General features: G+C 70.4%; 31 protein-coding genes. 21 read left to right on the forward strand and 10 right to left on the reverse strand.

What is annotated here, in order from left to right:
- Positions 1 to 89 precede the first annotated feature (89 nt).
- Positions 90 to 623: a CGNR zinc finger domain-containing protein gene (locus ACFWUY_RS09730; protein ID WP_384104495.1), complete on the reverse strand. Its 534-nt coding sequence runs from the start codon at positions 621 to 623 to the stop codon at positions 90 to 92.
- Positions 624 to 723: 100 nt separating this feature from the next.
- Here ACFWUY_RS09730 and ACFWUY_RS09735 point away from each other — a divergent pair, with 100 nt between their 5' ends.
- Together ACFWUY_RS09735 and gap are read left to right on the forward strand one after the other, a co-directional pair.
- Positions 724 to 1,641, forward strand: coding sequence for a DMT family transporter (locus ACFWUY_RS09735; RefSeq protein ID WP_384104498.1), 918 nt, complete (start codon positions 724 to 726; stop codon positions 1,639 to 1,641).
- A 60-nt stretch (positions 1,642 to 1,701) separates the two neighbouring features.
- The gene (gap, locus tag ACFWUY_RS09740; RefSeq protein ID WP_384104502.1) at positions 1,702 to 2,712 is read left to right on the forward strand and encodes a type I glyceraldehyde-3-phosphate dehydrogenase; all 1,011 of its coding nucleotides are present in this window, start codon (positions 1,702 to 1,704) and stop codon (positions 2,710 to 2,712) included.
- Positions 2,713 to 2,822: 110 nt separating this feature from the next.
- Here gap and ACFWUY_RS09745 read toward each other — a convergent pair whose 3' ends face one another.
- The 3 genes from ACFWUY_RS09745 to ACFWUY_RS09755 all read right to left on the reverse strand — a co-directional run bounded on the left by ACFWUY_RS09745 (position 2,823) and on the right by ACFWUY_RS09755 (position 6,052).
- On the reverse strand, positions 2,823 to 3,614 hold the full coding sequence (locus ACFWUY_RS09745; RefSeq protein ID WP_384104505.1) for an IclR family transcriptional regulator: 792 nt from the start codon (positions 3,612 to 3,614) through the stop codon (positions 2,823 to 2,825).
- Positions 3,615 to 3,756: 142 nt separating this feature from the next.
- Positions 3,757 to 5,265: a DUF4246 domain-containing protein gene (locus ACFWUY_RS09750; protein WP_384104508.1), complete on the reverse strand. Its 1,509-nt coding sequence runs from the start codon at positions 5,263 to 5,265 to the stop codon at positions 3,757 to 3,759.
- An 88-nt stretch (positions 5,266 to 5,353) separates the two neighbouring features.
- Complete coding sequence (locus tag ACFWUY_RS09755) at positions 5,354 to 6,052, reverse strand: substrate-binding domain-containing protein (RefSeq protein ID WP_384104511.1); 699 nt, start codon at positions 6,050 to 6,052, stop codon at positions 5,354 to 5,356.
- A 99-nt stretch (positions 6,053 to 6,151) separates the two neighbouring features.
- Between ACFWUY_RS09755 and ACFWUY_RS09760 the strand changes: the two genes are divergently transcribed.
- The 8 genes from ACFWUY_RS09760 (at position 6,152) to ACFWUY_RS09795 (ending at position 14,293) form a co-directional block, all read left to right on the forward strand.
- Positions 6,152 to 6,919: an IclR family transcriptional regulator gene (locus tag ACFWUY_RS09760; protein WP_384104514.1), complete on the forward strand. Its 768-nt coding sequence runs from the start codon at positions 6,152 to 6,154 to the stop codon at positions 6,917 to 6,919.
- Between the two features lie 103 nt (positions 6,920 to 7,022).
- Positions 7,023 to 8,237, forward strand: coding sequence for a 4-hydroxybenzoate 3-monooxygenase (locus ACFWUY_RS09765; protein ID WP_384104519.1), 1,215 nt, complete (start codon positions 7,023 to 7,025; stop codon positions 8,235 to 8,237).
- A gap of 24 nt (positions 8,238 to 8,261) precedes the next feature.
- Positions 8,262 to 9,287 (forward strand): amidohydrolase family protein, encoded by a 1,026-nt coding sequence (locus ACFWUY_RS09770; RefSeq protein WP_384104524.1) that lies wholly within the window; start codon positions 8,262 to 8,264, stop codon positions 9,285 to 9,287.
- Between the two features lie 17 nt (positions 9,288 to 9,304).
- The gene (gene ligK / locus ACFWUY_RS09775) at positions 9,305 to 9,994 is read left to right on the forward strand and encodes a 4-carboxy-4-hydroxy-2-oxoadipate aldolase/oxaloacetate decarboxylase (RefSeq protein ID WP_384104527.1); all 690 of its coding nucleotides are present in this window, start codon (positions 9,305 to 9,307) and stop codon (positions 9,992 to 9,994) included.
- A gap of 2 nt (positions 9,995 to 9,996) precedes the next feature.
- Positions 9,997 to 10,959, forward strand: a complete 963-nt coding sequence (locus tag ACFWUY_RS09780) for an amidohydrolase family protein (protein ID WP_384104530.1) — start codon at positions 9,997 to 9,999, stop codon at positions 10,957 to 10,959.
- A 25-nt stretch (positions 10,960 to 10,984) separates the two neighbouring features.
- A complete protein-coding gene (gene ligA / locus ACFWUY_RS09785; protein WP_384104533.1) occupies positions 10,985 to 12,289 on the forward strand; it encodes a protocatechuate 4,5-dioxygenase subunit alpha in 1,305 nt (434 codons plus the stop codon).
- Position 12,290: 1 nt separating this feature from the next.
- Positions 12,291 to 13,265: a Gfo/Idh/MocA family oxidoreductase gene (locus ACFWUY_RS09790; RefSeq protein WP_384104536.1), complete on the forward strand. Its 975-nt coding sequence runs from the start codon at positions 12,291 to 12,293 to the stop codon at positions 13,263 to 13,265.
- On the forward strand, positions 13,262 to 14,293 hold the full coding sequence (locus tag ACFWUY_RS09795; RefSeq protein WP_384104540.1) for an aldo/keto reductase: 1,032 nt from the start codon (positions 13,262 to 13,264) through the stop codon (positions 14,291 to 14,293). The genes ACFWUY_RS09790 and ACFWUY_RS09795 overlap by 4 nt, the downstream gene beginning before the upstream one ends.
- Positions 14,294 to 14,367: 74 nt before the next feature.
- Here ACFWUY_RS09795 and ACFWUY_RS09800 read toward each other — a convergent pair whose 3' ends face one another.
- From ACFWUY_RS09800 to ACFWUY_RS09815, 4 genes are read right to left on the reverse strand one after another with little or no spacing between them, the layout of a single operon-like run.
- Positions 14,368 to 15,279, reverse strand: coding sequence for an alpha/beta hydrolase fold domain-containing protein (locus tag ACFWUY_RS09800; protein WP_384104543.1), 912 nt, complete (start codon positions 15,277 to 15,279; stop codon positions 14,368 to 14,370).
- Positions 15,280 to 15,330: 51 nt separating this feature from the next.
- Positions 15,331 to 15,558: a XapX domain-containing protein gene (locus ACFWUY_RS09805; RefSeq protein ID WP_384104546.1), complete on the reverse strand. Its 228-nt coding sequence runs from the start codon at positions 15,556 to 15,558 to the stop codon at positions 15,331 to 15,333.
- Positions 15,555 to 15,701, reverse strand: coding sequence for a DUF1427 family protein (locus ACFWUY_RS09810; protein WP_384104549.1), 147 nt, complete (start codon positions 15,699 to 15,701; stop codon positions 15,555 to 15,557). The genes ACFWUY_RS09805 and ACFWUY_RS09810 overlap by 4 nt, the downstream gene beginning before the upstream one ends.
- A gap of 4 nt (positions 15,702 to 15,705) precedes the next feature.
- On the reverse strand, positions 15,706 to 16,266 hold the full coding sequence (locus ACFWUY_RS09815; RefSeq protein WP_384104552.1) for a quercetin 2,3-dioxygenase: 561 nt from the start codon (positions 16,264 to 16,266) through the stop codon (positions 15,706 to 15,708).
- Positions 16,267 to 16,371: 105 nt separating this feature from the next.
- Between ACFWUY_RS09815 and ACFWUY_RS09820 the strand changes: the two genes are divergently transcribed.
- Positions 16,372 to 16,815: a MarR family winged helix-turn-helix transcriptional regulator gene (locus ACFWUY_RS09820; RefSeq protein WP_384104555.1), complete on the forward strand. Its 444-nt coding sequence runs from the start codon at positions 16,372 to 16,374 to the stop codon at positions 16,813 to 16,815.
- Between the two features lie 54 nt (positions 16,816 to 16,869).
- On the opposite strand, the gene ACFWUY_RS09825 is transcribed toward ACFWUY_RS09820, so the two are convergent.
- On the reverse strand, positions 16,870 to 17,748 hold the full coding sequence (locus ACFWUY_RS09825; RefSeq protein ID WP_384104558.1) for an SGNH/GDSL hydrolase family protein: 879 nt from the start codon (positions 17,746 to 17,748) through the stop codon (positions 16,870 to 16,872).
- A 286-nt stretch (positions 17,749 to 18,034) separates the two neighbouring features.
- Between ACFWUY_RS09825 and ACFWUY_RS09830 the strand changes: the two genes are divergently transcribed.
- The 9 genes from ACFWUY_RS09830 to ACFWUY_RS09870 all read left to right on the forward strand — a co-directional run bounded on the left by ACFWUY_RS09830 (position 18,035) and on the right by ACFWUY_RS09870 (position 35,647).
- Complete coding sequence (locus ACFWUY_RS09830) at positions 18,035 to 18,469, forward strand: VOC family protein (protein WP_384104561.1); 435 nt, start codon at positions 18,035 to 18,037, stop codon at positions 18,467 to 18,469.
- Between the two features lie 161 nt (positions 18,470 to 18,630).
- Entirely contained in the window at positions 18,631 to 19,641 is a 1,011-nt protein-coding gene (locus ACFWUY_RS09835) for a LacI family DNA-binding transcriptional regulator (protein WP_384104565.1), read from the forward strand.
- A gap of 374 nt (positions 19,642 to 20,015) precedes the next feature.
- Positions 20,016 to 23,390 carry a CARDB domain-containing protein gene (locus ACFWUY_RS09840; RefSeq protein WP_384104569.1) on the forward strand — a complete coding sequence of 1,125 codons (3,375 nt, stop codon included), beginning with the start codon at positions 20,016 to 20,018 and terminating at the stop codon, positions 23,388 to 23,390.
- A 338-nt stretch (positions 23,391 to 23,728) separates the two neighbouring features.
- Positions 23,729 to 28,018: a discoidin domain-containing protein gene (locus ACFWUY_RS09845; RefSeq protein WP_384104572.1), complete on the forward strand. Its 4,290-nt coding sequence runs from the start codon at positions 23,729 to 23,731 to the stop codon at positions 28,016 to 28,018.
- Between the two features lie 329 nt (positions 28,019 to 28,347).
- Positions 28,348 to 29,769, forward strand: coding sequence for an extracellular solute-binding protein (locus ACFWUY_RS09850; RefSeq protein ID WP_384104575.1), 1,422 nt, complete (start codon positions 28,348 to 28,350; stop codon positions 29,767 to 29,769).
- A gap of 124 nt (positions 29,770 to 29,893) precedes the next feature.
- Positions 29,894 to 30,853 (forward strand): carbohydrate ABC transporter permease, encoded by a 960-nt coding sequence (locus tag ACFWUY_RS09855; protein WP_384104578.1) that lies wholly within the window; start codon positions 29,894 to 29,896, stop codon positions 30,851 to 30,853.
- 15 nt (positions 30,854 to 30,868) lie between these two features.
- On the forward strand, positions 30,869 to 31,744 hold the full coding sequence (locus ACFWUY_RS09860) for a carbohydrate ABC transporter permease (protein WP_384104581.1): 876 nt from the start codon (positions 30,869 to 30,871) through the stop codon (positions 31,742 to 31,744).
- A 122-nt stretch (positions 31,745 to 31,866) separates the two neighbouring features.
- A complete protein-coding gene (locus tag ACFWUY_RS09865) occupies positions 31,867 to 33,471 on the forward strand; it encodes a glycoside hydrolase family 13 protein (RefSeq protein ID WP_384104585.1) in 1,605 nt (534 codons plus the stop codon).
- 214 nt (positions 33,472 to 33,685) lie between these two features.
- Positions 33,686 to 35,647, forward strand: a complete 1,962-nt coding sequence (locus ACFWUY_RS09870; RefSeq protein ID WP_384105025.1) for a glycosyl hydrolase family 28-related protein — start codon at positions 33,686 to 33,688, stop codon at positions 35,645 to 35,647.
- Positions 35,648 to 35,750: 103 nt separating this feature from the next.
- Here the strand turns inward: ACFWUY_RS09870 and ACFWUY_RS09875 are convergent, their stop codons facing one another.
- Complete coding sequence (locus tag ACFWUY_RS09875; RefSeq protein ID WP_384105027.1) at positions 35,751 to 38,078, reverse strand: lectin; 2,328 nt, start codon at positions 38,076 to 38,078, stop codon at positions 35,751 to 35,753.
- 566 nt (positions 38,079 to 38,644) lie between these two features.
- On the opposite strand from ACFWUY_RS09875, the gene ACFWUY_RS09880 reads away from it, so the two are divergent.
- A partial coding sequence (locus ACFWUY_RS09880) for a PQQ-dependent sugar dehydrogenase (RefSeq protein ID WP_384104588.1) occupies positions 38,645 to 41,373 on the forward strand: 2,729 nt, incomplete at its 3' end.

A 41,373-nucleotide genomic window follows, 5' to 3' on the forward strand; every position in this document is an offset into this window, starting at 1 on the left:
ACCACTCCTCCCGGGGGGCCACGTATTTGTGAATATCCCCCCGCCGGGGGGCGGCGGGGGGCCCCCCCCCCCCCGGGCCACACGGCCGTTCAGGCGAGGCGGGAGCGGTAGAGGGCCGCCTTGGCGCGGTTGCCGCACCGGGCCATGTCGCACCAGCGGCGCGAGCCGCGGTGGGACCGGTCGACGTAGAGCCGGGTGCAGCGCGGTGCCGCGCACTCCTTCACCAGCTGGGGTGTCTCGGCCAGCAGCTGGATCGCGTCCCGGGCCACCGTCGACAGGGCCGCGCCGACCGTGCCGTGACGCCGCACCGTGCCGTCGGGGCGGAGTTCGGCGCGCACCGGATCGGGTGTGGCGGCCTGGTTGACCGTGGCGCAGTCCTCGGGGGGGAAGGGCGCGTGGTCGGCCGAGGCGAGCATGAGGTGGTAGATCGCCTCGCGGAGGCGGATCGCCGCGGCCAGATCGGCCTGCGCCGCCGCCGTGGGGGCGTCGACGACACCGGATGCGGCGACCCACTCGGAGAGGCGGGCCGGCGTGGTGAGCAGGTCCAGCGGGGCGTCACGCCGGCTCTGCACGGTTCCGACGAAGTCAAGGGCCACGCTGCCGCTGACGAATGCGAAGTTCATCCCTCAAGAGTAACCGCCTTGACTGGTTAGGCGGGGCCTCTGTAGCCTCCTGCGTAACCTGCTGGACCGGTTACTTCTTCAGTGAGAGGCCACCTCTGCAATGCAAGGCGCCGACCCGAAACCCGCCACGGTCGAGGCAGCGGCCGAGGAGCCGCAAGCCGCAGCTCCGCCGATCTGGGCCAACGCCGTGATCCCCTCCGTCTTCGTGGTGCTCTGGAGCAGCGCGTTCATCGCGGCGGTGATCGGCACCGATGCGGCGCCTCCCTTGCTGCTGACGTTCTCCCGATTCGCGGTCGCCGGCGTCCTGTTGACGGTGATCGCCATGGCGAGCAGGTCGCCCTGGCCCCGGGGACGTCTGCTTCTGCATGTGATCGTCACCGGCCTGCTGATGCAGGCGGTGCAGTTCGGCGCCTTCTACACGGCCATCGGCGCGGGCCTGCCCGGCGGTGTCGTCGCGCTGATCCAGGGGTTCAACCCCGTGCTGATCGCCCTGCTGGCCGGCATGTTCCTGGGCGAGCGGATCACCGGGCGGCAGTGGCTCGGCTTCGCCGTGGGCGGCGCGGGTGTGACGCTCGCGGTCGCGGGCGCACTGGACTTCTCCGCCACTGCCATCGTGCTGTCCTTCGTGGGACTGCTCGGCCTGAGCGTGGGCACGGTCTACCAGAAGCGCTTCGCCCCGGGTGCGGACGTCCGTAGCAGTACCGCCGTGCACTTCCTCGCCAGCGCACCCGTGATGGGCGTTCTGACCCTGACCCTCGAGGACCCGAAGGTGTCCGACTGGGGCGCGTTCGGCGGCTCACTGGCATGGATCGTGCTGGTCAACTCGGTGGGTACGTTCCTGCTGCTCAACTTCATGCTCAAGAAGCAGGCCGCCAGCCGGGTGGGCACGCTCTTCTTCCTCACTCCCGCCGTCACCGCCCTGCTCGCCTGGCTGGTGATCGGCCAGACGCTCGGTTACTCCGCGATCATCGGCCTGCTGCTCGGAGGCGTCGGTGTCCTGCTCGCGGCACGCAGATAGACAGAGCCGTCACCTGCGCGCCCCACGAGGCATCCGTACAGACAGAGAAGAGACAGACACATGAGCACCAAGATCGCCATCAACGGATTCGGACGCATCGGCCGCGGGTTCCTGCGCGCCGCGCTCACCCACGGAACCGATCTTGAAGTGGTCGCGGTGAACGACCTCACGGACGCGGCGACCCTCGCGCACCTGCTCGCGTACGACAGCACCATGGGCCGCCTGGACGCCGAGGTCGAGGTCGACGGCGACTCCCTCGTGATCGACGGCCGGAAGATCGCGGTCCACGCGGAGCGCGAGCCGGGCAAGCTGCCGTGGGGCGAGCTCGGCGTCGACGTCGTGGTGGAGTCCACCGGTATCTTCACCGACGGCAAGAAGGCCGCCGCACACCTCGAGGCGGGAGCGCGGAAGGTCCTCATCTCGGCCCCCGCGTCGAACGAGGACATCACGCTCGCCTACGGCATCAACCACGGCGACTACGATCCGGCGAACCACCACGTCGTCTCGAACGCGTCGTGCACGACGAACTGCCTGGCGCCGCTCGCCAAGGTGCTGCACGACGGGCTCGGCGTGGAGCACGGGCTGATGACCACGGTGCACGCGTACACGCAGGACCAGAACCTCCAGGACGGTCCGCACAAGGACCCCAGGCGTGCCCGCTCGGCCGCGGTCAACGTCGTTCCCACGTCGACCGGTGCCGCCAAGGCCATCGGCCTCGTCCTGCCCGAGCTGAACGGCCGGCTCGCGGGCCTGTCCCTGCGCGTCCCCGTACCGGTCGGGTCGCTGACCGACCTGTCCGTGTACCTGTCACGGCCGACCACGGTCGACGAGATCAACGAGCTCTTCGCCGAGGCGGCGGCCGGTCCGCTGGCCGGGGTCCTGCGCTACACGGACGCTCCGCTCGTCTCGTCCGACATCGTCGGCGACCCGGCGTCCTGCGTCTTCGACTCCAAGCTGACGACGGTCACCGGCGACGGCCGTCACGCGAAGGTCTTCGGCTGGTACGACAACGAGTCCGGCTTCTCCCACCGGCTGATCGACGTCGCGCGGCTGCTCGGAGCCGGCGCCTGACCCGTGCCGGAGGCCGCCGGAACGCGGCCACCATCGTCCTGCCCCGAGCTGCCCCGGCCGCTCGGGGCAGGGTGGTTTCCACGGCGTGCGGCGGAGTGGACCGGCGGGACTCAGCCGGACGCGTGCCAGGCGATGCCCCGACCGGCCCCGAGCTCACGCGACAGGAGGGTCGCGATCTCGCGTACGGCGACGGCGTGCTGCTGCCGGCACTCCTCGGTGAGGAGCCGTTCGACCGCGCCGACGACGCCGATGGCGCCCGCCACATGTCCGTGCCGCTCGAACACCGGTGAAGCGATGCCGGCTTCGCCCAGCGCGCTCTCCTGGTCCTCCTGCGCGTAGCCGAGGCGCCGGATCTCCTCCAGCTGGCCCGCGAGGACGCCGGGGTCCACCACGCTCTGTCCGGTCAGCGTGGCCAGCTCCCCCTCGAGCAGCACCTCCTGCTCCGACCGCGGCAGGAAGGCGACCATGGCCTTGCCGAGTGCGCAGGTGTTCCACGGGACGGTGGCGCCGAGCTCCAGGATCTGGACCCCGCTGCCGCGCCGGAACGCGTGGTGCACGACGAGGACGTGCCGGCCGTCGAGTACGGCGACCCACACCGCCTCCCCGGTGCGCTCGGCGAGGCCGTCGGCCCACGGGAGCGTGCGCGATCTCAGCTCCTGGGTCTCCAGGTAGGAGTTGCCGAGGCGCAGCAGGGCCGAGCCCAGGAGGTACTTGCTGGTCTCCTTCTCCTGGCGGACCAGCCCTTCGGCCTCCAGCGTGCGCAGCAGTGCGTGCACGGTCGGTTTGGACACACCGATCCGTTCAGCGATTTCCGTCACGCCCAGGCGAGGGCCGGCTGACGCCAACTCCCGGAGGATGCGCGCCGCGCGCTGAACAGACTGCACCATGGCCTTTGCTCGCATTCAGTATTGCGGAACAATATTCAGAAATATATCACCCATTGATGATGAGGTATCCATCGGTGCGAGACCCGGGACCCGGGTCGCCGCGGCCGGGCTGACGGCCGGGATCCGGGACCCGGATCCCCTTCGGGACGGAAGGGGATCAGTGCTCGCAGAGGGAGAATTCTCGTTCGTAGAGCTGCTCGTTGTGTTCGTCGACGAAGAACTTGCGTTCCCGCATGAGTTGTTCGCGGTAGTCCTTGGCCTGTTCAAGTGTCATGGTCGATGTATCGGCCCATGGTTGCTGCGGTGGCACATCGGATGTCGAGACGATCTTTTCCGACGGGTCGACCAGGAAGAAAGCGAGAATCTTGCGGTATCCCGGACGAGTGGGATCCGTGAGACGGAACGAACCGACGCGGTGTTGCAGGATGTTCGGGAACGCCAGGCAGCGGCCCGCCGGGGTGGACGCGGATCCCAGTACCTGGTTCAGTGCGTCTTCGTTCTCCAGGCCGTAGACCTCACGCAGGCCGTTGTCGTCGTTCTGTTCATAGCGCGGGTCGTCGAGTGCCGCCCGGAAACTCAGCCGGCTTTCGGTGATGTTCTCGCTGTCCCAGTAGTAGATGCCGGTCGAGACGATCCGCTCGTTCAACATCCCCTCGACATGCCAGGAACCACCGGAGTACTCGGGCTTGTCCGGGGTGAGGTGAATGGCGGCGAGTTTGACGATGACCTGGAGACGGCGGCCCCGCAGGTCGACCCGGGCGGATTCGTCGGGCAGCTCGGGCGGGGTGAAGGCCGGGGCGTCCGGGACGACCGGGAGGCGGTTCTCCCACCAGTCGTCCTGGGCCGCTTCCCACGCGCTGACGGCTTCCTCGTAGGCCTCGGCGTCGCCGAAGGAGGATTCGTCCGGATGCTCCGGCTCCGAGTCGTACCACCCGTAAGGGTCGGCCTTGATCCGCACGGGCCGTGGATGGCGCAGATCGGTGAGCACGTTCTCCAGCAGCGGGCGAAAGCGCGCGAACAACTCCGGCAGGACGGAGGCCAGTTCGTGATGGGCCTCGGGGTGGACGTTGTTGACGTACGAACGGAAGGCGACATCGCCGTCGTCACTGACGTCGACGTCCGTGGGCAGCCACTGGAACTGCTCCGAGAACTCGTACTTCGAGTAGCGGTCCGTCGGATTCCGCCAAGCCCGCTCGGGTGCCCCGCTCACCTCTCTCACCAGGCAGAACAGTGAGGGATGAACCAGATCCAGTACCTGTCCTCCGGATCCGGGATGCCAGTCCCGCTCCGCTTCGGGGACCTCTTCCAGAACCCGGACCGCCTCGCGCAGCCGGGACCTGAGCTTGTCGTCGACCAACGTGTCCGACTGCCACACCCCGTCGACGGCGGACACCTCGACGCCGGTCCGGCCGTCCCGCAGCGCGGCGTAATGCGCGAGTTCGGCGAGCACATAACGAACCTGCGCCTCGGTGAGGCCCTGGGCGACCGCTTCCCGCGTCCACCTGGCGACGATGTCGGCATCGTGCATCTTGTCGAACCACCCCGGCTTCGCCCGGATGTGTGAGCTGCACTCCATCATCTGAAGTTCCCGCAGCGTTCGGGGTGTCGCGAACGCTATGGAACGGGACGCGTGAAAGGGCAGCGGGAAAGCAGACAGGCCGGTCAATTCTCTTGGTCCTCCCCGTCGGTGTGCGGTGGCGGGAAGGATACTTCAGCGAACCGACACCGCAGCCGCGGTCGGCCCGCGGCACGGGTCATCGGTCTCCGAGTGCCCGCATGCCCGTGGCGCGGGCGGTCTCCGACGCCGCGTCGGAACCGAGGAGGCCGAGGACTTCGCGGGCACGGTCCGGCCGGGAGGAGCCGGCCAGTACGCCTCCTCCGAAGACGGTGCTGATCGCGTTGTCGCCCGGCAACGGACCGACGACGACGACGCCCGGCAGGTCCATCAGCTCGCTGTGCTGCTGAAAGGCCAGGTCGGCCCGGCCGGATGACAGCAGACTGCCGGCAGGCACACCCGGTGACGCCTGGACGAGCCGGCCTCGAAGCACGTCGGCGAGGTCCAGCCGGGCGATCAGATCCACAAGGGCCGTGCCGCTGGGGCCCGTGGAGTAGGCGATCCTCCTCGCCGACAGCAGCGCGGCCCGAAGGTCGGATTCCGAGCGCAGGGCCGGCACCTGAGTTCCTTCCGGCACGGCGGCGACGACCTCCGAGACCCACAGCGGGCGTACGGTGTCACCGAGGACGTACCCCTCTTCGGCCAGTCCGGCCAGCGCCCCGTCGGCCAGTACGAGCACGTCGGACCCGACGCCGTCGCGCACCCGCCTCGCGACCTCGACGCCGCCCGCGGAATCGAAGCGCACCGCGAGCCCGTGGGAGCGCCGGATGTGTTCGGTGAGCTCGGCGAGCAGGGGCCGCGTCGCCATCGAGGACAGCCCGGAGATCTCTCGGTCCACGTCTCCTCCTTGGTGTCCGGCCCGGTGACCGGCCCGGTGTCCGGCAGATGGTACGGCGCGCGGTCGGGTGGCTCAACGCGGGTCTGCGAGACTGATCGCGTGAGCACAACCCAGAGCACAGCGGCTGGGAAGGTCCTTCTGGTCCTGTCGGCCTTCGACCGGGAACACCCGTCGCGGACCCTGTCGGAGATCGCCCAGCGGACGGGGCTGGCCCTCAGCACCACGCACCGCGTGGTGGCGGAGCTGGCGGTGTGGGGAGCACTGGAACGTGCGGAGGACGGTTCGTGGCACGTCGGGCTGAGGCTGTGGGAGATCGCCTCCGGCTGCCCGCGTACGCAGATCCTGCGGGACACCGCCCTGCCGTTCATGCAGGATCTCTACGAGGCGACCCACGAGAACGTCCAGCTCGCGGTGCGCGAGGGCACGGAGCTCGTGTTCGTCGAACGGATCGCCGGGCACCGGTCGGTGCAGCTGCTGACGATGGTCGGAAGCCGGTTCCCCGTCGCTTCCACCGGGATGGGCCGGGTGCTGTTGGCGCACGCGCCGCGGGACATCCAGGAGGAGGTCCTCGAGGCGCCGCTGCGGACCTGGACCCCGCACACCGTCACCGACCCGAAGACGCTGCGGGCACAGCTGGACCGCATCCGCCGCGAGCAGGTCTTCGTCAGCGACCGGCAGCTCTCCGAGGACACGGTCGCGGTGGCCGCGCCCGTACGGATCGGCCGGACCGGGCCCGTCGGCGCCGCTCTGGGGATCGTCGTCGCGGCGCGTACCGCGAGCCGTGCGCGAGGACTGCGTGAACCGCTGCTCAGGGCCGCGTACGAGATCTCCGAGGAGCTCGGCAGGCGAGCCCGCACCGCGGTCTGACATCCGAGGGGCTTCCGCCTGACGGAAACGCCGGCGACCGGCTGCCGCCCCGGGTGCCAGTGTTCGGGGTGCCCGGAACACTCGCAGTCGCTCAGGAGATGCCATGGCCGACGCCCCCGTCGACACCGTTGCCTCGGTTCCCGTCGCCGTCATCGGCGCCGGCCCGGCCGGCCTGATGCTCGCCCACCTGCTGGGCCGGGCAGGGGTCGAGACGATCGTGGTCGACACCCGCTCCCGGCGCGAGATCGAGACGACGCAGCGGGCCGGCATCCTCGAGGCAGACGCGGCCCGCGACCTGGTCGAGACCGGCGTCTCCGACCGGATCCTGCGCGAGGGCCACGAACACGAGGGCATCGAGCTCCGCTTCGGCGGCCGGCCGCACCGCATCCACTTCAAGGAGCTGGTGGGCGCCTCGGCGTGGCTCTATCCGCAGACCGACGTGTTCATCGACCTGGCCGACGCCCGGGACCGTGACGGCGGCACGGTCCACTTCGGGGTCAAGGACACCGAGGTCCTCGACATCACGACCGGCGCCCCCCGGGTCCGCTACACCGCGCCGGACGGCGCCCGCCACGAGATCCGGGCCCGGTACGTCGTCGGCGCGGACGGCTCGCGCGGCATGTGCCGCGACCTGGTGCCCGAGGAGCGGCGGACGCGGTGCGGCAAGGAGTACCCCTTCGCGTGGTTCGGCATCCTGGCCGAGGCGCCGACGAGCGCGCCCGAGCTGGTCTACGCCCACTCCGAGCACGGCTTCGCGCTGATCAGCCAACGTACCGAGGCCGTGCAGCGGATGTACTTCCAGTGCGCCCCCGACGAGTCCCCCGACGCGTGGCCGGACGACCGCATCTGGGAGACGCTCCAGGCCCGGGTGGCCGGCCAGGACGGCTTCCGCCTCAAGGAGGGACCGGTCCTGGAGAGGACGGTGCTGCGGTTCCGCTCGTTCGTCCAGGAGCCGATGCGCTGGGGTTCCATGACCCTGGCGGGCGACGCCGCCCACACCGTGCCGCCGACCGGCGCCCGCGGGCTCAACCTGGCGCTGCACGACGTGAAGATCCTCGCCGACGTGCTGCCGCGGGCCCTCGGCGGCGCGGGCGAGGCCGCGCTGGACGAGTACCAGCCGCGGGCCCTCCAGCGGATCTGGCGGGCGCAGAACTTCTCGTACTGGATGACCCGGCTGCTCCACACCGCGCCCGGCTGTTCGGCGTTCGACCTGCGGCGTCAGCTCGGAGAGCTCGACAACGTGGTGGGTACGCGCGCCGGACGCACCTACCTGGCCGAGCAGTACACCGGCTGGCCCACCCGCGGCCGCGACCACTGACCCGGACGATTGCGAGGCTTTCCCATGATCATCGACTGTCACGGTCACTTCACCACCGCCCCGCCGCAACTGGCCGAGTGGCGCGACCGGCAGGTGGCGGCGGCCGACGGCCGCGGTCCCGTCCCGGACCCCGACGAGCTGGTCATCGGCGACGACGACCTGCGCGCGGCGATCGAAGGCAACCAGCTGCGGCTGATGGACGAGCGCGGCAGCGACCTCACGGTCTTCTCGCCGCGCGCCAGCTTCATGGCCCATCACATCGGCGACTTCGCCGTCTCCTCGGTGTGGGCGCGGATCTGCAACGACCTGGTCCACCGGGTCGGCACCCTCTATCCCGACCGGTTCGCGACGGGCGCGATGCTGCCGCAGTCGCCGGGCGCCGATCCCGCGACCTGCGTGCCCGAGCTGCGCCGCGCGGTCGAGGAGCTCGGCGCGGTCACGATCAACCTCAACCCCGACCCGTCGGGCGGCCGTTGGACCGCGCCACCGCTGACCGACCGCAGCTGGTACCCGGTCTACGAGGCCATGGTCGAGTACGACATCCCCGCGATGATCCATGTCAGCACCTCGTGCAACCCGGCCTTCCACACCACCGGCGCGCACTACCTCAACGCCGACACCACGGCGTTCATGCAGCTCGTCCAGGGCGACCTGTTCGCCGACTTCCCGACGCTGCGGTTCGTCATCCCGCACGGCGGCGGGGCCGTGCCGTACCACTGGGGCCGGTTCCGCGGCCTGGCGATGGCGCTGGGCAGGCCGGACCCGGAGACGCTCCTCGACAACGTCTTCTTCGACACCTGCGTCTACCACCAGCCCGGCATCGACCTGCTGACCCGGGTGGTCCCCAGCCGGTCCGTCCTGTTCGCCAGCGAGATGATCGGCGCGGTCCGTGACGTCGACCCGCGCACCGGCCACCACTTCGACGACACGAAGCGGTACGTCGACGCCACCCCGCACCTGTCGGACGAGGAACGCGCCGCCGTGTACTCCGGCAACGCCCTGCGCGTCTACCCCCGCCTCGCCGCCCGCCTCGCCGCGGCCGGCCGCTGACCCCAGGAGAAGGACCCATGGAACACACCGAGCTCGGCGTCGTCCACGCCAAGGTCGACCGGGCCGCCCCGGAAGCCGTCACCGCGCTGTCGGAGTTCGGCGTCGCGACGATCCACGAGGCGATGGGCCGGGTCGGCCTGATGCGCCCCTACCTGCGCCCCGTCTACTCCGGTGCCCGGCTGTGCGGCACCGCGGTGACCGTGCTGCTCCAGCCCGGCGACAACTGGATGCTGCACGTGGCCGCCGAGCAGATCCAGGACGGGGACGTCGTCGTCGCGGCCTGCACGACGGAGAGCGAGGACGGCTTCTTCGGCGAGCTCCTCGCCACCTCGTTCCGGGCCCGCGGCTGCCGGGGTCTGGTCATCGACGGTGGTGTCCGTGACGTCGCCGACCTGGAGGAGATGGACTTCCCCGTCTTCTCCCGGGCCGTCAACGCCAAGGGCACGGTCAAGGCCACCCTCGGCTCCGTCAACGTGCCCGTGGTCTGCGGCAACGCCCTCGTGCGCCCCGGTGACGTGATCGTCGCGGACGCCGACGGCGTCGTCGTGGTGCCGCGCGAACGGGCCGCCGAGGTGGCCGCCGCCTCGGCCGCCCGCGAGGCGAAGGAGGAGGGCAAGCGCGCACGGTTCCGCGCGGGCGAACTCGGCCTGGACATGTACGGCATGCGCGGCCCGCTGGCCGAGCTCGGACTGCGGTACGAGGACTGACGATGACGAACTCCGAGCCGACGGGCTTCGAGCCGCCGAACTCCGAGCCGACGAACTTCGAGAAGACCCCCGGCTGGCTGGACTGGTACGCCGGTCCGAGCCGTCCGCGGTTCAGGGTGCCCGAGGGTGCCGTCGACGCGCACTGCCACGTCTTCGGCCCGGCTGAGGAGTTCCCGTACGCCCCCGAGCGCAAGTACACGCCGTGCGACGCCTCCAAGGACCAGCTCTTCGCCCTCCGCGACCACCTCGGCCTCGCCCGTAACGTCGTGGTGCAGGCGACCTGCCACGGCGCCGACAACACCGCCATGGTCGACGCCCTGCGGGCCTCCGGCGGGCTGGCCCGCGGTGTGGCGACGCTGCGGCCCGACGCCACCGACGCCGAGGTGCGGGAGCTGCACGAGGCGGGCGTCCGCGGCGTGCGGTTCAACTTCGTCAAGCGGCTCGTCGACGCGGCACCCCGCCAGGACCTGTGGGACGTCGTCGAGAGGATCGCCCCGTACGGCTGGCACGTCGTCGTCTACTTCGAGGCGGCCGATCTCGCCGGCCTGCGGGACTTCCTCCTCTCGATCCCGGTGCCGCTGGTCGTCGACCACATGGGCCGGCCGGACACCGCCAAGGATCCGGACGGGCCCGACTTCGGGGCGTTCCTGGACTTCATGCGGGCCCGGCCGGACATCTGGTGCAAGGTGACCTGCCCGGAGCGCCTGTCGGTGAGCGGCCCGCCGGCCCTGGACGGGGAGCGGCAGGCGTACCGCGACGTCGTCCCCTTCGCCCGGCGCGTGGTCGAGGAGTTCCCCGACCGGGTGCTGTGGGGCACCGACTGGCCGCACCCCAACCTCACCGACCACATGCCCGACGACGGCCTCCTCGTCGACTTCGTCCCGCACATCGCGCCGACGCCCGAGCTCCGGCACAAGCTCCTCGTCGACAACCCGACGCGCCTGTACTGGCCCGACGCCGACTGATCCCTCCCTCGATTGGAGTTCCGGCATGTCGCTGGACAAGACCTACAAGCTGGTTCCGGGGACGACCGTCTTCGACTCCGAGCAGTCGGCCAAGGGGTACCACCTCAACCAGTTCTGCATGTCCCTGATGACGGCGGAGAACCGCGCGGCGTACCTCGCCGACGAGCGCGCCTACCTGGACGCGTGGCCGCTGCGCGAGGAGCAGAAGCGGGCGCTGCTCGACCGCGACCTCAACGCGGCGATGCGCGAGGGCGGCAACATCTACTTCCTCGCCAAGTGGGGTGCCACGCTGGGGTTCTCCTTCCAGCAGATGGCGGGCTCGATGACCGGCATGACCGAGCAGGAGTACCGCGACATGATGGTCGGCGGCGGCCGCCCGGTCGAGGGCAACCGCATCGACCACGCCGTCCTCGAAGCCGCCCGCGCCCGGGAGACGCCGGCCGAGCACGCCCGGGTCACCGGCGCCGTCTTCACCTCGCACGTGCCGGCGATCGGCGCGGCGCTGGACCACGGCAAGGCCGACGAGCCGTACTGGAAACCGGTCTTCGAGGGGTACGAGCGCTCCAGGGCGTGGCAGCGGGAGAACGTCCCCGACGTGATCGTCCTGGTCTACAACGACCACGCCAGCGCCTTCGACCAGTCGATGATCCCGACCTTCGTGCTCGGCACCGGCGCCTCCTACCCCGTCGCCGACGAGGGGTACGGGCCCCGCCCCGTGCCCGGCATCGAGGGCGACCCCGACCTGGCCGCGCACATCGCGCACTCCCTGATCCGGGACGACTTCGACCTCACCCTCGTCAACGAGATGGCCGTCGACCACGGTCTGACCGTCCCGCTGTCGCTGATGTTCGGCGATGTCGAGAAGTGGCCCTGCAAGGTCATCCCGTTCCACGTCAACGTGGTGCAGTACCCGGTCCCCTCGGGCGCCCGCTGCTTCCGGCTCGGCCAGGCCCTCCGCAAGGCGATCGAGTCGTACGACCGGCCGCTCAGGGTGCAGGTGTGGGGCACCGGCGGCATGAGCCACCAGCTCCAGGGTCCGCGCGCCGGCCTCATCAACAGGGAGTGGGACAACGCCTTCCTGGACCGGCTGATCGCCGACCCCGCGGGGCTGGCCGAGGTGCCGCACCTGGAGTACGTCGAGGAGGCCGGCTCCGAGGGCATCGAGCTGGTCATGTGGCTGATCGCCCGCGGCGCGCTGAGCGACATCGACGGCTCGGGCGAGGTCGGGGTCGAGCACCGCTTCTACCATGTGCCGGCGTCCAACACCGCCGTCGGACACCTGATCCTGGAGAACCACCCGCGGGCCGAGGAGCCCGCCGAGAAGGAGTGACATGACTGACGACCGGACCTTGCGGATCGCCCTGGCCGGCGGCGGCGCCTTCGGCGCCAAGCACGCGGCCGCACTGAAGCGGATCGACGGCGTCGAGGTGACCGCCGTGGTGAGCAGCACCCTCGAACGCGCCCGGAAGTTCGCCGCGGAGCAGGGCGTGGGCCGCGCCGTCGCCTCCCTGGACGAGGTGCTGGCGATGGACGACGTCGACGCCGTCGTCCTCGCCACCCCCACGCAGCTGCACGCCGCGCAGACGCTGGCCTGCCTCGAAGCGGGCAAGCACGTCCAGGTCGAGATCCCGCTCGCCGACTCGCTCGCCGACGCCGAGGCGTGCCTGGCGGCGCGGCAGCGCACCGGGCTCGTCGCGATGGCGGGCCACACCCGTCGCTTCAACCCCAGCCACCAGTGGGTGCGGCAGCGGATCGAGGCCGGCGAGTTCGGCATCCAGCAGATGGACGTGCAGACGTACTTCTTCCGCAGGAAGAACCTCAACGCGCTCGGGGAACCGCGCTCCTGGACCGACCACCTGCTGTGGCACCACGCCGCGCACACCGTCGACCTGTTCGCGTACCAGACCGGTTCGCCGATCGTGCGGGCCAACGCGCTGCAGGGCCCGATCCACCCCGAGCTGGGCATCGCGATGGACATGTCGATCCAGCTGCGGGCGGAGAACGGCGCCATCTGCACCCTGTCGCTGTCGTTCAACAACGACGGTCCGCTGGGCACGTTCTTCCGTTACATCGGCGACACCGGCACCTACATCGCCCGGTACGACGACCTGTTCACCGGCAAGGAAGAGCCGATCGACGTGAGCGGGGTCGACGTGTCGATGGACGGCATCGAGCTCCAGGACCGCGAGTTCGTCGCCGCGATCCGTGAGGGCCGCGAGCCGAACTCCTCCCTCGCCCAGGTCATCTCCTGCTACCGGACGCTGGCGGCGCTCGAGCAGCAGCTCGACGCCTTCGCACGCCCGTGAGCACGGCGACGGGGGCGGCGGCCCCGGGCCGTGCGCCGCGCCGGATCGGCCCCTTCGAGGTCCCGGCGATCGGCCTGGGCTGCATGAACCTGAGCCACGCCTACGGTGACGCGCCCTCGCCGGAGGACGCCGAGCGGCTGCTCCTGACGGCGCTGGAGGAGGGCGTCACGCTCTTCGACACCGCCGCCCTCTACGGCTTCGGTGCCAACGAGGAGCTGCTCGGCCGGGTGCTCGCCGGCCACCGGGAGCGGATCGTGCTGGCCAGCAAGTGCGGGATGACCGGGGTCGGCGGCCGGCGCGTCATCGACGGCAGGCCCGAGACGCTGCGGCGTACCGTCGACGAGGCGCTGACCCGGCTGCGTACCGACGTCATCGACCTGTACTACCTGCACCGGCTCGACCCGCGCGTGCCCGTGGAGGAGAGCGTCGGGGCGATGGCCGGGCTCGTCGAAGCCGGAAAGGTGCGGACGCTCGGCCTGTCCGAGGTGTCCGCCGCGACCCTGCGGCGGGCCCACGCCGTGCATCCGGTCGCCGCGCTGCAGAACGAGTACAGCCTGTGGACGCGCAACCCCGAGCGGGGGACCCTGGAGGCGGCCCGTGAACTCGGTGTCGCCCTCGTGGCGTTCAGCCCGCTGGCCCGCGGCTTCCTCACCTCGGCGCCCCCGGACCTCGACGGCCTTCCCGCCGGTGACATCCGCCGGGGTATGCCCCGCTTCGACACCCGTCACTACCCCGCCAACCTGGCGCTGCGGCACGAGCTGGAGAAGATCGCCGACGGCGCCGGCCTCACCCTCCCGCGACTGGCCCTGGCCTGGGTCGTCTCCCGGGGATCCCACGTCATCGCGATCCCCGGCACCCGATCGGTGCCCCACCTGCGGGAGAACCTGTCCGCACTCGACCTCGACGTACCCGGCGAGGCCCTCGAAGCGGCGGAACACGTGCTGAACGCCGCGACCGTCCACGGGGCCCGCTACAACGAGGCCACGCTCGCCGAGATCGACACCGAGCGCTGCGGCCGAGCGGGCTGAAGCCGGGGGGCGGGGAGGGGCATCGACCCTGCGGTCGGTCCCGCTCCCCACCCCTCGGCCCCCGCGGGGCCCGACTACGCTCGTACGGGAGGAAGCGGGCCCGCGGCGCAGGCGTGGGCGAATTCCACGGACGCGGTGAAGCACCGCTCGGCGTCCTCGTCGGCCAGGCCCGCCCAGCCGTGGTCGGCGCCGGGTACGGGCCGGAAGTCGACGCGGGCGCCCGCCTGGCGGAGGGCGGCGGCCAGTTGCTCGCCCTGGGCGAGCGGGATGAGCGCGTCCTCGGTGCCGTGCAGGACGAGGAACGGCGGCGCGTCGGCGTACACGTGGGCGACCGGGCTCGCGGCGCGCGCCAGGTCCGGCGCGTCGGCGAGCGCCGCTCCGATCAGCAGGGCCTCACGGGTGGTCGGGTCGGCGGCGTCGTAGCCGCCGGGCGGGCACTGGCCGGGCAGGGTGGTCAGATCGGTGGGCCCGTACCAGGCGACGCAGCCGCTCAGGGGAGCGGTGAGGGCGAGCAGGGCGGCGAGGTGGGCGCCGGCCGACTCGCCCCACGACACGGTCCGGCGCGTGTCCAGGCCGAGCTCGTCGGCTCGGGCGTTCAGCCAGCCCAGAGCCGCCGTCGCGTCGTCGAGCTGGGCCGGGTGGACGGCCTCGCCGCTGAGCCGGTAGTCGACGGAGGCGACCGCGAACCCGGCCTGTGCGAGACGGGCGAAGGGATCGGGGTCCCAGTGGCGGAAGCGCGGCCCCATCTCCGTACGCGAGCCCGCGCGCCAGCCCCCGCCGTGGAGGTAGAGGACGACCGGCAGGGGGCGGTACGTCTCGTCGGGCAGCCACAGATCGAGTTCGAGCGGCCGGACGCCCGCCCGGTAGGCATACGGAACACCGCGTAGCAGCCGTACGCCGGGGGCGGGGCGCGCGGCGGGCGGGAGCGGCAGCCGTTCGGGGGCCGGCGGGGCCAGGAACGCGGCGAGGTCGGGCGTCAGCGGCATGGGTGCCTCTCTGGGGTGGGCGCGGCCTTCTCGACCGGCGGGGCGGGCGGGTCACGGGGGTCGGTGACGTGAGCGGCGGTGGGCCAGGCGGGCGCCGCACGCCGTGGCCGCGCGCTCGCCGATACCGACGCCCAGCAATCCGGCCAGGCCCAGCAGCGTCGGCGCGGGGGCTGTGAGCCCGAGTCCCCAGCACACGGCGCCCATCGCCGTCCCGGCGGTGAAGGAGACCGTGGCCCGGCGGACGAACAGGGACGGGCGGGCCCGGCGTGCGGCGGTCACAGCGCTCCGAGCGCACTCTGCCCGGCGACCATCCCGAGCAGGCCGAACAGGGCGAGGAGCGGGGGAGCGGGGGCCTTCACCCGCAGTGCCGCGTAGAGGACGCCGACCAGTACCCCGGTCGACAGCGCCTGGACGTACGGCACGGGATCACCCCCTGGTGCGCCACTGGTGTCCGGGCAGGAAGCGCACGTCGTACCGCTGCGGCACGGTGGCGAACTTGTGCGGCTCGGGCACGTACGGCTCGTGCGGCAGGCCGATCTCCTCGGTCGGGACGCCGAGGTTCTCGAAGAACCGCTCGAAGGTGCCGCCGGGTCCGGCGGCCACGCCGACGACCCGGCTGTGGTGGCGCTCGATGCGGTAGGCGTGCGGGCAGTTCTTCGGCACGAATCCGAAATCGCCCGCGGTGAGCAGCCTTTCGTGCTGCTCGCCCTCCAGGTCCTCGACGAACAGCCGTACCGCGCCGTCGGTGACGTAGAAGACCTCGTACGTGTCGGAGTGGACGTGCGCCGGGATCACGTCGCCCCTGGGGCCCTCGACGGTGAAGAAGTTGAAGGCGTTCTCGGTCTGCTCGCCGCCCGCGTAGACGGTGACCAGGTCGGTGAAGAGGTGGGCCCGGTCGCCCATGCCCTTCTCGATGAAGTACGGCTTTCCCGGCTCGGCCGGGATGTGCGACCGAGGGCGGCTGGGGCGGGCGAACTCCATGGTCATGGGGACCTCCGGCACGACGAAGCGAGGAGTGTCAGGTTACCTGACATTCCTCGCGGAGGGCACTCCTGCGGTCGCTATGCTCGAAGCCCCGTCCCGTGAGGAGCCATGACCACCCCCGCACGCAACCTGCCCCAACTGCTCACCGAGGCCAAGCGCTGGTTCGACGACGCGCTGCTGGCCAGCATGCGGGCCGCCGGCGAGCAGCCGGTCACCGTCGGACAGGCGGCCGTCTTCGCCGCCCTCGACGAAGAGGGCACGACGGTCTCGGAGCTCGCCCGCCGGATGGGCGTCACCCGGCAGACCGCCCATCAGGCCGTGCACGCCCTCATCGGCATGGGACTGCTGGAGCAGACACCCGATCCCGCCTCCGCCCGCAGCCGCCTGATCCGCGCCACCGCCGAGGGCGCTCGTGTGCACCGACGCGCCCAGGACACCCTCGTCGTCATCGAAGGTGTCCTGGCGGAACGCATCGGCACCGATGCGGTCGGCGCCCTGCGCGCGGCGTTGACCGTTCCCCCGGGGGAGCCCCCGCTGGTCGAAGCGCCCTGAGCGGCGGTCGGCCCGCGACGGTCGGCCCGCGGGCCGACGGAGCTCGCTCGCCGGTCAGCCGGCGGCGAGCACGGCGTCGGCCATGGCCCGTTCACCCGCCGCGTTGGGGTGGAAGGGTGCCGCGGCATCGGTGATGAGCGGCTCCATCCAGCGGGTTCCGGCCGGCTTGCAGATGTCGTGGCCGATGGACTTGGTGTAGGTGTCCACGTAGACGGCTCCGTGCGCGGCGGCCTGGGTGGCGATCATGGTGTTGAGCCGCTTGTGGATGTCCCGCAGCCAGGGGGCGTCCCCCTTGGCGATGGTCGCGACCCAGGGGCAGTTGGTGCCGTTGTCGGGAAGGATCGCAGGGTAGCCGGTGACCAGGATCCTGGCCTGCGGGGCGCGTTGACGGATGCCGTCGATGGCGGCGGCGATCTTGGGAGCGGTGGCGTCGACGGTGGCGGCGAGCCGGTCGGTGCCCGTCCAGGTGTAACTGCTCTTGCAGGGCGAGCCGCCGAGGTTGAACGCCCCGAGCGTCACGCAGCGGACGATGATGCCGGCGAAGCCGACGTCGTTGCCGCCGATGGTGAGGGTGACCAGGTCCGTGTCGGCGCTCAGCGCGTCGAGCTGAGGTGGTGCGGACGCGTTCTGCGGGGAGGTCATGTGCACCGTGGTGGCCCCTCCGCAGGTGACGTCCTCGTGGGCGGTGGAGGAGAGCGCGTCGTTCACCAGGGCGGGGTAATTGCGGCCGGAACGCATGCAGTCGGCGTCGACCTGGTCCGGTACGCCGGCTCCCGACGCGAACGAATCGCCCAGGGCCACGTAGCGGTCGGGCGCGGTGCCGACGGCCGCGGCGGGACCGGCGCCGAGACCGGCGGCGGTGGCCAGGGCGGCGGTGGCGGCGGTGAGGGCGGCAGCGGTGCGGGTGCGACGGCGCGGTGGAACTGATCGCATGGCGGTGTGCCTCTCGTGACAGGGTGAGGGGGCGGGCGCCTTCTGGCCGCCGGGGAGGGCCAGTCGGCACACCGGACCGGCGGCAGGACGGTCCCGTACGCCTGCCGCCGGAAGTGCGAGGGCTCTGCGCGCAGTGTTACCGGTCGGTTGTACTCGCTCGTAATATGTGGCTGATGTGACGGGGCGTCAAGATGTCGGGCATCGAATCGTGTCCGTCCGGACGCGGGTCGGCCCGCGGGCCCGCGCCGGTGAACGAGCAGGAGAGTCCCCCTGTTATCGTGCGCCGATGTCATCGATCAAGAAGTTCCAAGTCACGTTCGACTGTGCGGAACCCGAGCGCCTCGCTCGTTTCTGGTGCGAGGTGTTGGGATACGTCGTATCGCCGGTGCCGGAGGGGTTCGACACCTGGGACGACTACCACCGCTCGCTGCCGCCCGGGCATCAGGTGCAGTGGTTCTCCTGCGTCGACCCCTCCGGTGTGGGCGCGCGGCTGCTCTTCCAGCGCGTCCCCGAGGGCAAGGTCGTCAAGAACCGGGTGCATCTCTGCGTGCGGGCCGGCACCGGGCTCGTCGGTGAGGAGCGCCTTGCCGCGCTCCAGGCCGAGTGCGCACGACTGGCCGCGCTCGGCGCGGTGCACGTGCGAACGATGCTCGCCGACGAAGAGAACGAGTCCTGCATCGTGATGCAGGACATCGAGGGCAACGAGTTCTGTCTCGACTGAGCGTCCTCGTCCGCGGGCCGACGCGGGTGGGAAGCCCTTGGGGATCGCTTCCCACCCGCCGGGTCCAGCCGACTTCTCGGCGTACAGGAGCGCATCACCGTGCTGCAATCACGGCAAGAAGTATGTAACTTATTGACTGCCCTTGCGCTAGACTTGCGCTCGTGACGCGACGACTTGCCTTGGTGGCGAAAAAAGTGGGGGTCAGCGAGGCCACGGTCAGCCGAGTCCTCAACGGCAAGCCGGGGGTCTCGGAGGCCACCCGCCGGTCCGTGCTCAGCGCGCTGGACGTCCTCGGCTACGAGCGGCCCACGCAGTTGCGGGGAGAGCGGGCCAGGCTGGTGGGCCTGGTCCTGCCGGAGCTGCAGAATCCCATCTTTCCGGCCTTCGCCGAGGTCATCGGCGGCTCCCTGGCGCAGCAGGGGCTCACGCCGGTGCTCTGTACGCAGACCAGGGGCGGCGTCTCGGAAGCCGACTACGTCGAACTGCTCCTGCAGCAGCAGGTGTCCGGAGTGATCTTCGCCGGAGGCCTCTTCGCGCAGGCCGACGCGCCGCATGAGCACTACCGGCGGCTGGCGGAGCGCAAGATCCCCGTCGTCCTGGTCAACGCGCCCATCGAGGAGCTCGACTTTCCTTGCGTCTCCTGCGACGACATCGCCGCGGTGGAGCAGGCCTGGCGGCACCTTTCCTCTCTGGGGCACGAGCGCGTCGGGCTGGTCCTCGGTCCCGAGGACCACATTCCCTCGCGCCGGAAGCTGACCGCGGCGCGGGCGGCCGCGGCCGCGGCGGGCACGGTGCTGCCGGAGGAGTTCGTGGAGCGCTCGATGTTCTCGCTCGAGGGCGGGCAGGCGGCCGCGGGACGACTGTGGGACCGCGGAGTCACCGGAGTCATCTGCGCGAGTGACCCGCTGGCCCTGGGTGCCATCAGGGCGGCTCGCCGGCGCAGACTCGCCGTTCCCGCCGACGTGTCCGTGCTCGGGTTCGACGATTCGGCCTTCATGAACTGCACCGAGCCGCCCCTGTCGACGGTGCGGCAACCGATCGAGGCGATGGGGCGGGCCGCCGTCGATCTCCTGTGCGCCCAGATCCAGGGGACGCAGGCGCACCCCGGTGAGCTGCTCTTCGAGCCGGAGCTCGTGGTACGGGGCTCGACCGCACCGCCGACCGGGGCCTGAGACACACCCGCCACGCGCGGCCGTTCCGAGACACCCGAAGGGCCAGACCGTCAGGTCTGGCCCTTCCTCCATGCCCTGGACACGGGTGACGGCCCCGCCCGCCCAACAGGCAGTTGCGTCGGTCCCGTTGACAAAGCGGTGACCTAACGGAAACCTGTCACCCGGTCATCGCAAAAGATTGACTGAACGACTCAAAAAAACTTGCTGACACCCACATGTACCTACCTGGGGCATGGAAGGTGTCGTGCGAGGACTCTGTCGACGTTCACCCGGTGCGTCCGCCCCCCACGCCCGCCCTGCCTCCCTCGGAGCTTCGGCGCCGCCGGCAGGGCGAGGTCGCGGTCGGCTGCCCGGTGAGGAATCAAGAGGACTTCATGCGATCGAGAAACCACGGGCGGCGAGTGATCGTCGGCTCGGTGATGGCAGGGCTGATGGGTGTGGGGCTGCTCCCCGCCCCCGCCCATGCCGCGGAGGGCCCCAATCTGGCCCTGGGCAAGCCCGCGAGCGCGGGCGGCACGAACGGCGGGTACGTCGCCGGCCATGTGACGGACGGCAGCCAGGCGTCCTACTGGGAGGGCCCGAACGGGGCGTTTCCCCAGTGGGTGCAGGTCGACCTGGGCGCGAGCACCGAAGTCGACCGGGTCGCGCTGAAGCTGCCCGCTTCCTGGGGCTCCCGTGTCCAGTCGCTGAGCGTGCTGGGCAGCGCGGACGGATCCTCGTTCGCCGCGCTGGCCGGGGCGGGTGCGCGTACCTTCGACCCCGCGAACGCCAACACCGTCAGCATCCCCGTCACCGCGACCACGGCCCGCTTCATTCGCGTACAGGTGGCGTCGAACACCGGTTGGAACGCGGCCCAGCTCTCCGAGCTGGAGGTCTTCGGCGAGGACGGCGGTGGCGGCCCGGTCGATCCGCCGCCGAACGGCACGAACCTGGCGCGGAACAAGCCGATCGAGGCCTCCTCGTTCACCCAGTCGTACGTGGCGGCCAACGCCAACGACGGGAACACCGCCACCTACTGGGAGTCGGCCGGGTTCCCCGCGACCCTGACGGCGAAGCTCGGTGCCAACGCCGACATCGAGGCGGTCCGGATCAAGCTCAGTCCCGACCAGGCATGGGGGCCGCGGACCCAGGCCGTCGAGGTGCTCGGACGCGAGCAGTCGGCCACCGGGTTCACGTCTCTCAAGGCCCGCGCCGACTACCAGTTCAGCCCGTCGTCCGGCGGGAACACCATCACCATCCCGGTGACCGGCCGGTACGCCGACGTGCAGCTGAAGTTCTTCACCAACAGTGGTGCCCCCGGTGCCCAGGCCGCCGAGTTCGAGGTGGTGGGCGCCGCCGCCCCGAACCCGGACCTCACCGTCACCGACCTCGTGTGGACCCCCTCCTCCCCCTCGGAGACGGACCCGGTCGAGGTCGGCGCGACCGTCCGCAACGCCGGTACCGCCGCCTCGCCGGCCACCTCCGTCAACGTGAGCCTGGAAGGCGCCGTGGCGGGCAGCGCGCAGGTCGGCGCGCTCGCCGCCGGTGCCTCCACCACCGTCAGGATCCCGGTCGGCAGGAAGGCGATGGGCAGTTACACCGTGTCCGCCGTCGTCGACCCGGCGAACACCGTCGTGGAGCAGGACGACACCAACAACAGCCGGACCGGCTCCGCCAAGCTGGTCGTCGGCCAGGCGCCAGGACCGGACCTCACGGTCACCGCGATCACACCCAACCCGTCCGCTCCGGCGGTCGGCGCGCAGGTCTCCTTCACCGCCACGGTCCAGAACCGGGGCACGACCGGTGTCGCCGCCGGGACCGTCACGCGTCTGGCGGCGGGCACCACCACCCTGAACGGGACCACGCCCGCGGTCGCCGCCGGGCAGACGGTCACCGTGCCGATCTCCGGCACCTGGACCGCCGCGAGCGGGGGAGTCACCCTCTCCGCGACGGCCGACGCCACCGCGACCGTGGCCGAGACGAACGAGAACAACAACGTCTTCAGCCGCTCGCTCGTCGTGGGCCGGGGCGCCGCCGTGCCGTACACGGAGTACGAGGCGGAGGACGCCCGCTACCAGGGCACCCTGCTCACCGCCGACGCCAAGCGGACCTTCGGCCACACCAACTTCGCCACCGAGTCCTCCGGCCGCAAGTCGGTCCGGCTGAACTCCACCGGCGAGTACGTGGAGTTCACCTCCACCAACGCCGCCAACTCCGTCGTCGTGCGCAACTCGATCCCGGACGCCGCCGCCGGCGGCGGACGGGAAGCCACGCTGAGCCTGTACGCGGACGGCCAGTTCGTACGGAAGCTGACGCTCTCCTCCAAGCACAGCTGGCTCTACGGCACCACCGACGACCCGGAAGGCCTCAGCAACACCCCGGGAACCGACGCCCGCCGTCTGTTCGACGAGTCCCACGCCCTGCTGGCCCGGTCCTACCCGGCCGGCACCACGTTCCGGCTCCAGCGGGACGCGGGTGACACCGCCTCCTTCTACGTCATCGACCTGATCGACCTGGAGCAGGTCGCGCCCCCGGCGGCCCAGCCGGCCGGCTGCGTGTCGATCACCACCTACGGCGCGGTGCCCAACGACGGCCTCGACGACACCGACGCGATCCAGCGGGCCGTGACCGCCGACCAGAAGGGCGAGATCTCCTGCGTGTGGATCCCGGCGGGCCAGTGGCGCCAGGAGCAGAAGATCCTGACCGACGACCCGCTGAACCGCGGGATCTACAACACGGTCGGCATCCGTGACGTGACGATCCGGGGCGCCGGCATGTGGCACTCGCAGCTGTACACCCTCACGCCGCCGCACCAGGCGGGCGGCATCAACCACCCGCACGAGGGCAACTTCGGCTTCGACATCGACCACAACACCCAGATCTCCGACATCGCCATCTTCGGCTCGGGCACGATCCGCGGCAACAACGCCAACGAAGAGGGCGGCGTCGGCCTCAACGGCCGCTTCGGCAAGGGCACCAGGATCAGCAACGTCTGGATCGAGCACGCCAACGTCGGTGTCTGGGCCGGCCGCGACTACACCAACATCCCCGAGCTGTGGGGACCCGGTGACGGCGTCGAGTTCAGCGGCATGCGGGTCCGCAACACCTACGCCGACGGCATCAACTTCGCCAACGGCACCCGCAACTCCACCGTCTACAACTCGTCCTTCCGCAACAACGGTGACGACGCCCTGGCCGTCTGGGCCAGCAAGTACGTCAAGGACACCTCGGTGGACGTCGGCTCGAACAACCACTTCCGGAACAACACCGTCCAGCTCCCGTGGCGAGCCAACGGCATCGCGGTCTACGGAGGCTTCGGCAACACCATCGAGAACAACATCATCGCCGACACCATGAACTACCCCGGGATCATGCTGGCGACCGACCACGACCCGCTGCCCTTCTCCGGGCAGACCCTCATCGCCAACAACGCCCTGTACCGCACGGGCGGGGCGTTCTGGAACGAGGACCAGGAGTTCGGCGCCATCACCCTGTTCGCCCAGGGCCAGCCCATCCCGGGCGTCACCATCAGGGACACGGACATCGTCGACTCGACCTACGACGGCATCCAGTTCAAGACCGGCGGCGGCGAGATTCCGGACGTCAGGATCACGAACGTCCGGATCGACAAGTCGAACAACGGCTCCGGCATCCTCGCGATGGGCGGCGCCCGCGGCAGCGCCACCCTGACGAACGTGACGATCACCAACTCGGCCGAGGGCGACATCCTCGTCGAGCCCGGATCGCAGTTCGTCATCCGCAACCCGTAATACGGGCACCGGCATCCAAGGCGCCATGACAGCGGCGCCATGACAGCGGCGCCATGACAGCGGCGCCATGACAGCGGGGTCCGGCCACGGCGGTGGCCGGACCCCGCCCATACCCGAACGTCCCGGCCACCCCGCCACCTCCGGTGAGCGGGGAATTCGGCATGCCATCAGCCGCCCGCGCGCCTGCCGCAATTCAACTGCTGCACCACGTAGACGAGTTGGCAATTCTCTGCAACTCTCTCACCGCTCGCCGTAAACAATCGATGAAGGCGAGCCGAAGAGGAATCCGACGAGCCGCGCCACGCAGCCCACGGGCGCGAGGCCGAGATCGAGGACACATGAGAACGCACAACTGGAGATCACGGAGCATGAGCGCCGTGATCGCGACGAGCCTGCTGGCGCTCGGTGGTCCACTCATGACCGCCCAGGCCGCCGGAGGCCCCAACATCGCCGTGGGGGATCCCGCGGCGGCCAGCAGTGCCCTGCCCGAGTACGGCGCCGCGAACGTCACCGACGGCAACCAGGGCACGTACTGGCAGAGCTCCGGACCGAACCTGCCGCAGTGGGTCCAGACCGATCTCGGTACCAGCACCCGCGTCGACGAGGTCGTCCTGAAGCTCCCGGCGGGCTGGGAGAGCCGCAACCAGACACTCTCCGTCCAGGGCAGCGCCGACGGCACAAGCTTCACCACCCTCAAGAGCTCGGCCACCTACACCTTCGCTCCGGGCGCCGGCAACACCGTCACGGTGGGCTTCCCGGCCGCCCAGGCACGCTTCGTACGCGTCGACATCACGGCCAACACCGGCTGGCAGGCCGCCCAGCTCTCCGAACTGGAGGTGCACGGCGCCGACGGGACCTCGGCGAACCTCGCCGCGGGCAGGCCCCTCACCGCGAGCAGCCACACCGAGGTGTACGCGGCGGGCAACGCCAACGACGGCAACAAGGCCACGTACTGGGAGAGCCGGAACAACGAGCTGCCCCAGTGGCTCCGGGCCGACCTCGGCTCCTCCGTCCGCGCCGACCGGGTCGTCCTGCGCCTGCCCGACGGCTGGGGCGCGCGCAGCCAGACCCTGAAGGTCCAGAGCAGCGACAACGGCACGGACTTCACCGACCTCACCGCTTCGAGGGCGTACGAGTTCTCCCCGTCCGCCCAGAACACGGTGACGATCCCGTTCGGCGCGGCCACCGTCCGGTACATCCGGGTCCTGGTCACGGCGAACAGTGTCCAGCCGGCCGCCCAGCTCTCCGAGCTGGAGGTCTACGGCCCGGGCACCGGCGACACGCAGGCGCCGAGCGCCCCCGCGAACCTGGCGTTCACCGAGCCGGCGACCGGCCAGGTGAAGTTGACGTGGGGGGCCTCCACCGACAACACCGGTGTCACCGGTTACGACGTCTACGCGAACAACACGCTGCTGACGAGCGTGGCGGGCAACGTGACCACGTACACGGACAACCGTCCGGCCAACCAGACGGTCACGTACCACGTGCGGGCCAAGGACGCGGCCGGGAACCAGTCCGCCAACAGCAACACCGTCACCCGGCGGGCCGACACCGGCGACACCCAGGCGCCGACGGCCCCGGCGAACCTGGCGCTCACCGAGCCGGCCTCCGGCCAGGTGAAGCTGACCTGGACCGCCTCCACCGACAACACCGGCGTCACCGGCTACGACGTCTACGCGAACAACACGCTCCGCGGCAGCGTCGCGGGCGACGTCACCACCTACACCGACACCCAGCCGGCCTCCGCCACCGTCGCGTACCACGTGCGGGCCAAGGACGCGGCCGGGAACCAGTCCGCCAACAGCAACACCGTCACCCGTAACGGCGGCGGCTCCACGGGCTCCAACCTGGCCGTCGGCAAGGCGATCAGCGCCTCCTCCACGGTCCACGGCTTCGTCGCGGCGAACGCCAACGACAACAGCACCAGCACCTACTGGGAGGGCGCGGGCGGCAGCTACCCCCAGACCCTCACTGTCAGGCTCGGCTCCAACGCCGACCTCGACCGGCTCGTCCTCAAGCTCGACCCGGCCACCGTCTGGGCCGCCCGGAACCAGACCGTCGAGGTCCTCGGCCGCGAGCAGAGCGCCTCGGGCTTCACCAGCCTCGTCGCCGCGAAGAGCTACACCTTCGACCCGGCCGGCGGCAACACGGTGACCGTCCCCGTCACCGCGCGCGTCGCCGACGTACAGCTGAGGTTCACCGCCAACTCCGGCTCCTCGGCCGGCCAGCTCGCCGAGTTCCAGGTCGTCGGCGTGCCCGCGCCCAACCCGGACCTGGAGGTGACCGGCCTGACCACGACGCCGGCCGCCCCGGTCGAGTCGGACACGATCACGGTTAGCGCCACCGTCCGCAACAGCGGCCCGGCCGCCGCACCGGCCAGCGCCGTCGCGCTGCGCCTGGGCGGCACCAAGGTCGCCACCGCCCAGGTCGGCGCCCTCGCGGCCGGTGCGCAGACCACGGTCAGCGCCTCCATCGGCGCCCGGGACGCGGGCTCGTACCAGCTCAGCGCGGTCGCGGACGAGGCGAACGCGGTCATCGAGCAGAACGAGACCAACAACACCCACACCAGCCCCACCGCCCTGGTGGTCAAGCCGGTCACCAGCGCCGACGTGGTCACCACCTCGGTCACGACCAGCCCGTCCAGCCCGTCCGCCGGGGACACCGTCTCCTTCAAGGCGACCGTGAAGAACCAGGGCAACCAGCCCACCTCCGCGGGCAGCCACGGTGTCACCCTGAACCTGCTCGACAAGCAGGGCGCCACGGTCAAGACCCTGACCGGCTCCTACAGCGGCAGCCTCGCCGCCGGTGCCTCGACGGTGGTGACCCTCGGCCCGTGGACCGCCGCCAACGGCTCGTACACGGTGCGGACGGTCCTCGCCGACGACGCCGAAGAGCTGCCGGTCAAGCGCGCGAACAACACCGCCTCCCAGGCGCTGTTCGTCGGACGCGGCGCGAACATGCCGTACGACATGTACGAGGCGGAGGACGGCACCGCCGGCGGCGGCGCGACCGTCGCCGGGCCCAACCGCACGGTCGGCGACATCGCGGGCGAGGCCTCCGGCCGCAAGGCCGTCAACCTCGACGCGACCGGCGAGTACGTCGAGTTCACCACCCGGGCCGCCACCAACACCCTGGTCACCCGCTTCTCGATCCCGGACGCCCCGGGCGGCGGAGGCATCGACTCCACGATCAACGTCTACGTCGACGGCGTCTTCGAGAAGGCCCTGCCGCTGACGTCGAAGTACGCCTGGCTGTACGGCGCCGAGACCATGCCGGAGAACGCCCCGTCGGCCGGCGGCCCGCGCCACATCTACGACGAGGCCCACCTGCTCCTCGGCGAGACCGTCCCGGCGGGCAGCAGGATCCGTCTCCAGAAGGACGCCGCCAACACCGCCGCGAACTACGCGATCGACTTCGTCGACCTGGAGCAGGTCGCCCCGGTCGCCAACCCCGACCCGGCCGCCTACGCCGTGCCGGCCGGCTTCGGTCAGCAGGACGTCCAGAACGCGCTCGACCGGGTACGCATGGACTCCACGGGCAAGCTCGTGGGCGTCTACCTGCCGCCCGGCGACTATCAGACGTCGAGCAAGTTCCAGGTGTACGGCAAGCCCGTGCGGGTCGTAGGGGCCGGGCCCTGGTACACGAGGTTCCACGCGCCGGCCTCGCAGAACAACACCGACGTCGGCTTCCGTGCCGAGGCGGCGGCCAAGGGCTCGTCGTTCCGGAACTTCGCCTACTTCGGCAACTACACCTCGCGCATCGACGGTCCAGGCAAGGTCTTCGACTTCGCCAACGTGACCGACATGGAGATCGACGGCATCTGGACCGAGCACATGGTGTGCCTCTACTGGGGCGCCAACACCGACCGGATCACCATCAAGAACTCGCGCATCCGGAACCTGTTCGCCGACGGCGTCAACATGACCAACGGCTCCACGGACAACCACGTCGTCAACAACGACGCCCGGGCGACCGGTGACGACAGCTTCGCGCTGTTCTCCGCGATCGACGCGGGCGGCGCCGACATGAAGAACAACGTCTACGAGAACCTGACCAGCACGCTGACCTGGCGGGCGGCGGGGGTGGCCGTCTACGGCGGCTACAGCAACACCTTCCGCAACATCCACATCGCGGACACCCTGGTGTACTCCGGCGTCACCATCTCCTCGCTGGACTTCGGTTACGCGATGAACGGCTTCGGAACGGAGCCGACGACCCTGGAGAACATCTCGATCGTCCGGTCAGGCGGTCACTTCTGGGGCAACCAGACCTTCCCCGGCATGTGGCTCTTCTCCGCCTCCAAGGTGTTCCAGGGCATCAGGGTGAACCACGTCGACATCGTCGAACCCACCTACAGCGGCGTCATGTTCCAGACGAACTACGTCGGCGGACAGCCGCAGTTCCCGATCAAGGACACCGTCCTCACCGACATCTCCATCACCGGAGCCCGCAAGAGCGGCGACGCCTGGGACGCCAAGTCCGGCTTCGGCCTCTGGGCGAACGAGATGCCCGAGACGGGCCAGGGTCCGGCCGTCGGTGAGGTCACCTTCAACGGGCTGCGGATGAACGGCAACGCCGTCGACATCCGCAACACCACCTCCACCTTCAGGATCACCGTCAACCCCTAGGTCACAGCCCTGGGTAAAAGCCCTCCGGTCGTCCGGAGAACAGCCCTCCGGTCGTCCGGAGAACAGCCCTCCGGTCGTCCGGAGACAGTCCCGCCGACGCGGCCTCGACCGAGCCCGAGCCCGCGTCGGCGGCCTCCTGCCGGTCGTCGCTCACGTGCGACCGGATCACGAGTGGGTTACGCAACCCTGTCGCACAATTACGAAATCAGCGCGAGATATTGCGTTCACTTGTTGGTGGTGATTGAGTGTGCCGCGCCCCACAACGCACCGGCGATGGGGCGACCTCCACGTTCACGCCGCTCCACGTTCATGCCCGAAGGGGACCACCCATGAGAAGCGCCCGGTTCCGCCGCAGCCGCCGTGCCGCAGCAGTCGCCCTCGTCTCCGCCCTCTCGCTGACCGCGCTCGCCGCCTGTGGCACGAGCAGCAGCGGCGACGACAGCAGCAGCGACGGATCCCAGCAGAACGGTTCGTCCGACCCGACGACGCCGCTCGACCCGAAGACCAAGGTGACGCTCACGATCGACTGCATGCCGCCCACGGCGAAGGCGGCCGAACTCAAGGAGTGGAAGGAGGACGTCGCCGAGTTCAACAAGACGTACCCGAACGTCACCATCGAGGGACGCTCCACCCCCGGCCAGTGTCTGGAGCCGCCGCGCTTCACCGCGATGCTCAAGGCCAAGTCCCAGCCGGACGTGTTCTACACCTACTTCACCGACCTGCCGCAGGTCCTGGACAACGACGGCGCCGCCGACATCACCGACTACGTCCACCCGAAGTCGGTCCCGCTGCTCAAGGACATCGACCCGAACGTCCTCAACTCCCTCAAGCAGCGCGGCAAGCTCTACGGCCTGCCCACCAGCAACTACACCATGGGCCTGCTGATCAACCGCAAGCTCTTCAAGGACGCCGGCCTGAACCCGGACGCCCCGCCGCGCACCTGGGAAGAGGTCCGCGCCGCCGCCAAGAAGATCGCAGGCCTCGGCAGGGGCGTCTCCGGCTTCGGCGAGTACAGCGCCGGCAACACCGGCGGCTGGCACTTCACCGCGCAGATATACAGCCTCGGCGGAGACGTCGTGGACGCGTCCGGCACGAAGGCCGCGTTCAACAACGAGCTCGGCAAGCAGGTCGCGAAGAACCTCCACGCCATGCGCTGGGAGGACGACAGCATGGGCAAGACCCAGCTGCTGAAGTGGGGCGACCTCCAGAAGCAGATCGCCACCGACAAGCTCGGCATGTTCCTCGCCGCCCCCGACGACATCGCGTACATGGTCCAGCAGCTGGGCGCGAAGTACGAGAACTTCGGCATGGGCCCGATCCCCGGTGGCAAGAACACGCTGGCCGGCGGCAACAACTACATGATCAAAAAGGGTATCTCGCCCGACAAGATCAAGGCCGCGATCGCCTGGCTCAACTTCAAGAACCTCACCATCGGCAAGGGCCAGTTCGACTGGGCCCGCACCAAGGCCGACGGCCTGCCGGTGGGCATCCCGCAGCCCAACTTCTGGCTCAACGGCTCCAAGGCCAAGGACGACGCCGCCCGCGTGGAGCACGCCACCATGCCGGTCGTCAACTTCAAGACCTTCATGGACAACCCCGTCGCGGGCAAGGCCGAGCCGCCGAAGGCGCAGGAGGTCTACAAGATCCTCGACAACGTCATGTCGGGCATCCTCACCAACGAGGACGCGGACGTCGACAAGCTCCTCGCCACCGCCGAGGCGCAGGTCAACCAGGTCCTCGCCAACCAGTGAGCGGATCCGGGCGGGGCGGGCCGGTGCCCGTCCCGCCCGCGGGCCGGTTCCCCGTCGACCGGCCCGCCCGTACCGCCCGGCACCGTCGGGCCCCGAAACCGGCAGACAGTACCAAGGAGCGACGATGTCGGCCCCCAGCCTGACCCCGAGCAAGGCGGACAACCCCCGCCCCTCCCCGCCACGAGAAGCGGGCCCAGCACCGGCCGGCGGCCGGTTCGCCAGAAGCCTGCGGCGCAACCTGACCGCCCACGGCTTCCTCATCGGCGCGGTGCTGTGCTTCGGCGTCTTCTCCTGGTACCCGATGGTCCGGGAGTTCTTCCTCGCCTTCCAGAAGACCGAGGACGGCCGCACCACCTGGGTCGGTCTCGACAACCTGGTCACGGTCGTCAACGATCCGGCCTTCTGGCAGGCCTGGGGCAACACCGCCCTGTTCACCGTGCTCGCGCTGGTCCTCGGTTTCGCGGTGCCCTTCCTCGTCGCGATCGTCATCAACGAGCTGCAGCACGGCCAGGGATACCTGCGGCTGCTCGTCTACCTGCCGGTGATGCTCCCGCCGGTCGCCTCGGTCCTCCTCTTCAAGTACCTGTACGACCCCGGCTACGGCCTCCTCAACGAACTGTTCACCTCGATCGGCCTGCCCGAGCAGCAGTGGCTGCAGGACCCGGACATCTCGATGCTCGCCGTCGTCATCGCCTCCACCTGGATGAACATGGGCGGCGCGACGCTGATCTACCTCGCCTCGCTCCAGTCCATCCCCGGCGAGCTGTACGAGGCCGCCGAACTCGACGGCGCGGGGCTGCTGCGCAAGATCTGGCACGTCACCGTCCCGCAGACCCGTCTCATCCTGTCGCTGATGGCGCTCATGCAGGTCATCGCCACGATGCAGGTCTTCGTGGAGCCGTTCCTGCTCACCGGCGGCGCGGGACCCGAGGGGTCGACCACGACCGTCGTCTACCTGATCTACCAGTACGCCTTCAACTTCAACAACTACGGTGCCGCGGCGGCGCTCGGCCTGCTCCTGCTCGTACTCCTGGCCGGCTTCTCGGCGGTGTACGTCAAGCTCAGCCGCGCCGAGGACGAGTAGGACCGGAGACCCGTCATGTCCACACGCACACTCATCTCGCCGGCGGTCCTCGCCAGGCCCCGCGGCAAGGCCCTGTACTGGACCGTCTTCGCCGTCGTCGTCGTCCTGTTCACCCTGGTCTTCCTCGGCCCCCTGTACTGGCTCGTGTCCAGCGGCTTCAAGGACGCCCAGGAAGTCATCGCGACACCGCCGACCCTGGTGCCCGAATCGTTCGAGCCGGAGAACTACACACGGGCCTGGGAGGTCATGGACCTCGCCACTCTCCTCTTCAACACCCTCTACTACGCCTTCGGGGCGCTCGCCTTCCAGCTGGTCCTCGACGTGGCGGCCGCGTACTCCCTCTCGAAGCTGCGGCCCGTGTTCGGCAAGGCGATCCTCGGCATGATGCTGGCCACGCTGATGATCCCGGCGACCGTGCTCGTCGTGCCGCAGTACCTGACGGTGCTCGACGTGCCGATCGTCGAGCGCAACCTCCTCAACACCCCGTGGGCGATCTGGCTGCCGGCCGTCACCAACGCCTTCAACATCTTCCTGCTCAAGCGGTTCTTCGACTCCATCCCGAAGGAGCTGCTCGACGCCGCCTCGATGGACGGGGCCTCGCCCATGCGGGTCCTGTGGTCGATCGTGCTGCCGATCTCCCGGCCGATCCTCGGGGTGGTGTCGATCTTCGCGGTCGTGGGGGTGTGGAAGGACTTCCTCTGGCCGATGCTCACCCTGCCCGACCCGTCGAAGCAGACGCTCAACGTCGGCATCTACTCGCTGTCCAACGGAGTCCCGGTCAACGTGCTGATCGCCGCACTCACGATCGCCTCCGTCCCCACGCTGCTGATCTTCATGATCTTCCAGCGGAACATCATGAGCGGCCTGACCGCCGGTGGCCTCAAGGGCTGACCGAGCCCCGCGACCCCGACCGATCACGAGCCCGTACCCCATAAGCCTTCGCCGCCGGCCCCCGTGCCGCCCCGCTGTCAGGGCCGGCGGCGAAGAACCGCCCTGCCCGAAAGGAACGTCCCGTGGCAGCCCCCTCATCCGCCCGCACCGACGACTGGTGGCGCGACGCCGTCATCTACCAGGTGTATCCGCGCAGTTTCGCCGACGGCGACGGCGACGGCACCGGGGACCTCGCGGGAGTCCGGGCGAGACTGCCCTACCTCGCCGAACTCGGCGTCGACGCCGTCTGGTTCACGCCCTGGTACCTCTCGCCCCTGGTGGACGGCGGCTACGACGTCGCCGACTACCGCACCATCGACCCCGCCTTCGGCACCCTGGAGGACGCCGAGAAGCTGATCGCCGAGGCCGCCGCACTCGGCATCAGGGCCATCGTCGACATCGTCCCCAACCACGTCTCCGACCAGCACGCGTGGTTCCGGGCCGCCCTCGCCGCCGGCCCCGGAAGCCCCGAGCGCGAACGCTTCCACTTCCGCCCCGGTCGCGGGGAGAACGGCGAACTCCCTCCCAACGACTGGCCCTCGCAGTTCTCCGGCACCACCTGGACCCGCGTCCCCGACGGCGAGTGGTACCTCCACCTCTTCACCCCCGAACAGCCCGACCTCAACTGGGCCCACCCCGACGTCCGCCGCGAACACGAGGACGTGCTCCGCTTCTGGTTCCGACGCGGCGTCGCCGGCGTCCGCATCGACTCCGCCGCCCTCCTCACCAAGGATCCGGAGCTGCGCGACTTCACCGAGGGCGTCGACCCGCACCCGTACATCGACCTCGACGAGATCCACGACATCTACCGCTCCTGGCGGGCCGTCGCGGACGAGTACGGCGGCGTCTTCGTGGGGGAGGTCTGGCTGCCCGACGCCGAACGCTTCGCCCGCTACCTCCGCCCCGACGAACTGCACACCGCCTTCAACTTCAACTTCCTCGCCTGCCCCTGGGATCCGGAGCGGCTCCGCCGGGCCATCGACGACACCCTCGCCGAGCACGCCCCCGTCGGCGCCCCCGCCACCTGGGTCCTCTGCAACCACGACGTCACCCGGACGGTCACCCGGTACGGCCGTGAGGACACCGGCTTCGACTTCGCGAGGAAGCGCTTCGGCACCCCCACCGACCTGGCACTGGGGACCCGGCGCGCCCGCGCCGCCGCCCTGCTCACCCTCGCCCTGCCCGGCTCCGTCTACCTCTACCAGGGCGAGGAACTGGGCCTGCCCGAGGCCGACGTCCCGCGCGACCGGATCCAGGACCCCATGCACTTCCGCTCCGGCGGCACCGATCCCGGCCGTGACGGCTGCCGCGTACCCCTTCCGTGGCAGGCCGACGCCCCCTCGTACGGCTTCGGCGCCGGTACGGAACCGTGGCTGCCGCAGCCCGCCGACTGGGCCCGCTACGCCGTCGACCGGCAGGCCGCCGACCCCGACTCGATGCTCGCCCTCTACCGCAGGGCGCTGGAACTGCGCCGCGGCGAAGCCGGGTTCGGAGACGGCCCCATGAGCTGGCTGCCGTCGCCCGAGAGGGTGCTGGCGTTCACCCGCGCGGAGGGCCTGCTGTGCGTCGTCAACCTCTCCGGTGACCCCGTGCCCCTCCCGCCGCACACCGATGTCCTGCTGGCCAGCGACGAGCTGCCGGCGGACGGCACCCTCCCCTCGGACACCGCCGTCTGGCTGCGCGCCTGAGCACGCCGCCCACGGCGGAAGGCCCGGTGCGCGGACCCCTCGCGAGGGGCCCCGCACCGGGCCTTCCGCTCCCACGGTCCGGGCCTGGCGCCCGGGCGATGTCCGCATCACCTCCGACAGAAGTGAGCCCGAAATGCATGCGAGCCGATCCGGACGCGGTGCTCGTGGCGGTCGAAGAGCCGTCCTGGCCGCCGCCCTCGTCCTGAGCACGGGCATGGTCCTCGAGGGTGTGGCCACGGCGGGGACGCCGGGCCGGGAGACCGCCGCCGGCACCACCGGTCCCGTGGTCACCAGGGCGGCCCTCGCCCCCGAGCTCGTCGCCGGCCGCGGCGCCACCGTCGCCTTCGACGAGCAGGAGGCGGAGAACGCCGTCACCGACGGCACGGTCATCGGACCGGACCGGACGCCCTACACGCTTCCCTCCGAGGCGTCAGGACGCTCCGCCGTACGGCTGACCGCCGGGCAGTACGTCGAGTTCGTCCTCCCGCGCGACGCCAACGCCCTCACCGTCCGCTACAGCATCCCGGACGCGCCCGAGGGCGGCGGCATCACCGCTCCGCTCGACGTCTCCGTCGACGGACGCCACCGCAGGACGATGACGCTGACCTCCCAGTACTCCTGGCTCTACAACCAGTACCCCTTCACCGACGACCCGCGCGCCGACCTCCTCCACCCCGACTGGTGGATCACCGAGTGCGCCTGTGTCCCCGCGGCCACCACCCCGGCGCCGGAGATCACCAAGCCGTTCCGGCCCACCCACTTCTTCGGCGAGCAGCGGCTCCGCCTCGGCCGTACCCATCGGGCCGGGGACCGGGTCCGGCTCACCGTCCCCGCGAGCAGCCCCGCCGCCTGGACGGTGATCGACCTCCTCGACACCGAGCTGGTCGCCCCTCCGCACGTGGAGCGCGGCGGCGTGAACGTCCTGGCCTTCGGCGCCGACCCCACCGGCCGGCGCGACGCGGCCCCCGCCATCGAGCGGGCCATCGCCGTCGCCCAGCGCGTCGACCGGCCCGTGTACCTGCCTCCGGGCACGTTCCAGGTCAACCGGCACATCGTCGTCGACGACGTCACCCTCGTCGGCGCGGGCAACTGGCACACCGTCCTCAAGGGCCGCCAGGTCACCCTGGCCGAGCCCGCCCCCGACGGCTCCCGGCACACCGGCGTCGGCCTGTACGGCAGGAGCGCCGCCGAGGGCGGCAGCCGGAACGTGCACCTGCGCGGCTTCGCCATCGAGGGCGACGTCCGCGAGCGGATCGACAGCGACCAGGTCAATGCCATCGGCGGCGCCATGAGCGACTCCACCGTCGACGGCCTCCACCTGCACCACACCAAGGTCGGTCTGTGGTTCGACGGCCCGATGTCGAACGTGAAGGTCACGAACAACGTCATCACCGACCAGATCGCCGACGCCCTCAACTTCCACACCGGCGTCACCGACTCCCTGGTCCACGACAACTTCGTCCGCAACACCGGCGACGACGGCCTGGCCATGTGGTCGGACACGACCACCGACGCCCGCAACACCTTCTCCCGCAACACCGTCCAGTCCCCGACCCTCGCCAACGGCATCGCGGTCTACGGCGGCGAGGACAACACCGTCAGCGGCAACCTCGTCGCCGACCCGGTACGGGAGGGCAGCGCCCTGCACGCCGGCTCCCGCTTCGGAGCCGAGCCCTTCACCGGCACCCTCCGCTTCACCGACAACACCACGGTCCGGGCCGGCACCCTCGACCTCAACTGGAGGATCGGCCTGGGCGCGATCTGGTTCTACGCCCTGGACAAGAGCATCGACGCCGACGTGCGCGTCACCGGCGACCACTACCTGGACTCCACCCACAACGCGATCATGCTGGTCAGCGACTACGGGGTGAAGGACAGGGTCGACATCCCCGCCGTCCACTTCAAGGACGTCCGCGTCGACGGCACCGGCAACTCCGTCGTCAGCGCCCGGGTGAAGGGCTCCGCCACCTTCGAGAACGTGGACGCCCGCAACGTCGGGGCCGTCGGCGTCAACAACTGCGGCTCCTTCCACTTCCCCGCCACGGGATCGGAGTTCGCCCTGACCGACCTCGGCGGCAACGACGGCGGCTGGCTCGCGCCCTGGCTGCTGCCGAACACCCTCACCTGCGACGACCGCCCGGCCGTCGTCGCGCCACCGGCACCGTCCCCCTGGTGAGCCGAGCACGGCAGACGTGAGGGGTGCGGGTACGGGCGGCGCGACCGGTCAACAGACCGACGCGCCGCCCGCACCCCGTCTCCCGCTACGTCACGGAGCTACGTCACGGAAGGGTCCACTTCTGGTTGGGACCGGTGTGGCAGGTCCACAGGTGGACCGGGACGCCGTCGTTCCAGGTGCCTCCCGAGGCGTCCAGGCACTTGCCGGACTGCGGGTTCCGGAGCGTTCCGTCGGCCTGCGGCGCCCACTTCTGCGCGCCCGAGCCGTTGCACGTCCACAGCTGGACCTTCGTGCCGTCCGCGCTGCCCCCGCTGGACACGTCGAGGCACTTGCCGAGCACCTTCAACGTGCCGTCACCGGGTACCGACCACCGCTGGGCGGCGGTGCCGTTGCAGGTCCAGATCTGGATCTTCGTACCGTCGGCGGTCTGCGCGTTGTCGACGTCGAGGCACTTGCCGTTGACGCCCTTCACCTCACCCGTGCCGGACGTTCCGCCGGGCAGCTGGTTGAGGGTGTACCAGGCCTCGGTGCTCCACAGCGTCTCGCCGCCGGCCGAGCTGAAGGGACGGGGAGAGCGGACGTGGACCACCCGGTCGGCCTTGAGACCCGGGATGGCCAGGGTGACCGTCTTGCGGTCGGTGGAGAGTGTGGCCGACTGCGCGGTGAGCGTCTCCTCGTCGACCTTCGGGCCGCCGTAGTCCGCGGTCGGCACGTAGCGCCACTGCTTGACCTTGTAGTGCTTGGCCAGGTCGGTGGCCGTCTCCGTCGACAGCGGCTGGGTGTACTCCAGGGCGAAGCCGCCCGGCACGGCGCGCATGGACCGGATGTCGAAGGCGTTGGATCCGTTCGGGGTCAGCTTCTGGAGGCCATGGCTGAGCTTGCCCTCCTGGCCCCAGTTGCCGCCCGCGCCGAGGCCACCCGCGTACAGGGCGCCGTCGGGTCCGACGCTGATGCGGGTCACGCCGGCCTCAAGGCCCTGGGTGAGGCGGAACACCGCGCCCTGGTACTCGCCGCCGACCTTCTCGAGGAAGGCGCGCTGGATGCCGCCGTACGTCACGTCTCCGAACAGCATCTGCCCGGCGAACGGCCCCTCGGTCAACTGGAGGGGCGTACTGGGCGAGTTGGCGATCTCGTTCTGGGGCAGCCAGAGAACCGGCTTGGTCACGGGCTGGTTGTCGAAGGGGCCGTCCGGGTTGGTGTGGTGGTTGAAGAACCGGCCCTGCTTGATGTGCACCAGTTTGGACGAGGGCAGCCAGCCGCCCTGGTTGTCGGTGACGAAGATGTCGCCCTCGGGGCCCCAGCCGATGCCGTTCGGGGTGCGCAGTCCGCCGGCGACGTACGATACCTCGCCGGTCTGCTTGTCGATCTTGATGGTGGTGCCGCGGTTCGCGGCCGGCTGGGGGTCGGTGGTCGCACCGCCGTAGTTGATGGAGACCGACAGGTTCAGGTAGAAGAACCCGTCCTTGTGGAGCAGGCCGAAGGCGAACTCGTGGAAGTTGCCGCCGAAGGGCCAGGTCGCCACTCTCCGGTACTGGTCGGTGACCTCGTCCCCGTTGGTGTCGTTCAGTTCGGTCAGCTCGTGTTTCTGGGAGACGTAAAGCTTGCCGTCGACGTACTTGATGCCCATCGGTTCCTTGAGGCCCGAGGCGATCTTCTTCGTCGTCACCTTGCCCGGGCCGGTGCTCCCGGTGACGTGGGAGAGCAGGTGGACCTCACCCGTGGTGTTGTTGCTGCCGCCCCAGGTGGTCACGGCCAGCCTGCCGTCCGGCAGCCAGTCCATCGCGGAGACCTGCGGCTGGAAGCCCGCGGGGCGGAGGTCGGTGAGGGTGTAGTTGGGGTGCACGCCGGTCAGCGGCAGGCCGTCGCCGGGCGAGTCCGTGCCGGCCTCGCACTCCTTGCGGCCGGGGGCGGTCACCCGGACGACGCCGGCGTCCGTGCTCAGCGCGGAGTTCGGGACGACGGCGAAGCCGGAGGCGCCGGGTGGCTTCCAGGCCAGCGTCAGCTGCTGCCCGCCGTCACGCTCGAAGTGCTCGATCCTCAGGGAGTGGTGACCGGCCGTCAGGTCGATCGTCGCGTCCTTGGGGTCGGCTCCGTGGAGGCCGCCGTGGTCGATCACCAGCTGGTCGTCGATCCAGAGGCGGGAGCCGTCGTCGCTGGTGAGGCGGAAGGTGTAGCCGCCCGTCTGCGGGGCGTCGAGATTGCCGATGACATGGGTGACGAAGTTGGTCTCCAGGCCGAAGTCTCCGGACGAGGACCAGTTGATCACCGGCATCAGCTTGTCGATGTTGGGGGTCTGGCCCGCCTTCAGCGTGCAGAGGTCGTTCAGGGGGACCTGTACGTCGAAGACGCGGAGCGTGACTCCGGGCTCCTGCGGCGGCAGCGCGGCGGACACGGGGGTGTCCGCGGGGGCCGGGGTCGCCGAGAGGCCCATGAGCAGTAACGAGGCGAAGAGTGTTCCGACCAGGCGTCTCGCCGGACGGTGGGCGTACAGCCGTGGATACACGTGACCTCCTGACGGGCCCTCGGGTGTGGAGGGCTCGATCGGGCAAGGGGGGAATCCACCGCTGCCGGGGCGCGCCGTCGTCCCGGACACGGAGGTGTCGCCGGCGGGGACTCGAGCGGTCCCGCGCCGTCGCGTCGGTCACAGTAGGGACTTCTTCCGCGGCCGTCCATGCTTTGTCCACGGTGCGCGGAAAGTTCCGGACGGATCGGAGCTCCCTCGCCCGTCCGAGCGGCCACGGCTGTACCGATGACCTCAACGGGCTTTTCCTTAAGGTGTGTTGGTAAGTGCCGGATGCACTTTGTCTCATCTGTGGAGAAAGTAGCGGCAACTCGTGCGTGCAGGGTTACGCGCTCCGACGAAGCCCGCTAGCTTCCTTGAAATGAACCGGTCATGAACCCCGTGTCCGGCCCTCTGCGACGCGACGGCGCGCGTCGACAGCTGTTCGGCGGTCCGGCGAGGCCGCCGCCCACCCCCACCCCCTACGGGAGACCTCTGTGCGCACGAGAACGCTCAGACACGGACGCGTCCGCGTCCTCCTGACCGCCGCGGCATGCGCCGTCGGCTGTCTCCTGCCGGCGTCACCGGCCACCGCCGCGCCGACACACCAGGACGGCGGCCGGGCCGCCGCCGCCCCGCAGGCCTCCCAGGCGGCCGCCGCCCCGGAGTTCCAGCAGGTCACGCTCGCCAAGGGGGTCGCCGAGACGGGCGAACCCATGACGCTCGCGGTGCTCCCCGACCGTTCCGTCCTGCACACCTCGCGCGACGGCACCCTCAGACGGACCGACGCCGCGGGAACCACCACGGTGGCCGGCAGGGTCGACGTCTACAGCCACGACGAGGAAGGCCTCCAGGGCGTCGCGGTGGACCCGGGCTTCTCGTCCAACCGGCACGTCTACCTGTACTACGCGCCCAGGCTCACCACCCCGGGCGGTGACGCCCCGGGGGACGGCACCGCCGCCGACTTCACCCCGTTCGACGGGGTCAACCGGCTGTCCCGGTTCGTCCTGAGGACCGACGGCACCCTGGATCTCGCCAGTGAGAAGAAGATTCTCGACGTGCCCGCCTCCCGGGGCATCTGCTGCCACGTCGGGGGCGACATCGACTTCGACGCCGCCGGCAACCTGTACCTGTCCACCGGCGACGACACCAACCCCTTCGCCTCGGACGGCTTCACCCCGATCGACGAGCGGACGTCCCGCAACCCCGCCTACGACGCCCAGCGTTCGGCGGGCAACACCAACGACCTGCGCGGCAAGGTCCTGCGGATCAAGGTGAACGCCGACGGCTCGTACGCGATCCCCGCCGGCAACCTCTTCGCACCGGGCACGGCCAGGACCCGTCCCGAGATCTACGCGATGGGCTTCCGCAACCCCTTCCGGATGAGTGTCGACAAGGCCACCGGCATCGTCTACCTCGGCGACTACGGCCCCGACTCGGGCACCTCGAACCCCGCCAGGGGCCCCGAGGGCCAGGTCGAGTTCAACCGGATCACCAAGGCCGGCAACTTCGGCTGGCCGTACTGCACCGGCAACAACGCCGCCTACACCGACTACGACTTCGCCACCGGCACCTCGGGCGCCAAGTTCAGCTGCTCGGCACCGAAGAACGACTCGCCGCGCAACACCGGACTCACCGACCTGCCCCCCGCCCAGGCCGCCTGGATCCCGTACAACGGCGACTCCGTCCCCGAGTTCGGCGGCGGCTCCGAATCCCCCATGGGCGGACCCGTCTACCGCTACGACACCTCCTCCACCTCCGAGGTGAAGTTCCCCCAGGAGTACGACGGGGACTTCTTCGCCGGCGAGTTCGGCCGCCGCTGGATCAAGCGCGTCGAGACCGCGGGCGACGGCACCGTGCAGTCGATCAACCCGTTCCCCTGGAGCGGCACCCAGGTGATGGACATGGCCTTCGGCCCGGACGGCGCCCTGTACGTCCTCGACTACGGCACGGGGTACTTCAACGGTGACGCGAACTCCGCCCTGTACCGCATCGAGCACGTCACCGGCGGTCACGCCCCGGTCGCCCAGGCCAAGGCGAACGTCACCTCCGGCACGGCGCCCCTGACCGTCTCGTTCTCCTCTGCGGGCAGCTCCGACGCCGACGGCGACGCCCTCAGCCATGCCTGGACCTTCGGCGACGGCGGCACCTCCACGGCAGCGAACCCCTCCCACACGTACACCGCCAACGGCCGGTACACGGCCACGCTCAGGACCACCGACACCACCGGCAAGTCCGCGACCGCCTCGGTGCTGATCACGGTCGGGAACACCGCCCCCACGGTCAGGATCGATCTCCCCGCCGACGGCAGCATCTACGACTTCGGCGCGGCCATCCCGTTCAAGGTGACGGTGACCGACCCCGAGGACGGCACGATCGACTGCTCCAAGGTGAAGGTCACCTTCATCGTCGGGCACGACAGCCACGGACACCCGCAGACCTCCGCCACCGGCTGCACCGGCACCCTGCAGACCCTCGCGGACGGGGAGCACGACCCCAACGCCAACATCTTCGGCGTCGTCGACGCCGAGTACACCGACAAGGGCGCGAACGGCCAGCCCGCGCTGACCACCCACGACCAGCACGTCGTCCAGCCCAGTCACCGCCAGGCCGAACACTACGGCGCCTCCGCGGGCGTCCAGGTCGTCAGCCACGCCCCCGCGCACGGCGGAAAGACCGTCGGCCACATCGAGAACGGCGACTGGATCGCCTTCACGCCGTACGCCCTCCAGAACACCCGCACCTTCACCGCGCGGGTCTCCTCCGCCGGAGCGGGCGGCACGATCGAGGTCCGCGCGGGCTCCCCGACCGGGACCCTGCTCGGCACGGCGACCGTGCCGGTCACCGGCGGCTGGGAGACCTTCCAGGACGTGACCGCCGCTCTGACCGGCCAGCCGGCCGGTTCCACCTCCCTCCACCTCGTCTTCAAGGGCGGCAGCGGTTCGCTGTTCGACGTGGACGACTTCTCCTTCACGACCTCCGCCGGCGGCCCTCGTGAGGGTGAGGTGAAGGGCGTCAACGGCAAGTGCCTGGACGTCGACAACGCGCAGACCGCCGACGGTACGAAGATCCAGGTCTGGACGTGCAACGGTTCGGCCGCCCAGCGGTGGTCGGTGCCCGGTGACGGCAGCCTGAAGGCTCTGGGGAAGTGTCTGGACGTCTCGGGCGGTGGCAGCGCGGACGGCACGAGGGTCCAGCTGTGGACGTGCAACGGCTCGGGCGCGCA

Origin of the sequence: Streptomyces sp. NPDC058664, from assembly GCF_042716635.1 — a bacterium.
GTDB lineage: Bacteria > Actinomycetota > Actinomycetes > Streptomycetales > Streptomycetaceae > Streptomyces.

What these genes read in the sequence shown, in the direction of transcription:
- ACFWUY_RS09730 (WP_384104495.1), bottom strand. Translation starts at nt 623, where the DNA reads ATGAACTTCGCATTCGTCAGCGGCAGCGTGGCCCTTGACTTCGTCGGA.
- ACFWUY_RS09735 (WP_384104498.1), top strand. Translation starts at nt 724, where the DNA reads ATGCAAGGCGCCGACCCGAAACCCGCCACGGTCGAGGCAGCGGCCGAG.
- gap (WP_384104502.1), top strand. Translation starts at nt 1,702, where the DNA reads ATGAGCACCAAGATCGCCATCAACGGATTCGGACGCATCGGCCGCGGG.
- ACFWUY_RS09745 (WP_384104505.1), bottom strand. Translation starts at nt 3,614, where the DNA reads ATGCGAGCAAAGGCCATGGTGCAGTCTGTTCAGCGCGCGGCGCGCATC.
- ACFWUY_RS09765 (WP_384104519.1), top strand. Translation starts at nt 7,023, where the DNA reads ATGGCCGACGCCCCCGTCGACACCGTTGCCTCGGTTCCCGTCGCCGTC.
- ACFWUY_RS09770 (WP_384104524.1), top strand. Translation starts at nt 8,262, where the DNA reads ATGATCATCGACTGTCACGGTCACTTCACCACCGCCCCGCCGCAACTG.
- ligK (WP_384104527.1), top strand. Translation starts at nt 9,305, where the DNA reads ATGGAACACACCGAGCTCGGCGTCGTCCACGCCAAGGTCGACCGGGCC.
- ACFWUY_RS09780 (WP_384104530.1), top strand. Translation starts at nt 9,997, where the DNA reads ATGACGAACTCCGAGCCGACGGGCTTCGAGCCGCCGAACTCCGAGCCG.
- ligA (WP_384104533.1), top strand. Translation starts at nt 10,985, where the DNA reads ATGTCGCTGGACAAGACCTACAAGCTGGTTCCGGGGACGACCGTCTTC.
- ACFWUY_RS09790 (WP_384104536.1), top strand. Translation starts at nt 12,291, where the DNA reads ATGACTGACGACCGGACCTTGCGGATCGCCCTGGCCGGCGGCGGCGCC.
- ACFWUY_RS09800 (WP_384104543.1), bottom strand. Translation starts at nt 15,279, where the DNA reads ATGCCGCTGACGCCCGACCTCGCCGCGTTCCTGGCCCCGCCGGCCCCC.
- ACFWUY_RS09815 (WP_384104552.1), bottom strand. Translation starts at nt 16,266, where the DNA reads ATGACCATGGAGTTCGCCCGCCCCAGCCGCCCTCGGTCGCACATCCCG.
- ACFWUY_RS09820 (WP_384104555.1), top strand. Translation starts at nt 16,372, where the DNA reads ATGACCACCCCCGCACGCAACCTGCCCCAACTGCTCACCGAGGCCAAG.
- ACFWUY_RS09825 (WP_384104558.1), bottom strand. Translation starts at nt 17,748, where the DNA reads ATGCGATCAGTTCCACCGCGCCGTCGCACCCGCACCGCTGCCGCCCTC.
- ACFWUY_RS09830 (WP_384104561.1), top strand. Translation starts at nt 18,035, where the DNA reads ATGTCATCGATCAAGAAGTTCCAAGTCACGTTCGACTGTGCGGAACCC.
- ACFWUY_RS09840 (WP_384104569.1), top strand. Translation starts at nt 20,016, where the DNA reads ATGCGATCGAGAAACCACGGGCGGCGAGTGATCGTCGGCTCGGTGATG.
- ACFWUY_RS09845 (WP_384104572.1), top strand. Translation starts at nt 23,729, where the DNA reads ATGAGAACGCACAACTGGAGATCACGGAGCATGAGCGCCGTGATCGCG.
- ACFWUY_RS09850 (WP_384104575.1), top strand. Translation starts at nt 28,348, where the DNA reads ATGAGAAGCGCCCGGTTCCGCCGCAGCCGCCGTGCCGCAGCAGTCGCC.
- ACFWUY_RS09855 (WP_384104578.1), top strand. Translation starts at nt 29,894, where the DNA reads ATGTCGGCCCCCAGCCTGACCCCGAGCAAGGCGGACAACCCCCGCCCC.
- ACFWUY_RS09860 (WP_384104581.1), top strand. Translation starts at nt 30,869, where the DNA reads ATGTCCACACGCACACTCATCTCGCCGGCGGTCCTCGCCAGGCCCCGC.
- ACFWUY_RS09870 (WP_384105025.1), top strand. Translation starts at nt 33,686, where the DNA reads ATGGTCCTCGAGGGTGTGGCCACGGCGGGGACGCCGGGCCGGGAGACC.
- ACFWUY_RS09875 (WP_384105027.1), bottom strand. Translation starts at nt 38,078, where the DNA reads ATGGGCCTCTCGGCGACCCCGGCCCCCGCGGACACCCCCGTGTCCGCC.